49 protein-coding genes, 1 rRNA gene and 1 pseudogene (1 of these 51 only partly in view) are annotated in these 51487 nt (G+C 49.4%); 14 read left to right on the top strand and 37 right to left on the bottom strand.

What is annotated here, in order from left to right; genetic code table 11:
• The 5 genes from LX24_RS03245 to LX24_RS03225 all read right to left on the bottom strand — a co-directional run.
• Positions 1–180: ribosomal RNA gene (locus LX24_RS03245) — 16S ribosomal RNA — on the bottom strand; the annotation flags it as partial.
• 486 nt (positions 181–666) lie between these two features.
• Positions 667–1005 carry a P-II family nitrogen regulator gene (locus LX24_RS03240; RefSeq protein WP_166510689.1) on the bottom strand — a complete coding sequence of 113 codons (339 nt, stop codon included), beginning with the start codon at positions 1003–1005 and terminating at the stop codon, positions 667–669.
• Between the two features lie 111 nt (positions 1006–1116).
• Positions 1117–2400 (bottom strand): ammonium transporter, encoded by a 1284-nt coding sequence (locus LX24_RS03235; protein WP_166510688.1) that lies wholly within the window; start codon positions 2398–2400, stop codon positions 1117–1119.
• 540 nt (positions 2401–2940) lie between these two features.
• On the bottom strand, positions 2941–3372 hold the full coding sequence (locus LX24_RS03230) for a VOC family protein (RefSeq protein WP_166510687.1): 432 nt from the start codon (positions 3370–3372) through the stop codon (positions 2941–2943).
• A 430-nt stretch (positions 3373–3802) separates the two neighbouring features.
• Positions 3803–6547 carry a calcium-transporting P-type ATPase, PMR1-type gene (locus LX24_RS03225; protein WP_166510686.1) on the bottom strand — a complete coding sequence of 915 codons (2745 nt, stop codon included), beginning with the start codon at positions 6545–6547 and terminating at the stop codon, positions 3803–3805.
• 218 nt (positions 6548–6765) lie between these two features.
• Here LX24_RS03225 and LX24_RS03220 point away from each other — a divergent pair, with 218 nt between their 5' ends.
• The gene (locus tag LX24_RS03220) at positions 6766–8532 is read left to right on the top strand and encodes an Rqc2 family fibronectin-binding protein (RefSeq protein WP_166510685.1); all 1767 of its coding nucleotides are present in this window, start codon (positions 6766–6768) and stop codon (positions 8530–8532) included.
• Positions 8533–8605: 73 nt separating this feature from the next.
• Positions 8606–8983 (top strand): DUF2680 domain-containing protein, encoded by a 378-nt coding sequence (locus tag LX24_RS03215; protein ID WP_166510684.1) that lies wholly within the window; start codon positions 8606–8608, stop codon positions 8981–8983.
• Between the two features lie 96 nt (positions 8984–9079).
• Here the strand turns inward: LX24_RS03215 and LX24_RS03210 are convergent, their stop codons facing one another.
• The 10 genes from LX24_RS03210 to LX24_RS03165 form a co-directional block, all read right to left on the bottom strand.
• The gene (locus LX24_RS03210) at positions 9080–10360 is read right to left on the bottom strand and encodes a TRAP transporter large permease (protein ID WP_166510683.1); all 1281 of its coding nucleotides are present in this window, start codon (positions 10358–10360) and stop codon (positions 9080–9082) included.
• Positions 10338–10871 carry a TRAP transporter small permease gene (locus LX24_RS03205; RefSeq protein ID WP_166510682.1) on the bottom strand — a complete coding sequence of 178 codons (534 nt, stop codon included), beginning with the start codon at positions 10869–10871 and terminating at the stop codon, positions 10338–10340. Before LX24_RS03205 ends, LX24_RS03210 begins: the two co-directional genes overlap by 23 nt.
• A 124-nt stretch (positions 10872–10995) precedes the next feature.
• Positions 10996–12018: a TRAP transporter substrate-binding protein gene (locus LX24_RS03200; protein ID WP_166510681.1), complete on the bottom strand. Its 1023-nt coding sequence runs from the start codon at positions 12016–12018 to the stop codon at positions 10996–10998.
• A 78-nt stretch (positions 12019–12096) separates the two neighbouring features.
• The gene (locus LX24_RS03195) at positions 12097–13131 is read right to left on the bottom strand and encodes a TRAP transporter substrate-binding protein (RefSeq protein ID WP_166510680.1); all 1035 of its coding nucleotides are present in this window, start codon (positions 13129–13131) and stop codon (positions 12097–12099) included.
• 129 nt (positions 13132–13260) lie between these two features.
• On the bottom strand, positions 13261–13959 hold the full coding sequence (locus LX24_RS03190) for a response regulator (RefSeq protein WP_166510679.1): 699 nt from the start codon (positions 13957–13959) through the stop codon (positions 13261–13263).
• Complete coding sequence (locus tag LX24_RS03185; RefSeq protein WP_166510678.1) at positions 13925–15565, bottom strand: ATP-binding protein; 1641 nt, start codon at positions 15563–15565, stop codon at positions 13925–13927. The genes LX24_RS03190 and LX24_RS03185 overlap by 35 nt, the downstream gene beginning before the upstream one ends.
• Before the next feature lie 10 nt (positions 15566–15575).
• Positions 15576–17372, bottom strand: coding sequence for a MutS-related protein (locus LX24_RS03180; protein ID WP_166510677.1), 1797 nt, complete (start codon positions 17370–17372; stop codon positions 15576–15578).
• A gap of 7 nt (positions 17373–17379) precedes the next feature.
• Complete coding sequence (locus LX24_RS03175; protein ID WP_243131592.1) at positions 17380–18498, bottom strand: efflux RND transporter periplasmic adaptor subunit; 1119 nt, start codon at positions 18496–18498, stop codon at positions 17380–17382.
• Positions 18498–18824, bottom strand: coding sequence for a hypothetical protein (locus LX24_RS03170; protein WP_207706510.1), 327 nt, complete (start codon positions 18822–18824; stop codon positions 18498–18500). Before LX24_RS03170 ends, LX24_RS03175 begins: the two co-directional genes overlap by 1 nt.
• Entirely contained in the window at positions 18782–19195 is a 414-nt protein-coding gene (locus LX24_RS03165) for an ABC transporter ATP-binding protein (protein WP_243131591.1), read from the bottom strand. Before LX24_RS03165 ends, LX24_RS03170 begins: the two co-directional genes overlap by 43 nt.
• A 327-nt stretch (positions 19196–19522) precedes the next feature.
• On the opposite strand from LX24_RS03165, the gene LX24_RS03160 reads away from it, so the two are divergent.
• The 8 genes from LX24_RS03160 to LX24_RS03125 all read left to right on the top strand — a co-directional run bounded on the left by LX24_RS03160 (position 19523) and on the right by LX24_RS03125 (position 29947).
• Entirely contained in the window at positions 19523–20425 is a 903-nt protein-coding gene (locus LX24_RS03160; RefSeq protein ID WP_207706509.1) for a fumarylacetoacetate hydrolase family protein, read from the top strand.
• Positions 20426–20456: 31 nt separating this feature from the next.
• The gene (locus tag LX24_RS03155) at positions 20457–21575 is read left to right on the top strand and encodes a M42 family metallopeptidase (protein ID WP_166510676.1); all 1119 of its coding nucleotides are present in this window, start codon (positions 20457–20459) and stop codon (positions 21573–21575) included.
• Positions 21576–21638: 63 nt separating this feature from the next.
• A complete protein-coding gene (locus LX24_RS03150; protein WP_166510675.1) occupies positions 21639–21812 on the top strand; it encodes a small, acid-soluble spore protein, alpha/beta type in 174 nt (57 codons plus the stop codon).
• A 159-nt stretch (positions 21813–21971) separates the two neighbouring features.
• Positions 21972–23135 carry an iron-containing alcohol dehydrogenase gene (locus LX24_RS03145; protein ID WP_166510674.1) on the top strand — a complete coding sequence of 388 codons (1164 nt, stop codon included), beginning with the start codon at positions 21972–21974 and terminating at the stop codon, positions 23133–23135.
• 14 nt (positions 23136–23149) lie between these two features.
• Positions 23150–24820, top strand: a complete 1671-nt coding sequence (locus LX24_RS03140; protein WP_207706508.1) for a GAF domain-containing sensor histidine kinase — start codon at positions 23150–23152, stop codon at positions 24818–24820.
• Between the two features lie 24 nt (positions 24821–24844).
• Positions 24845–26398, top strand: coding sequence for a sigma-54-dependent transcriptional regulator (locus LX24_RS03135; protein ID WP_166510673.1), 1554 nt, complete (start codon positions 24845–24847; stop codon positions 26396–26398).
• A gap of 343 nt (positions 26399–26741) precedes the next feature.
• Complete coding sequence (locus LX24_RS03130) at positions 26742–27905, top strand: iron-containing alcohol dehydrogenase (RefSeq protein WP_166510672.1); 1164 nt, start codon at positions 26742–26744, stop codon at positions 27903–27905.
• 314 nt (positions 27906–28219) lie between these two features.
• Positions 28220–29947 (top strand): aldehyde ferredoxin oxidoreductase family protein, encoded by a 1728-nt coding sequence (locus LX24_RS03125; RefSeq protein WP_166510671.1) that lies wholly within the window; start codon positions 28220–28222, stop codon positions 29945–29947.
• A 118-nt stretch (positions 29948–30065) separates the two neighbouring features.
• Here LX24_RS03125 and eam read toward each other — a convergent pair whose 3' ends face one another.
• The 15 genes and pseudogenes from eam to LX24_RS03050 form a co-directional block, all read right to left on the bottom strand.
• A complete protein-coding gene (gene eam, locus LX24_RS03120) occupies positions 30066–31340 on the bottom strand; it encodes a glutamate 2,3-aminomutase (RefSeq protein WP_166510716.1) in 1275 nt (424 codons plus the stop codon).
• A gap of 275 nt (positions 31341–31615) precedes the next feature.
• A pseudogene (locus tag LX24_RS03115) lies at positions 31616–31741 on the bottom strand (AMP-binding enzyme); the annotation flags it as partial.
• A gap of 217 nt (positions 31742–31958) precedes the next feature.
• Complete coding sequence (locus tag LX24_RS03110; RefSeq protein ID WP_243131598.1) at positions 31959–32300, bottom strand: P-II family nitrogen regulator; 342 nt, start codon at positions 32298–32300, stop codon at positions 31959–31961.
• Complete coding sequence (locus LX24_RS03105; RefSeq protein WP_166510670.1) at positions 32284–33018, bottom strand: DUF1538 domain-containing protein; 735 nt, start codon at positions 33016–33018, stop codon at positions 32284–32286. The genes LX24_RS03110 and LX24_RS03105 overlap by 17 nt, the downstream gene beginning before the upstream one ends.
• The gene (locus LX24_RS03100) at positions 33018–33710 is read right to left on the bottom strand and encodes a DUF1538 domain-containing protein (RefSeq protein ID WP_166510669.1); all 693 of its coding nucleotides are present in this window, start codon (positions 33708–33710) and stop codon (positions 33018–33020) included. Before LX24_RS03100 ends, LX24_RS03105 begins: the two co-directional genes overlap by 1 nt.
• Before the next feature lie 194 nt (positions 33711–33904).
• Positions 33905–35227 carry an amidohydrolase gene (locus tag LX24_RS03095; RefSeq protein WP_166510668.1) on the bottom strand — a complete coding sequence of 441 codons (1323 nt, stop codon included), beginning with the start codon at positions 35225–35227 and terminating at the stop codon, positions 33905–33907.
• A gap of 61 nt (positions 35228–35288) precedes the next feature.
• Entirely contained in the window at positions 35289–35948 is a 660-nt protein-coding gene (locus LX24_RS03090; protein WP_166510667.1) for a class II aldolase/adducin family protein, read from the bottom strand.
• 12 nt (positions 35949–35960) lie between these two features.
• Positions 35961–37214, bottom strand: coding sequence for an adenosylhomocysteinase (locus LX24_RS03085; RefSeq protein ID WP_166510666.1), 1254 nt, complete (start codon positions 37212–37214; stop codon positions 35961–35963).
• 163 nt (positions 37215–37377) lie between these two features.
• On the bottom strand, positions 37378–38412 hold the full coding sequence (gene mtnA / locus LX24_RS03080) for an S-methyl-5-thioribose-1-phosphate isomerase (protein ID WP_166510713.1): 1035 nt from the start codon (positions 38410–38412) through the stop codon (positions 37378–37380).
• Positions 38413–38475: 63 nt separating this feature from the next.
• Positions 38476–39261, bottom strand: coding sequence for an S-methyl-5'-thioadenosine phosphorylase (mtnP, locus tag LX24_RS03075; protein ID WP_166510665.1), 786 nt, complete (start codon positions 39259–39261; stop codon positions 38476–38478).
• 352 nt (positions 39262–39613) lie between these two features.
• Positions 39614–40402: an energy-coupling factor ABC transporter ATP-binding protein gene (locus LX24_RS03070; RefSeq protein ID WP_166510664.1), complete on the bottom strand. Its 789-nt coding sequence runs from the start codon at positions 40400–40402 to the stop codon at positions 39614–39616.
• Between the two features lie 6 nt (positions 40403–40408).
• Positions 40409–41182, bottom strand: a complete 774-nt coding sequence (gene cbiQ, locus LX24_RS03065) for a cobalt ECF transporter T component CbiQ (protein WP_166510663.1) — start codon at positions 41180–41182, stop codon at positions 40409–40411.
• A 5-nt stretch (positions 41183–41187) separates the two neighbouring features.
• Positions 41188–41826 (bottom strand): cobalt transporter CbiM, encoded by a 639-nt coding sequence (gene cbiM, locus LX24_RS03060; RefSeq protein ID WP_166510662.1) that lies wholly within the window; start codon positions 41824–41826, stop codon positions 41188–41190.
• The gene (locus tag LX24_RS03055) at positions 41826–42263 is read right to left on the bottom strand and encodes a FixH family protein (RefSeq protein WP_166510661.1); all 438 of its coding nucleotides are present in this window, start codon (positions 42261–42263) and stop codon (positions 41826–41828) included. Before LX24_RS03055 ends, cbiM begins: the two co-directional genes overlap by 1 nt.
• Before the next feature lie 149 nt (positions 42264–42412).
• On the bottom strand, positions 42413–43258 hold the full coding sequence (locus LX24_RS03050; protein ID WP_166510660.1) for a DUF4382 domain-containing protein: 846 nt from the start codon (positions 43256–43258) through the stop codon (positions 42413–42415).
• A gap of 305 nt (positions 43259–43563) precedes the next feature.
• Between LX24_RS03050 and LX24_RS03045 the strand changes: the two genes are divergently transcribed.
• The 4 genes from LX24_RS03045 to LX24_RS03030 all read left to right on the top strand — a co-directional run bounded on the left by LX24_RS03045 (position 43564) and on the right by LX24_RS03030 (position 45495).
• Positions 43564–43788, top strand: a complete 225-nt coding sequence (locus LX24_RS03045) for an ATPase domain-containing protein (RefSeq protein WP_166510659.1) — start codon at positions 43564–43566, stop codon at positions 43786–43788.
• Between the two features lie 47 nt (positions 43789–43835).
• Positions 43836–44126: a 4-vinyl reductase gene (locus tag LX24_RS03040; protein WP_166510658.1), complete on the top strand. Its 291-nt coding sequence runs from the start codon at positions 43836–43838 to the stop codon at positions 44124–44126.
• Positions 44104–44367, top strand: coding sequence for a hypothetical protein (locus tag LX24_RS03035; RefSeq protein WP_166510657.1), 264 nt, complete (start codon positions 44104–44106; stop codon positions 44365–44367). The genes LX24_RS03040 and LX24_RS03035 overlap by 23 nt, the downstream gene beginning before the upstream one ends.
• A gap of 81 nt (positions 44368–44448) precedes the next feature.
• Positions 44449–45495 carry a two-component system sensor histidine kinase NtrB gene (locus tag LX24_RS03030; RefSeq protein WP_166510656.1) on the top strand — a complete coding sequence of 349 codons (1047 nt, stop codon included), beginning with the start codon at positions 44449–44451 and terminating at the stop codon, positions 45493–45495.
• Between the two features lie 166 nt (positions 45496–45661).
• Here the strand turns inward: LX24_RS03030 and ftsY are convergent, their stop codons facing one another.
• From ftsY to fabK, 7 genes are all read right to left on the bottom strand, one after another.
• Positions 45662–46603: a signal recognition particle-docking protein FtsY gene (gene ftsY, locus LX24_RS03025; protein WP_166510655.1), complete on the bottom strand. Its 942-nt coding sequence runs from the start codon at positions 46601–46603 to the stop codon at positions 45662–45664.
• 103 nt (positions 46604–46706) lie between these two features.
• Positions 46707–47414, bottom strand: a complete 708-nt coding sequence (gene rnc / locus LX24_RS03020) for a ribonuclease III (protein ID WP_166510654.1) — start codon at positions 47412–47414, stop codon at positions 46707–46709.
• Between the two features lies 1 nt (position 47415).
• The gene (gene fabF / locus LX24_RS03015) at positions 47416–48669 is read right to left on the bottom strand and encodes a beta-ketoacyl-ACP synthase II (RefSeq protein WP_166510653.1); all 1254 of its coding nucleotides are present in this window, start codon (positions 48667–48669) and stop codon (positions 47416–47418) included.
• 79 nt (positions 48670–48748) lie between these two features.
• Positions 48749–49000 (bottom strand): acyl carrier protein, encoded by a 252-nt coding sequence (gene acpP, locus LX24_RS03010; protein WP_279233170.1) that lies wholly within the window; start codon positions 48998–49000, stop codon positions 48749–48751.
• A gap of 3 nt (positions 49001–49003) precedes the next feature.
• The gene (fabG, locus tag LX24_RS03005; RefSeq protein WP_166510651.1) at positions 49004–49747 is read right to left on the bottom strand and encodes a 3-oxoacyl-ACP reductase FabG; all 744 of its coding nucleotides are present in this window, start codon (positions 49745–49747) and stop codon (positions 49004–49006) included.
• Positions 49747–50682 carry an ACP S-malonyltransferase gene (gene fabD / locus LX24_RS03000; protein WP_166510650.1) on the bottom strand — a complete coding sequence of 312 codons (936 nt, stop codon included), beginning with the start codon at positions 50680–50682 and terminating at the stop codon, positions 49747–49749. The genes fabG and fabD overlap by 1 nt, the downstream gene beginning before the upstream one ends.
• A gap of 3 nt (positions 50683–50685) precedes the next feature.
• A protein-coding gene (gene fabK, locus LX24_RS02995) for an enoyl-[acyl-carrier-protein] reductase FabK (protein ID WP_166510712.1) crosses the window boundary here: on the bottom strand, positions 50686–51487 show its 3' portion. It continues 143 nt past the right edge of the window; only the last 802 of its 945 coding nucleotides appear in the window; the start codon falls outside the window, past its right edge — the gene reads right to left on this strand; the stop codon is at positions 50686–50688.

Raw genomic sequence — 51487 nt, 5'->3', positions numbered from 1 at the left:
CGGTATTAGCACCGGTTTCCCGGCGTTATCCCAGGCTATTGGGCAGGTTATCCACGCGTTACTCACCCGTCCGCCACTAGGTTTAACAAAAAGTAAACTTCTCGTTAAACCCCGTTCGACTTGCATGTGTTAAGCACGCCGCCAGCGTTCGTCCTGAGCCAGGATCAAACTCTCCATAAAATACTTTATGAAAAATTTAATCTTTGACTCGTTTGTGAATTACTCGTTTTAGCGCTTGCCTAAAAGCCTCTGCCGCCGCCGGTTGGCTTGGGCACCGGCTCTTAGCTTTTGCTTGACGAGGTTTGGTTGGCCGCCGTCGCTTTTCAGGTCTTTTTTGACCAACTGCGACCAGCGTCCGTTTTACATCTCTTTGCACTGTTTAGTTTTCAAGGACCGTGTGGTCGTTTTCGCGACCGGAGTTGCATTGTATCACTTTTTGTCCGTTCGTGTCAATGGCAATTTGTGGTTGGCTCGGTAGTTCTACTGCCGTTGCCACCATTGCCCTGACTTGGTTTTTTACGCCGCCGCCGTAGCGGCGACATTTGTTATGTTATCATTTTGGGGGCATTGATGCAACAGGTAATTCTGGCCAGTTGAGTGCTAAACTTTAAATAAATAATGCCCGACTACCTTTTATGATAGCCGGGCATTTTGGGCAATTGAGAGTTAGAGAGCAATATCACCTTTTTCACCGGTGCGTATCCGGACAGCATTCTCAATTCTGGAAATAAATATCTTGCCGTCACCGATTTCCCCGGTTCTCGCCGCCTTGATAATTACTTCTATTACCCCGTCCACATCATTATCTACCGCCACGATTTCAATCTTTACCTTGGGCAGCAAATTGATGCTGTACTCCGTGCCCCGGTATACTTCTTTACGGCCTTTTTGCAAACCGCAGCCCATCACCTGGGCTACGGTCATACCGTGAATACCATGTTGAGACAGGCCATCTTTGATATCCTCCAACACACCGGGCCTGACAATAGCCTCAATTTTAACCATGAAAAGCACCCTTTCTCATGAGTTGTTCATACACCAACCGTATATTCATGCCTTTCCAGGGCACAAAACGTCATGAAAGAATTTATTTCAGACTTTACATATTCATGTACATTAAACGGAATAAGCTCTTTCACTATGCTCGTTGACATCCAACCCTATAATCTCGGCTTCATCATCAACCCGCAGTCCGGTGATAGCGCCCACAACCTTAAGGATGACAAATGTAGTCACGGAGGCAAACACAATTGTGGCTACTATACTGATAGCTTGAATACCCAGTTGTGAAGCATTGCCATAGAAAAGGCCTTCGGCGCCCTCGGACACCGAAAACAGCCCGGTGGCCAGAGCACCCCACATACCACCAACGCCGTGTATACCAAACACATCCAGGGAATCATCATAGCCCAGTTTAACTTTGGCATAGCTGACTGCGAAGTAGCAGAGCGCGCCGGCCACCAGCCCAATGGCCAGTGAACCCATGGGAGTTACGAAAGCGCAGGCCGGAGTAATAGCCACCAGGCCGGCAATGGCACCTGAAGCCCCTCCCAGTATGGTTGGTTTACCATGCCGCAACCACTCTGCCAGTACCCAGGACATCAAAGCCGCACCGGTGGCCACCTGCGTGTTCACAAATACACTGGCCGCCAGCCCGTTGGCACCCAGGGCACTACCGGAATTGAATCCAAACCAGCCAAACCAGAGCAGTGCCGCGCCCAGAACAACGTAAGGTATATTGTGGGGCACCATCCGCTCTGTACCATAGCCTTTGCGCCTGCCCAGCACCAGGGCGGCCACCAGGGCCGAAACACCGGATGAAATGTGCACCACAGTGCCGCCGGCAAAGTCAAGGGCTCCCAGTTCCATTAGCCATCCGCCACCCCATACCCAGTGACAGATGGGGTCGTATACCAGGGTGGTCCACAGCACCAGAAACACCAGGAAAGCGGGAAAACGCATCCGCTCCACAATAGCTCCGGTAATCAGTGCCGGGGTAAGTATGGCAAACATCATTTGGAAAACTACGAACAACTGGTGCGGAATGGTTCCGTTTGGCTCAATACCCACACCTTTTAATCCCAAATAACTCAAGTCACCGATGAATTTGCCGATGTCCGGGCCAAAAGCCAGGCTGTAGCCATAGGCAAGCCACAAAATGGTAACAACACCCAGACAAATAAAAGACATCATCATTGTGTTGAGCACGTTTTTCTGGCGGACCATACCGCCGTAAAACAATGATACTCCGGGTACCATTAAAAACACCAGCGCCGTTGAAATAATAATCCACGCCGTATCACCGGTGTCTATGCCATCCTCGGCCGCCCAGGCAAACACGGGGAATAGAAAGAACATAAATAGTGCCAGCAAAGTTATTACACCTGATTTCTTTTTCATTGGATATACCTCCCGGGTATTAAGGGCTAAAAACTAACCCGTAAAGATAATTACGCCAAGACACGCCACAATGATATCAACATAATTCTTGAACCACCCGACGCCTTTATACGTTTATGAGATTCGTCCAATAAAAACCACCTCCCCTGGAAAACAAAAAAGCGCTTTAATAGAACATCATTGTTCCATTAAAGCGCCTTTGCCTGTGATATAAAAGGTTTTCGGTTTATCTAATGCAGCACCGAAAACGCCCTCTGGGCCTCTATGCCCGTCACCCGGCGTTGGGCAAAAATATGCGTTTTAATATAAAAAACCCCTTTAAGGTTGGTTAGAAACCTCAAAGGGCGCCGTTGCCTGACTTTGATATATGCATTGTAAAACCTGGGAGTATTTTATATTAGTTGATTATAATTGTCAACACCTTATTTCTATTTCAGTAATTTTGTCATAAATATATCATCCGGTTATCGTTAAAAAGTTGTTACAGGTTCATCCGGACAAAATGGAAATATACATCAGGAATAATGCAATATTTGTTGATTACCCCTTTTTTTCCTCCCAAAGTCGTATGCGTTCCTCAAAACTCACCTCTTTATGTATTTGATGCAGCATCCATATATAGCCGAAAGAATCGCTAAATATGGCGTTTGATACTCCATAATCAGGCAATTCCGTCACAGGTTGCACTACAGTGCAGCCGGCGCTGATCGCCTTTGAAAATGTTTCCTCGATGTCAGGGACAAGAATGTTAAACCAAATGGCTTTGGGTTGATCCGGGGTTGGTGCTCTCAGTTCAAATTGCGGGTTTTCATCCAACATGTGAAAACGTACCCCGTACAGGGTAAAAACAACTTCATTTTCACCTTTCGGAAAATCTGTAACCTCAACACGCTGGATATCAAATATTTTTTCGTATAATTCCAATGCTTTCAAGCTGTCTGTAACAACCATATCGATTTCTACTCCGACCATTATAGACACATCCTTTCAGACATCCATACCGCTATCGCAACACCGGCAGGGGATGAAAATTACCCAACACTTTTTCAGGGTAGAGTTTGTTCGAAATGTAGGCTTTCTATTTACTACCGCCATTTATTATAAACTATCCCTGGAATGTTGTGCAAAAAATTCTTGCGATAAATGATGTCTGCTATCGGCAACTGCCGGCTACCGGGTAAATTTTAGTCAATTGACTGGTAAGGGAGTACCAAATATATTGGGCGGAGGTTTCATCACTTCCTACCGGCAGCCAAACATACTTTGCAGGCACCGGCATTGGACAAAACCTCCGCTTTTTAAGTATTGTAAAGCCTTCTCTATTCTTCCCAAATTTACTTTCTTTGTCCCAACTATCTCCTTGTTTATGACCGAAACTGCATTCTGTCTACAGCCTGGAATATTATACCTTCAAATATGTCACCCTTTCCCGCAAGCGGCTGCCCAGTTGCCCCTGAATAGTACCGGCTATGGTGGGCAGCAAGGCTACGCCAATAACCATCATCCACTGGTGCAGGCTGAGGGGCACGGTATGAAAGATGGGTTGCAAAAAAGGAATATAATTAACACCCATTTGCAGCCCGGCTGAAATTAATACCGCCAATAGTAAATGAGGATTTGATTGAAACCCCAGTTCCCAAATGGTAAAATACTCCGACCGGCAGGAAAAAACATAAAACAGCTGCAAAAACACCAGTGTGTTAAAGGCCATGGTACGAGCCAAATCCACATCATGCCCGCCCGAGTAACTCAGGGCAAAAACAGCCAGGGTAAGCACCGCAATGACAGCGCCACTGCTGATAATCCGCCAGGCCAAACCGTTGGAGAATATACTCTCCTCCGGGTCCCGGGGCGGCCGGCGCATAATATCCCGGTCAATGGGATCAACCCCCAGAGCCATGGCCGGCAAGCCATCGGTGACAAGGTTCATCCACAGTATTTGGATAGGTAGCAGCGGTAGCGGCATTCCTCCCAGCACAGCCAAAAACATCACCAACACTTCCCCCACGTTGCAGGAAAGCAGGTACCGGATGAATTTGCGGATATTGTCATAAATACCCCGGCCTTCTTCCACCGCCGCCACAATGGAAGTAAAGTTATCATCCGCCAGCACCATGGCGGACGCCTCCCTGGTTACATCAGTGCCCGTAATACCCATGGCAATACCAATATCGGCTTCTTTGATAGCGGGCGCATCGTTTACCCCGTCACCTGTCATGGCCACCACATGCCCTTGACGTTTTAACGCCCGGACTATCCGCAATTTATGCCGGGGCGAAACCCGGGCATAAACATGCACATTCTCCGCCACTGCGGCCAGTTCCTCATCGCTCATTTGCTCCAGCTGTTCCCCGGTGATTACCCGGCTATCCCGGCCCGCAATGCCCATTTCCCGGGCCACCGCCTGGGCGGTTAGCTGGTGATCACCGGTAATCATGGCTACCCGGATACCGGCCCGGCGGCAAGTATGCACCGCGCTGATGGCCGATGGCCGGGGCGGGTCGATCATACCGGCCAGCCCTACAAAAACGAGATCTCGTTCCACATCCCCGGCCTCAACCCGCTCGGCATCGAACTTGCCCGGCAATTCCCGGTAAGCCAGGCCCAGCACCCGCAGCGCGCCGTCGGCCATGGCGGAGTTAGCTTCCAAAACAGCGGCCCGGCTGCGGGCGTCCAGGGGCACGGGGCGGCCATTCCGCAGGTAATGGGTGCACAATTTCAACACCACATCGGGTGCCCCTTTGACCAGGGCTTCAATTTTTCCGGCCTCCTGGTATATCACTGTCATGCGTTTACGTTCAGAATCAAAGGGTATTTCCGCCAGGCGACGGGCTTTCTTTTCCAGCCGTTCCCGCCAGAATCCCGCCTTGGCTGCCAGCACCAAAAGCGCCCCTTCCGTGGGGTCACCCGCAATTTTCCACGCCGACTCCCTGGCCGGGCTGTTTTTTCTAAACAACCCGCCAATGGAAATACTATCCCGGTATAATGTGGCATTATTGCATAAAGCCGCCAGCTTCATCAGTTTATCAAAATCCGGTCCCCCGGGGGCGGCATCCCCAGTGAATTTACCTTTGGGATCGTAACCTTCCCCGCTGACTTCCAACTCCCGGCCGGACAGGTATACACGGCGGACGGTCATCTCATTTTGCGTCAGGGTACCGGTTTTATCGGAACAAATAAATGTGGCACAGCCCAGCGTTTCCACGGCGGGCAAGCGCCTGATGATGGCGTGCTTTCGAATCATCCGCTGCACCCCAATGGCCAGGGCAACGGTGACAATAGCCGGCAACCCCTCGGGAATAGCCGCCACGGCCAGGCTGACCCCGGTAAGGAACATCTGGTAAACGGCTTCACCTCGCAGCACACCCACCACAACCACCATGGCACATACGGCCAGGCAAAAAAATACCAGCCCGCGGCCCAGTTGAGCCAACCGTTTCTGCAGCGGTGTAGATTCTTGCTCGGCCTCCTGGATCATTCCGGCTATTTGACCCATTTCAGTGGCCATACCCGTAGCCACCACAATACCCTGCCCACGCCCCCTGGTCAGGGCTGTACCCATAAAAACCATGTTGGCGGCGTCGGCCGGTCCCGCCGCCTGTTCCAGCGGGCGGGTATGTTTGCGCACCGGTGTGGATTCCCCTGTCAAGACAGCTTCCACCGCAGCCAGATCCACTGTTTGGGTCAATCGAATATCCGCCGGCACCCGGTCCCCGGCCTCCAGCAAAACAATATCACCAGGCACCAGCTCAGCGGCAGGTATCTTCCTTTCCATACCATTGCGGATTACCCTGGCCTCGGGTGAAGCCAGTTCCCTAAGCGCCTCCATGGAGCGTTCGGCCCGGTATTCATGCACCACTCCCAGCACTGCATTAAGTAACACAATAATGGAAATGGTAACGGCATCGGACCACTCACCTAAAAACCCGCTTATCGCAGTGGCAGCCAGTAAAACCAGCACCATAAAATCTTTAAACTGGTTTAAGAACATCTGCCACATGGCCACGTCAGGGCCTCTTTCCAGCGTATTGGGGCCCAATCGTTCCAAACGGTTTCTGGCCTCATGGTCAGTCAAACCCTTAACCGTATCCACTTCCAAGCGCATTGCCGTTTCCTCAGCGCTAAGCTTTTGCCAAATTTCAGGCATGTCCTCACCCCTCGGAGTTGTTTTCCACAATTATGTAAAAGCATATTCAAGCGGCCATGGAAAAATTACCATGAGTTTGGACAGACCTTGATTTTGTTCCCGCTATACTTGAATTTACATGCACCCGGATTGTTTGACCCTCTCAAAGCCCCGGTGTTATACTGTTAACATTGAAACAATAGGCGTAAAGACAAAAGCCAGAGCCGGAGGTAACCGCCATGCCCTTTGACGGTCTTTTTTTATACAATGTGTGCCATGAACTCAATAGCAAATTGTGCCAGGGTCGTATAGAAAAAATTTACCAGCCCGCACGGGAAGAAATAGTGCTAATCATTAGCAAACCCGGTAAAAAATACCGTTTGCTTGTCAGTGCCAACGCCCAAAATGCCCGGGTGCATTTGACCCGGCAGTCATCCCCCAACCCCACCATGCCGCCCATGTTCTGCATGCTCCTGCGCAAACACCTGGAGGGCGGCAAGATAATTGGTTTCCACCAGCCCGGTTTGGACCGGGTACTGGATATCCGGGTGGATTGCCGAGACGAGCTGGGCCGCCCGGCGGTAAAGTCACTGCTCTGCGAAATTATGGGCCGGCACAGCAACATCATACTGGTATCAAAACCGGACAATACCATACTGGACGGCATCAGGCGGTACGGTCATGCCGTCAGCCGCCACCGGGAAGTTCTCCCCGGTCAACCCTATATACCACCGCCTGAATCCCATAAAATCAACCCGCTTGAGGCAACAGAAGAAGATTTCAGGGAAGCTGTTATGAGCGGCCAACTGGATGACCAGCTGGCCGTAGCCATGCAAAAAGCACTGGACGGGTTGAGCATACCTACCTGCCGGGAACTGGTCAAACTGGCCGGACTGAACGCCAACATGCTCCTGGATCACTGCGGGGAGCATGAACTGCGCAGCCTCTGGCAGGCCTGGCAGCCGCTGGCCACAAGCGCCCGGGAGGATCAATTACAGGCCATGCTGGTGTGCAATAGCCGGGGGGAACCCGTGGACTTTTTTCCACTGCCCGCAGTTGCGGATGGAAAGTTCAGCTACACAGCCAGCCGGGCCAATGAAATTGCAGACATGTTTTTCTCCCGTAAACAAGCCCTGGAGGTCATAAACAAACAAAGAAACTTACTGCTGGGGATAATTAATAAGGAATCCAAGCGGATAAAAAAGAAGCTGGCCCTGCAGAAAAAAAGCGTTGTCGAAGCGGAGGAGGCAGACCGCTATCGCTTGTACGGAGAATTGCTCACGGCAAATATTTACCTTTTGAAGCGGGGCATGGAAGAAATCGAGCTGGAAAATTATCATGATCCCGAGGCTAAAACCATAGTCATACCCCTTGATAAGGCGCTTTCTCCCTCGGAAAATGCCCAGTATTATTATAAAAAGTACAACAAAGCCAACAATACCAGAAAAGCAGCCGGTAAAATGGCCCGGCTCAGCGAAGAGGAATTGCAGTACCTGGAAGGCGTAAAAACATCCCTGGATATAGCTGAGGATATGGACGATCTGGAGGAAATTAGACAGGAATTAACCAAGCAGGGTTATATCAAAAAACCGGCCGAACAACCCGGAAAAAAACGCGCCAAAGACACCAAAAAACAAATTAAACCGCTGCAATATGTTTCCGATGACGGTTTTACCGTGCTGGTTGGTAAAAATAACCGTCAAAATGACCTGCTAACCCTGAAAACGGCTGAAGACAGCGATATTTGGCTGCATACTTGCAAAATTCCCGGTTCGCACGTCATTATCCGCACCGGCGGTCGGGAGGTACCGGAAAAAACGCTGCTAGAGGCAGCCGCCCTGGCAGCATACTACAGCCGGGCCAGGGAATCCACCAATGTGCCTGTGGATTACACTTTGCGCAAGTACGTAAAAAAACCTAACGGAGCAAAACCCGGATATGTTATTTATGAAAAGCAAAGAACAGTTTTCGTTGACCCGCGCCCCGATGCCATGCAGTTAGTATGATTTTCTTATAATTACCCCACAATTTTGCCACATTTAAGGTTTATAATAGGGTTACAAGGAAGGAGGCATAAAGATGAATAAAAAAATAGGCGTGTTGCTGGCAACACTAGCCCTGGCGACCACCTTAGCGTTGCCCGCCTTTGCAGGCAGTACAGATGACGCCAAAGCCTGGTTTGAACAGCATTTTGCCGCTAAAAAAGCAGCCGTGGAACAAGCTGTGGAAGCAGGTCGCCTGACCGCCCAGCAAGGGGAAGCCATGCAGCAGCACTTCGATGAAATGTACCGGTATCATGAACAGGCCGGGTTTACCTGCCCTTACGGAATCCCTGGGCAAGGACAGGGCTTGGGCCGCGGCGGTAACGGATTTGGCCACGGTCACGGCCACGGCATGGGTATGGGCTTCGGGGCCCGTTGGGGTATGGGCTTTGGTGCCACCGCACAGCAGCAGTAAATAAAAGCATCATTAACGCTTGAGTATTAAAAGCGCGTTCTGTTCATGCTTGCCATTATAAAATAATGCCGGGCGCGGACAGAACGCGCTTTTTTCCTAATCCATCAACACCCTGGGTATATATGTGGAAACATCAGGCCATAAAACGAACAATATCAAAGCAAGTATCATGATGATTAAAAACGGTACCACGCCTGATATTACTTTTTCCAGCCTTTCTTTGGCCATGGCACTAACCACAAAAAGGTTCAATCCCACCGGCGGGGTAATCATAGCCAGTTCCATGTTTACCGTCATAACCACCGCAAATTGCATTATATCAATATCCAATGCGTGTATCATGGGTAACAGCAAAGGAAGGGTAATCAAGGTTATGGAAACGGCCTCCAAAAAAGTACCCATCACAAAGAACATAATATTGGTGGCCAGGAAAAACAGGTATTTGTTTAAATTGTTTTCCGCAATCCAGGCCGCCAGTTGCTGGGGCACCTGGTTGGCGGTAAGGAACAATGCAAACACCATGGCCGCAGCAATAATTAAGAAAATCATTGATGAAATATTTATGGATTCCACAAAGATCTTACGCATATCCCTTATTTTTAATTCTCTATAAATAAAGAATGAAACTACTAAAGTATAAAAAACCGAAAGTACCGCTGCCTCGGTGGGCGTTACCACACCGGCATATATACTGCCCAGGATAAAGAAGGGCAAAAATCCCCCCGGCAAAGCCTTAAGTGATGACTTCCATCTTTCCTCCCAGCTGGCCTTCTCCAGCATTTCCAGTTTTTGCATCTTGGCATAAACCACGGCACAGATAATTAAGATAAGGGCAAGGATTAATCCCGGTATTAAACCGGCCATAAACAGCTTACCAATGGACTCCTCTGCCGTGACCCCAAAAACCACCATGGTCACACTGGGCGGGATGAGTATACCCAGGGTTCCCGATGCCGCAATAAGCCCCATGGCATACTTTTTGGGATAGCCGCCGTTAACCAGGGCCGGGTACATAATTGCACCGATGGCCGCAGCGGTGGCGGGGCTGGAACCGGAAATGGCGGCAAATATGGCACAGGCCATAATGGTAACCACGGCCAAACCGCCGGGCAGGTGCCCGAACCAGGCCCGCAGGGCACTGATTAAATACTTGGATATGCCTCCGTGGGACATCAGCACACCGGCGAATACAAAGGCGGGTATCGCCATCAGCGTGGGTGAAAGCAGCGAGGCAAACATCCTTTGCACCATCATGTGCATGGTAAAGTCCGTGGTCAGGTACAGCACTGCCAGCGCCGCAGTGGCCAGGCTGATGGCGATGGGGACATTGAGCAAAAATAAGCCCGCAAAAATACTAAACAGAAGGGCGGTTGACATATTCCTCATCCTCCCCCCGGTATTTTTTCTTCCAGTCTTCGCCACGGTCTTTGAGCAACATAACCAGTTTATCAATAAACCGGATACCGAACATTACGCCGCTGATGGGAATAATCAAATTGACGATCCATAATGGAAATCTACTGTCCGCTGACCGCATACCGGTGGCCAGGTAGTTGGCTTCAAGCAAAATTCCGTAATAGGTATAAAAAATACAAAAAGCCAGTCCCAAAGCGTTAGCAAAAATACTTACCTTGTATTTAGTAGATAGTGGTAGAAAATTATACACCAGGTCAACTTTAATATGATTATCGTTCCTCAAAGCCACGGCCATACCGGCCAAAGTGCCCCAGACCACAAAATATACCGAAAATTCGTCCAGTATCGATTGGGGACGCCCCCAAAAGTATCTCATAACAACGTTGACAAAAACCATGGTCAGGCCGATAAATAACATACCACCGGCAAAAAAGTCTTCAAAAATTTGATAAGCACGTTTTAGTTTGTCCATGTCCGCCTCCTTGTCAGCGCGGCAATAACATTACCGTTGTTTATATGCGCAGGGTTTCCCCTGTGGCGTGCACAGCTACAGGGGCATAGTAAAGGAGCGGCCGGTACCCGACCGCCCCCACTAACTACGAGTTTCTGGCGGCGTCAATATACTCTTGACCGACTTCCGCACCATATTTTTCATACAAGGGTTGTAATGCTTCGATAAATTTAGCCTTATCCTCTTCGGTTAGCTCGTATATTTCCACTTTGCCGCTCTGCTTAATGTTTTCAAAAGAAGCGGCACTCAATTCATCGGCCAACTGGCGTTCATAAGCCGTTGCTTCAGCCATAGCCTCACTAAACATTTCCTGCTGCTCCGGGGTTAATGAATTCCAGAATTTTGTATTGGTTAACACCACGTAATCCAGGCGCCCGTGATTTGATATGGTGAGATATTTTTGCACTTCCACATATTTCTGGGTATCGATGTTGTTAAAGGTATTTTCCTGGCCATCAACGGTTCCGTTATCCAGAGCCTGGTATACCTCGGAAAAGGCCAGGGTTTGGGAACCTGCTCCCAAAGCCTTGAACTGGTCATCCAGCACTCCACCGCTCTGGGTACGGAACTTCAAACCTTTAAAATCCTCCGGCGCTTTCAGCGGCCGTTTGGAATTGGTAAAATGCTTGGTTCCGTTGGCCCACCAGGCTAATCCAAGAATGCCGTGGGGCTCAAGGGAATTGAGCAGTTTCTTGCCGGCCTCGCCATCAAAAAACCGGTAGGCCTGGGCATCGTCTTTAAACAAAAAGGGCATATCAACCAATTGGAAAGAGGGGTTTAAAGTGACCAGCTTGGTAACGGAAGGGGCAATCAACTGAACATTATTGGCCAGCAATTGCTCCTGTTCTTCCTTATCGCCATAAAGCTGGGATGACGGGTATACCTGCACATCAAATAAACCACCGGACTTTTCTTCCAGAAGCTCTTCAAATTTCAGTGCAGCCTGGCCCTTGGGAGTTGATTCGGCCACCACGTGGGTGAACTTAACCACAATTTTCTCCTGATCACCGCCGCCTTGAGCATTGCTTCCGCCACATGCCGTGGTCGCCACAGCCACCGCCACAGTCAATAAAACACATAGCAGCAATTTAGTAAACCTGTTAATCATTTTCTACCTCCTATTTTTTTTAAATATTTTATTGGTTTTGATAATTTAGTTAATTCCACCTCCCAATAATTTCTTTAATTAATTGTGCTTTTGCAACTCGTTTATCAATTCCAAGCCAATGTCACCGGCAAAGCTGGCATATAGCGGTTTAAAGGCGGCCTCCCAGGCCTCTTTTTGTTCCGGGGTCAATTCGGTTATGGTTAAATTATCAGAGTCTTTTAATTGCTTGAGATATGTTTCATTCATTTCCGCAGCCTTAGCCCGCTCCCACCGGGTAACTTCAGCCATTGTTTCTTCCATTACCCGGCGTATATCCTCCGGTAAACTATACCAGTACGCCTTGTTAACCATGACCGCATAGCCCATGTAACCGTGGTCCGATATGGTCATGTAACTCTGCACCCGGTAAAAGCCCTTGGTATATAAATTGGAAATGGTATTTTCCTGGCCATGCACAAGATTACGTTCTATACCTTGATAAACGTCATTAAATGGCATGGGAACCGGGGTGGCGCCAAATAAATTAAATTGCTCCCTTAACACCGGGCTGTTGATCATAACTCTGAAACTTAAACCCTTCAGGTCCCCGGGACTGGTTATCGGCCTTACATTATTGGTTAACTGTTTGAAACCGTTATCCCAATAGGCTAGAACCATAAACCCTTTACTATCAAGGCTTTTGGCCAGCTTTTGGCCCACTGGCCCGTCCATGGCCCGGTGTACCTCATCTAAATTTTTAAAGGCGTACGGCAAGTCCAGGGCCTGCCACCCGGGATATAAATCTCCCAGCTTGGATGTAGCCGGGGCGATTATCTGCACAGCTCCCGACTGGAGAGCCTGCATTTCTTCCCCATCGGCGTAAAGGGTGGAATTGGGAAAAACCTGCACTTCAACCCTGCCCCTGGTGCGCTGTTGAACTAAACTGGCAAATCGCTCGGCGGCCAGTCCCTTGGGGGTATTTTCCGCCACCACATGTGAAAATTTAATAACTATTTTTTGATCCGGGCTGACCTGCTCACCATCAGTAACTCTTTTTGCGCACCCCCCGGTTAATAAGACAATTAATTGGATGATTAATAGCAAGTACACCGTGTTTTTCAATTTACCGTACATAAACAATGACCACACTTTACGCCACTTTTTTTGCAACAATCCCTATTTTCTGAATGTTTTGTCTTTAGTAATTTTACGCCGGTCGCTTTTCCGGCGCAAGGTTTTGTCCATATTGTTGATTTAGTTCTTTTAGTTCTCATTTTCATTTTTTATAAAATATCTTTTAACCGGTCTTCCCACCGAGCCATATTGAAATTTTGCCCTTACTTTTCCAATACTCTCTAAATACTCCAGGTAACGCCGCGCGGTAACCCGGGCCAACCCCAGCTTGCCCGCCACTTCCTCGGCGGACAGGTTGTTACCTTCTTTTAATAAACAAATTAACACCTGTTTAAAGGTTACTTGATTAAGACCCTTGGGTAGTGTTTCAGTTTCCCGGCCTGAAGTTATACGTGTCATGGTCAATTTGTCCAGTTCCGATTGGTTCAGTACCGATTTTTGGAAACACTTGTGCATGTCGGCATAGGACTCAAGGGCACGCTTTAACCGGTTAAATTTAAAGGGTTTGATTATATAGTCAACCGCCCCGTACCTGAATACATTTTGGATAATTTCGGCGTCCTGGGCGGCGGTAACCATTATCACATCGATGCCTATCCCCTTTTTTCTGATCTCCCTGAGCAATGTAACACCGTCCATATCCGGTAAATAGATATCTAGCAAAGCAAGATGATACCGGGCGTCCCTTAATTTTTTCAGGGCCTCGCCACTGGTTTTAGCTGTACCGCAGACTTGAAAACCAGGCACATTATTGACAAACTGCGTATTCACTTCTATTACCATTGGATCGTCTTCAATAATCAACACGCGGATATTCAATATCTCCATCCCCCGGTTTGCACTGCTTTGGCAGCATCACTTTAAATAAAACACCGGTATTTTCCGGCCGTATTATTTTTATTGAACCATTAAGGTTTTCCACAGTCCTTTTTACCAGATGTAAACCAATCCCCCTGCCGGTTCCTTTGGTGGAAAAACCTTGTTCAAAAATTTTGTGCTCCAACTGCGGGTCTATGCCCGGACCCCAATCCCTCACTTCAATGGTTATTTGTTCCGCTGTATCGTATATTTTGAAATAAACCTTGCGTTTTTCATTGCCCGCTTGCTGCACCGCTTCAAAGGCGTTTTCTATTAAATTACCCGCTATGATAACCAAATCACTGCTATTAATTTTGTCCGGTATATATTTAAGATAACTTTTTGGATCAATATTCAGTTCTATCTTTAATTCCTTGGACCTGGCAAATTTACCGAGCAATAAACCGGCCATCCGGTAATCATGTATTTGTTTGTTTATTAAACCGGTGACCTTTTGCTGTTCCCCGGTGATGTCAAATATATAATCAATGGCTTGCTGGTAATGGCCCAACTCCACCAGCCCGGCAATGGTATGCAGTTTATTGGCGTTTTCGTGATTTTGCACCCTCAGTGCCTCCACAAACAGTTTCACACCGGTTAACTCCTCAGCCAGGGCATTTACCTCGGTTTTATCCTTAAATGTGGACACAGCACCCACAATTTCGCCATTCACTTTTACCGGTAGCCGGTTACTGATGATTATTGTATTGTTTATTACCCGTTCTTGATTAAATACCGGCTTGCCTGATTTTATGATTTCGGGCAAGTTGCTATCGGGAATTACATCGTAAACATACCGGCCCACAACGTCATTTTCCAATCCCAACAGCCTGCGGGCCTCTTCGTTTAATACAGTGATTCTTAAATTAGTGTCAATGGCCACCACGCCTTCGCTCATGGCTTGGAAAATAGCAATTCTCTCCTGTAACAACCTGGCAATTTCACCCGGTTCCATACTTAACATGGCCTTTTTGATATTATGAGCCAAAAATAGAGAACCCAGGAGCCCGATAACAAGTCCCACAGCCAGAAATGAATAAATCTTGACATGAATACTGCGCCAAATCTGTACCGCCGTGGGTGTAAGCACCCCCACCACCACAACACCCACCTGACGGGTGCCTTCATCCACCTTGATGGGCACAAAGGCTCTGATGGACGGCCCCAAGACCCCTTCCGCCCTGGATATCAGTTCGTGGTTGGCCAGGGCGGCACCTATATCCTGGTCGGTAAACTTTTTGCCTATACGATCCTGAACAGGATGCGAATACCTGATCTTGTGCATGTCCAGCACAACAATATATGCCACCCCCGTGGCCAGGCGGGTTTTTTCCGCTATTGGTTGAATCACTTCCCAACCGTTTGGCTGTCCCACGTTATCTTTTATCTCATCCATCTGGGCCAGCGTTCTGGCAATGGCTAAAGCGTGCAAACCCATCTCATCTTCAAACATAACCGTTACTTTTTGGATCAGCAAAAAACCCCCGACCATGATGGCCAGCAGAACCAGTCCAAAGGAGAACAAAGCCATTTTAGTTCTTATGGTTAATGGTTTAATAAGAAAGATTGACCGCATGCTCTTTACCTCATATCCCTATACCAATAATCTTCATCAGGGCCAGTGCATTGGTGGATCTTGATACTCCGGGTTTAAGGCGATAATCAAAGGTTATATCCCGGCCGGTAATCTGATCCGTAAAATGATAGTTCCTAATCAAAGGTATTTCATTTTCCAGCCGGGCCAGCTCCAAATCGTGGGTGGACACCAATCCAACAGACCCCAGCTCATGTAAAGCTTTAATAACAGCTTTGGCGCCCGTAATTCTGTCCCTGGAATTGGTTCCTTTAAAGATTTCATCAATTAGGAAAATCATGGGCTTGCCGGTTTTGGCAGCGTCCACTATCAATTTGATGCGCAGTAGTTCCGCATAAAAAGTCGAGATGTTTTTTTCCAGGTTATCATTAATATGTATACTGGAATAAACATCCATCATGGAACAACTGAACCGCCCGGCGCATACCGGAGCGCCGGCATAGGCTAGTACCAAATTAATCCCCACTGTTCTAAGCAGGGTACTTTTGCCGGACATATTCGAACCAGTGATGAGTAAAACCGTGCCGGGTTCAGCCAGTTCAACATCATTACACACCCGTATTTCATCTTTAATCAGCGGGTGCCCCAGGATAGTGGCCTTTAATGCCGGCTTGGAACCGGTTATCTCCGGCATCGCCCAGCCGGGATGATCATGAACCAGACCAGCCAAACTGGATAATGCTTCAAACTCGGCAATTATTTCAATCCAGCCTCTTAAGGACCGGCCCGAGCTTTCTCTCCATTTTTCCAGCCTGATCACTGTTTGCAAATCCCATAACAAACCAATGTTGATGACGGGATGCAGGCTGGAGTAACGCATGCTGATCCTATCCATAATTTTAAAAAGCTGCCCAACCTGCCGGGATGGAGGTTCACCGCCCCCTATTAGCTTCCTTTTCAGGCTTTTCAACAGCGGCGTATTAAAGTTTTCTGTTTCAATACATACCAATTGGGCCGAGTAACGGTACAGCTCATTTACTGTATTACCTGTTTTTATAAATGTTTGATGAGCGGTTTTTTCCGTTAAAGTCACCACCAGTATCTGCAGAACAAAGGGGAAAACCCAGATATACGGGGGGATAAAATCAAAGTACCCCAATAGGGCTAAAATTAGGGTAACCAAAGGAATTACCGGCAGAAATAAAGTATATTTATTGGTGAATACCGGTTTTTCCTCCGCCCAGCCCAGCAGTTTTTCCAGATCACCGGCCTTTTTATCTTTATCCAGCAGCATACCGGTGGTCTGAAAATGCTGGCGCCAGTCAAAACGACGGCTTAACTCCTGGAGGGCCTGTTGGCGGCGGGCAATTTCCTCCAAACTGGACGGGGAAGTAAGCAATTGAGCCAGCCTGTTTTCACCAACCATAGTGGTGGCGGCGTTAATATACTGGAACAGGGAACCTTGCCCGAATATATTCAGATCAGAGGCATAACGGTGCTCGGGATCGATAAAACGCTCCCCGGTATCGGCAAACTCCCCCCATTTGCCCTCCAAGCGACGCAAACCTTTATCATTAATAGCTACCTGCGTTTCCAGATACTTAATTTCAGCTTTGATGCGGTTATGTTTTACTACCATGGCAATAAATATCAAAACCATTAAATCAATACAAATCAGGTAAAGTGGGTTTGCCAACCAGAAGGAGTAAGCGATGGATAAACCCGCCGCGGCCAAAAAAACCAGCGGGCGCAGGACCACAAACAATTCATTTTGTTTTTTTATTACGGACAGCTTTGCCGCTACCTTTTTCTTTTTAGCCTGATAAACTCTGTATATTGATTCATCCATTAATTCATCACCACCACCCCTTAACCCTGGCGTTTTCCTTTATGTTCAGGCTGCCGTCGCGGATAAGCATTTCTCCTGCCTTAAGCCCCCCGGTGACCTCAATATTTTCCCGGTCACTGATACCGGTTTGCACCCTCCTGTGCTCTGCACGGTTATCTGTTACCACCATTACTTCCTTGCCGCCATCCTCCAGGGCACGCACAGCTTCTAAGGGAATAACCGGTACATTATGCCTGGTGGCGGTTTCAATGGCCACCCTTACTTCATATCCCGGTTTCAGGTTGGCAAAGTCCTCCAAAGAGATAATTACGGGCACCCGTCTCTGGATCACTCCCAGAGCTGATTGTTTTTCCTCGGCCTGGGGGTATATTTCCCTGACTTCGCCGCCGAGCACCTTTCCACCCAGGACCGGGGCGGTAATCACTACGCGCTGTCCCGGTTCCACCTCGCCCAGGTCGTCACTCAGGATATCCGCCTTTACTTCCAACTGGCCGGTCATCGCCACGCTGGCCAGCAATGTACCCGGGCTTACCACCTCTTCCTGCCGGGCCAGCAAGCTTAATATAACTCCTTCCACCGGGCTTTGTAATGTCAACTGCCGGTCCTTGCGGTTAAGGTTATGCAATAATTGATTTAAACCCGCTTCCCGGGCTCTGGCGCTTTCCAGCAGTTGGGTCTGCTCCTGTAAACTCTGTTCCAGGGTTTCCACTTTAAACCGGGCAGCTTCAAAATCAACTTCAGCTACAGCCCCGGATGCAAAAAGTTCCCGAAGTCGTTCCAGGTAATTCGCAGCATTTTCCAACTCCAGCCGGGTGCGGTCCACAGCCGCCCGGGCGGCTGCAATTGAAGCCGCGGTTTGGTTTAATTGAGCCTGTGTATCGGCTATTTGCATATCCAGGTCCAGGTTTTCCAGCACCACCAAAACCTGGCCTTTATGCACCTGCTGGCCGATAACCACCGGCACCTGTATAACCCTGGCATTCTGGGTAGCCTGGAGGTCATACTTTGTGGAGGGCTGCACGTAGCCGGTATCTTCCACAACCCGGGTTATATCCCCTTTCACCACCCGAACCGTATCCGCCTCAATGCCTCTGCCTGTAATTGTTATTATGGCTGCCAAAGCCACTATTGAAACGATACCCACCGGCAGAAATATTTTTTTCCATTGTTAAGTTCATACTCCACGGGCAATGTATAACTGGTCAGGCGGGCGGTGGCCCGTTTATTGTGGTCATTAACCAGGGTAACATCTTTTTGTAAACGACCGGTCACTCCGGCCACCCCGGGTATGGTTTCAATTTGTTTGGTCACCTGCTGCGGGGCTTTAATCACATGAAAGTAATAATCCGCAAAATTATTGTCCTGATAAAACTTATCCTTGGCTGTATTTAAATTGTAATAGGCGGTGGTCATACTGATATAAACCGCGATACCCACCGTGACCACCGCCACCGCACATCCTCCACCACCAGTGGCTCGTCCACCAAGTCAGCGGCCAGTTCCACATTTTCCCTAGCCGTCAGATCCGGTATTAGATTGTAAAACTGAAATACAAAACCGATTTCATTTCTTCGGTAGTAAGTTAGCCGTTTATCACCGGCCCGGCTCAGGTTTTCATTCAAGAAAAACATTTCTCCCGTGGTGGGCAAATCCATCCCTCCCATGATATTAAGCAGGGTGCTTTTACCCGGGCCGCTGGGGCCCAGTATCACCAGTATTTCCCCCTGAAAAACATTCAGGGAAGTCTCTCTAAGGGCATTAACTTTAATTTCGCCCATATTGTATGTTTTGGTTACCCGGTCAAGCCTCATGAGTATATCCATGATGATGCCCCACATCCTTTATGTTTTTCCCCGTCAACCATCGGTCCAGGCTAATGCAATAACATCACTATTTTACTATTTAATCTCATATATTCGGAAACCTGTTAGAGTTTACCTGCCACAGATTATTTTTCCTTGTCAAAGGTTTATTTGAAAAGCAAGCTTTGGTGCCGGGTGTTGAAATCCTGGGCACAAAAGTCATGAAAGAAATTCATTCAGACTTTCAACACCCGGCACCGGCGTGTAAAACGCAAGCTGTTGCATTAATGTAATATAAACATTAATATACAACCATAGCTTATTATTAATTTGAAAGGGGGAAACCGCTTGTACCTGGCAACTTTCCTGTTTGAAGAACAGGTAAAAATAGGGGTATTAACCGGTGACCGCCGGCAAATCATACCCATAGAAAATATTATTCAACCTGAGCCGCCCCGCACTATGCTGGAACTTATAAAAACACTGGCCCGAAAAAATACCTCCGACGGTGAAGCCTGTATAAAGCAAATGCAAAAAGCAGCCGGGGAAAAGGACGGCCTATCAATTAGCAAGGTAAAAATAATGGCACCGATACCCCATCCTGAGCGGGGCGTCATCTGCCTGGGCAAAAACTATAAGGAACACGTGCAGGAAATAGCGGACGTCACTAAACAAGCGGCGGATATACCCAAATACCCGGTTTATTTTCATAAAATAGTTAATGAAGCGCCGGGTGATCAGGATTATATTCCCGCCCACAGCACCATCACCAAAGCCCTCGATTATGAAGTTGAACTGGCTGTTATTATCGGCAAAGAGGGCAACAATATACCGGTTGACAAGGCGGAGGAATACATATTCGGTTATACCATATTAAACGACATCACCGCCCGAGACTTGCAAAAACGGCACCAGCAGTGGTACAAAGGTAAAAGCCTGGACGGTACCTGTCCCATGGGGCCTTATATCGTTCATAAAAGTGCCGTGGAATTTCCCCCCGCGTTAAAAATACAGTGCTTTGTTAACGGAGAACTGCGCCAAAACGACAACACAAGCAACCTGATATATGATATCCCCTGCATTATCAGTGATTTTTCCCGGGGATTAACCTTAAAACCGGGGGATATTATATCCACCGGCACACCTTCGGGGGTAGGCATGGGATTTAAGCCCTTCAAGTTTTTGCAAAGCGGGGACAAAATTGAATGTTACATTGAAAAGATCGGCACGCTGACCAGCATTGTGAAATAGCATGAAAATCCACCAAGGAGATGATTATACTTTGACAGTTGGCATGGACAATGATGCACTGGAAAATGAAATTGTCGAACTGCTGCGGGAATTAATATCAGTGGCCGGGGTTACAGGTCTTGAGGACGCGGTCAGGGAAAAAATAACTGATTTGCTCCGGCCCACCGGGGCACATATCGGCACTGACCACATGGGCAACCTGTACGCCACTGTGCCCGGGAAAACAAAGGGCGGCAAACCTAACCGGGTGATGGTTTGTGCCCACATGGATGAAGTTGGTTACGTGGTTAGCAATATTGATGACCAGGGGTTTATTTATCTTTATCCCCTGGGCGGTATACCCGAATACCTGGGACCCGGCCAGTGGGTGTCGCTGCACACCGGTTCGGGTATCATCCAAGGCTGTGTGGGTATCCACCCGCCCCATTTGCCGGTGACGGGGCAGAAAGAAATGTTTGTAGATGTGGGGGCGCAAAACAGGGAAGAAGTGTTGCAAATGGGCATCTCCACGGGCACACCGGTCACCTTCAGCCGCGGATTCCACCGGCTCAACCGGAACCGGGTTATGGGACGGTGTATTGACGACAGGATGGGCTGCGCTATACTGATAGCCCTGTTACGCAGGTTGTCCGCCACTCCCATTGAAGCCGAAGTCACCGGGGTGTTCTCCAGTACCGAAGAGCACGGCATGATGCCAGGCAGCGATCCTTCCAACGTGCACGGCTCCCGCGGTGCCCTGGTGGCGGCCTTGAAGCTGCGCCCGGATTTTGCCGTGGTGGTGGATAGCATGGTATGCAGTGATATACCCGGCATCCCCCGGCACCAGCGCCAAATACGCCTGGGTCAAGGGGTGGCGCTACGCCTGGTGGACGACCTGGCCATCATGCGCTCCCCCATGCGAAAATTTTTAGAAAAAGTGGCCGGTTCCGCAGGTATTACCATCCAGAAGGGAATATCCCGTTCTTATACCGACACTTCAGTAATACAACTGCTGGATGTGCCGGTGGCCACCCTGGGCATACCGATGCGCTATGCCCATGCCCCGGCTCAAATTGCCGATACCCGTGATTTGGTACAAACCATTAATTTTATCCATGCCATTGCCCAAAATGCCGGACAATACCTGTCCGGCCACAGGCATAATATTTAGGTTGCGAAATATACTAACGATGGAACTTGCTATCCCTAAACACCCAAAGGAGGTAGGCTAATTATGGCCAGAAGGCGTGGCGGCGTTATGTCGGACAAGCTGAAGATGGAGTTAGCCGAAGAACTTGGGTTTGCCGATGTTGTTCGTGTAGAGGGCGGTTTCGGCAGCGTTTCGTCAAGAGACTGCGGCAATATGGTCCGCCTGGCTATACAAAGGGCAGAACAGTCACTGGTTTAGGGAAGCAGGTTGCGGGATGCGCTAAATAGCGCATCCTTTTTGCACTTATGTAGTGGAATTTTATACCCCCGTTAATTAATCTTTTGTTAACAAGTATAATCTGTTACAATAAGACTGTGTATCATTTTGGTACACAATTTAAAGATATGAGGTAGCGGCATGAACAGAACAAACATTGATATAATAAAATTCGTAGCTCCGGAAATAATCTTTGGCATGAACGCCATCAGCCAGATAGGCGAAAGCGCACTGCGCCTGGGTGCCAGAAAACTCTTTGTGGTCACGGACCAGGGTTTAATGGAGCATAGCTGGATAAAAAAAGTTTTATTTTATTTGGAACAGGCGGGATTGGAATACCAGGTCTGGAGCGAGATCACCAGTAACCCCAAGGATACCGAGGTAGCCAAAGGGAGCGAGCAATACCTGGCATCCAAATGTGATGCCATAATGGCCGTGGGGGGAGGCAGCCCCATTGACGCGGCCAAGGCCGTGGCCACTGTCGCCACCAACGGCGGTAGAATTCAGGATTACGAAGGCATAAACAAAATTACCCGACCGCTACCGCCCATGCTTATGGTGCCCTCTACGGCCGGTTCGGGCTCCGAGGTATCACAATTTGCCATTATAGTGGACAAACAGCGCAAGAAAAAAATGGCCATTATATCCAGATCACTGGTGCCGGATATTGCCATCATCGACCCGCAGCTACTGCAAACCAAAGGCGCCAGGCTTACCGCGGCCACCGGGGTGGATGCTTTAAGCCACGCCATCGAATCATATGTTTCGCTGGCGGCCAACCCGCTATCCGATGTCCGGGCCCTGGAGGCCATCCGGCTGATAGCTGGAAACTTGCGGGAATCGGTGGCCTGCCGGACCAACATGCAGGCCAAGTCCGCCATGTCCATGGCCAGCCTGCAAGCCGGGCTCGCCTTTTCCAATGCCATACTGGGAGCCACCCATGCCATGACCCACCAGGTGGACGGTCTGCTGGATTTGCACCACGGCGAAACCAACGCTGTTTTGCTTCCCCATGTGATGGAATTTAACCTGATATCCTGCGCCGATAAATACCGCCAGGTGGCCATAGCCATGGGGGAAAACGTAGACGGCCTCAGCAAACAGGACGCAGCCCACAAGGCTATTGATGCCGTTCGCCGCCTGGTGCGGGATATCGGCATCAACTACGGGCTTTCCAACATGGGCTTCAGGGAGGAATATATACCCGAGCTGAGTAAAAATGCCCTGCATGACGCTTGTATCATAACCAATCCCAGGGATGCCGACGCGGAAGATTTGGCCCGTATTTTCTACAAGGCTATGTAAGGGGGGGGTTAAAGATGGGAAACCGGTACCTGATCAATGAAAAAAAACATTTAATTGAACAATTGACCGGCATCCATTCCTCCAAGATAAATTATTATTTGGAGGTAAAAAAGAGTAATGAAGAAATTGTCAAGCAAAACAACCAGCTGGAAATCATTCACCAGATTATTAAAGATATTAATATCGACATGTCGCTGGCGGATATTATCGAACGAGTATACCAGCGCCTGCCGCTGGTGATTTACTGCGACTTTTTAGGGCTGGCCCTTCAGCGGGACAATGATTTAATAATGACGGCCATGATTCCCCACTGCCGCTGTATTAACCGCCCCGTACCACATAAATCACTGCTGTGGCAGGCGGTACAGGAAAGGGAGAGCAAAGTATTTTCACTCACCGAAAAAGATCGTAACGAAGAGGTTCTCCCGCCCCTGGAGAAGTTGAACATAGCATCCCTGGCCCTGGACCCGCTTATTGTCAAGGGTAACGTAATTGGCGTGCTGGTGATTGGCAGTCACCGGGAAAACGCATACTCCAAAGATGAGGCCAGGTTTACCAGGCAACTGGCCGACCAGCTTGCCATATGCATAGAAAACGCCCGTCTTTACGAGCAAGTATTAAACAGCAAAACAGAATGGGAAGAAACTTTTCGCTCCCTCACCGATCCCATTTTATTAATTGACCGTAACTACAATATCATCCGGTGCAACAACCGCCTGGATGGATTGCCGGGCAAAAACACCGGTAAACCGGTAAAAAGCAAGTGTTATCATTATGTGTGGGGAAGGGATACCAAATGTGAGTTTTGCTTGATGGATGAAGTTTACCGGAACCGGGTTCCCGCTTACCGGCGCATCCAACTGGAGTCCGGTAAAACTTACGATGTGCACTATTACCCCATTTTCAAACAAAACCGGGAAATTAACTCGGTAATCCATCACATCAAAGATATTACCGAGCAGGTTAAAATGGAAGCCCAGTTAATGCAATCGGACAAGCTGGCGGCCATCGGGGAAATGGCCGCAGGGGTAGCCCACGAGCTAAACAGCCCTCTGACCGTAATTATAGGCAATTCCCAGATCATCTTGCGGGACGACGGTATGGAAAAAAACAACAATGTGGAACTGCTACAGGATATCATCAACTGCGGGCTGCGCTGCAAAAAAATAATTCAAAACCTGTTAACTTTTGCCCGGCAGGACCAGCGACCCATGACAAGTACCAACCTTAACAAAGTTGTGGAAAGTGTGCTGCCTTTAATACGGTATCAAATCAACCAAAACAATATTAATCTTAAGCTGAACCTCGCCCCAAACCTCCCGAATATACTGGCCAATGAACAACAGCTGGACCAGGTGCTGGTTAATTTGCTGCTAAACGCCAGGGACGCGCTGGAAAACAAGCCCGGGGATAAAACAATAACCATCACCACCACGGTGAGAAAAAGCGAGAACGGTGATTATGTAACCGCCACGGTTACTGATAATGGTGACGGCATTGCCGCAGAAAATATATTGAAAATTTTTAACCCGTTTTTCACCAGCAAAGAGGCCCATAAAGGTACCGGGTTGGGTTTATCGGTAAGCCTGGGTATAGCCGAAGCCCACGGAGGCACCATTGATGTAACCAGCACACCCGGTCAAGGCAGTTGCTTCACTCTGGCTATCCCGGTGAAACACCAGTAATTTTAGTAAGGGAGGTGATCTACCTTGGCCCCCGGTGAAAATATTTTAGTAATCGATGATGAAGTGGAAGTGGGCAGTTTTTTTCGCCGCCTGCTGCAAAGAAAGGGTTTTAAAGTCAGCCTCGCCCACACCGGTGGCGAAGCAATGCGTTTAATTGATACCATCAATTTTGCCGTGGCTTTGATTGACCTGAAGCTGCCCGACACCAACGGGTTAATATTACTGCAATATTTAAAAAATAACCAGCCCGATTGTGAAGCCATAATTATGACGGGCTACAGCACCACCCGCACCGCAGTCAAGGCCATACAATTGGGTGCTTTTGACTATATAGAAAAACCCTTTGAGGATATCACCGAAATAGAGGATTTAATATGCAAAGCACTGGACTACGGTCACCGGACAACTGATAAGATTTCAGGCCGGCCCGAATGGGGCACCACCGCCGAAAAAGTCGGTTTTATAGTGGGAAAAACCCCCAAAATGATACGTCTGGCCACAATTGCGGATAAAATTGCCAAAAAAAATATTAATGTTTTGATCCGGGGTGAAACCGGCACCGGCAAGGAGATACTGGCCAGGTTTATTCACGCTGGCAGCCCCCGCCACCAACAAGCATTTGTTCCCATAAACTGCGGTGCCCTGCCTGAAAATTTACTGGAAAGTGAGCTTTTCGGCCATGAAAAGGGCTCCTTCACCGGAGCTTCGTATATGCGCCGTGGCATTTTTGAAATTGCCAATAACGGCTCACTTTTCCTGGATGAAATAGGGGAGGCCAACCCGTCCATTCAGGTTAAATTACTGCGGGTCCTGGAAACGGGCGAGTTCGTGCGCGTTGGGGGTGAAAAACCAGTAAAATCCGACGTGCGCATTATTGCGGCCACCAACGTAAACTTGGAAAAGGCCGTCCGGGAAAAGCTTTTTCGGGAGGATTTATTTTACAGGTTGGATGTGGTAAGATTAGAATTGCCGCCGCTGCGGGAAAGAAAAGAAGATATCCCCATGCTGGTCAACCATTTTATCACCAACTTCAATGCCAAAGCACACAGGGCGCCGCAGGTATCCCCCGAAGCCATGCTTATACTGCAAGATCACAACTGGCCCGGTAATATAAGGGAGCTGGTTAATATTGTGGACCAGGCCGTTGCACTGTGCGATGGCAACATGATTCTACCCACGCATTTACCCGAAAGAATACGACAATCAGCGAGCAACTCCTATACTACAGCGCCCCCCACCACCACCGGTAATCGCTGGCCGGGCCTTGAAGGCCAATCAATTTTGGAAACACTGGAAAAAATGACCCAAGAGAATGGGTGGGCACAAAAACTCAACAAGGATAACGTGATAAGGGCCTACCGCCTTACCACACAAATTAAAGACAAACTGCTTAACCGCATGCAAGAGCTTTCTATTCCCGGCCCACTACCGCCCAGCCTCGAGGAAGTGGAAGTGGAAACCATCACCCGCACCCTGGCTTATTACGACGGCAATATAACCACCGCTGCACGCTCCCTGGGCATCGGAAGAAATACACTGTACAGAAAAATTAAAGAATACGGCATAGACATCAAGTAAATTATAAGAAACCGCCAACCTGTCACCAGGTCGGCGGTTTTCTTTTGCATTAAGTTCTGTAGCAACCCCATTAAATACACGATTATCTATCTGTATCATTTCGACACTTTTGTTCCACAATTACACTCCTTCGGAACATTCATTATTAGCTGGCAGTTTCATTTTGGATCTTTATTCAAAAGATTATAAATTAATTTGATTTCTTTTATACTATCAAAAAAATCAAACACTTGATTTAACTGAACTGGCACGACAATTGCAAATAAAAATACTCAAAAAAAAAATAATAGTAGGTAAATTGCAAATACCTGCTATTAACTAAAAAAAGGAGGAATATTTTACAATGGCATTAGGAGAACAAGTTTTTGGTTACTTCATCCCTACTGTTAACCTCATGGGCGTAGGTTCCCACAAGGAAACCACCAACCAGGTAAAAGTAATGGGTGGCACCAATGCGCTTATCGTGACCGATGCTTACCTGGCCAAATCAGGCATGGCCGATGAAATTAAGGGCCTGGTGGAAGCCGCCGGTGCCAAAGCCATAGTATGGGGCGGTGCCGAGCCCAACCCCACCGACATAAACGTGCATGACGGGCTAAAAGTATTCCAGGACAATAATTGCGACATGATCATTTCCCTGGGTGGCGGTAGTTCCCACGACTGCGCCAAAGGTATCGGCATTGTGGCCACCAACGGCGGTAATATTCGCGATTATGAAGGGGTGGACAAGTCTTCCAAGGCTATGCCTCCGTTCATCGCCATCAACACCACTGCCGGGACAGCCAGTGAGATGACCCGCTTCTGTATTATCACCGATACCGATCGGAAAGTTAAAATGGCCATTGTTGACTGGCGGGTTACCCCCAACGTAGCCATTAATGACCCCCTGTTGATGGTAGGCATGCCCCCGGCACTCACTGCAGCCACCGGTATGGATGCTCTGACCCACGCCGTAGAGGCCTATGTTTCCACCGCCGCCACACCGGTCACCGACTCAGCAGCGTTAATGGCCATCAAATTGATCTCCGAAAACCTGCGCGCCGCGGTAGCCAACGGAACCAACATGGTGGCCCGGGATAAGATGGCCTATGCTGAATTCCTTGCCGGTATGGCTTTCAATAACGCCAGCTTGGGCTATGTACACGCCATGGCTCACCAACTGGGTGGTTTCTATAATCTGCCCCACGGCGTATGCAATGCCATTTTACTGCCCCATGTTTGCCAGTTCAACCTGATTTCCGCCCCCGAACGTTTTGCCGACATAGCACAGGCCATGGGCGAAAACATCGATGGACTCAGCACCCGGGCAGCCGCCGACGTAGCCATTGAAGCCATCAAGCAGCTTTCAGTGGATGTGGGTATTCCCACCGGATTGGCTCAACTGAATGTACAGGAAAAGGATATTCAGATCATGGCCGAAAACGCTATGAAAGACGCCTGTTCCCTGACCAACCCGCGTCTGGCCACCCTGGATGACGTAATGCAAATTTACCGCAATGCCATGTAGTAGTAAATTATAAAATAATATTTTTAGTTAAATAACACCCTGTTCCGTTATGGAACGGTTGACCCACTTCAGAACGCCGCCGTTGTGCATTTTTAATGCATAACGGCGGCGTTGTGTTATTAATTTACATATTGGCGGGATTACCCTTTAAAAAAAGTGCGTAATTACTGCAATTTTCAATCACTCAGAGCATTGGCATGATTATTGCGTGTATAGTTTACAAGAAGTCAATCCAGCGTATGCTATGTTGTTTACTACCAGCGGAAATTTACCTTATAAATTAATCCATTATGTATTTAGAAGGAGGATAATTTATGCAAAAAATTATCAGAGTTAACATGACCAAAAGAGAATTCACCACCGAGGATGTGCCGGAAAAATATATCACCTTGGGCGGCCGGGCGTTAACATCGCAGTTGGTTGCCGACGAAGTACCAGCCACCTGCAATGCCCTTGGCGAGTTAAACAAACTGGTCATCGCTCCCGGTTTACTGTCCGGCACCCAGGCCCCTTCCTCCGGTCGCCTTTCGGTGGGTGGCAAAAGCCCGCTAACCGGTGGCATTAAAGAGGCCAACGCCGGCGGCATTACATCACAAAAACTGGCCAACCTGGGCATTAAGGCCATCATCATTGAAGGTAAACCTGCCGACAAAGGTTTTTCACTGCTCAAAATCACCCCGGAGGGCATAGAAATGCTGCCTGCCGATGATTTAGCCGGCAAGGGTACCTATGAAACAACCGCTATCTGTAAACAACGCTTTGGCGAAAAGGTTGGCGTCATCACCATCGGCCCGGCCGGTGAAATGCTGATGCCTTCCGCCGGAGTTACCAATAACGACCTCGAGGGCAACAGCAGCCGGTACGCCGGTCGCGGCGGCCTGGGTGCTGTTATGGGTTCCAAGGGGTTAAAGGCCATTGTGGTGGACAGCCCCAAAACATTTGATGCCCCGGTACAAGATCCCGAGCGTTTTAAGGCAGCGGCCAAAAAATTTGCCAAAATACTGCTGGACCACCCGGTATGCGGCCAGGGTCTGCCCGCATACGGAACCAACGTGCTAATGAACATTATTAACGAGGCCGGCGCTCTGCCCGTGCGGAACTTCTCCCGTGGCCGGTTTGACAAGGCCAGTGAGGTTAGCGGCGAAAAGCTGGCCGAGGTGGCCAACGCCAGGGGCGGCAAAGCCACCCATGCCTGCCACCCGGGTTGTGTAATGCGTTGCTCCAACGTTTATCCCATGCCGGACGGCAAAGAATGCTCCCCCATTGAATACGAAACCGCCTGGTGCTTCGGTCCCAACCTGGAAATTAGCGACCTGGACGTGGTTGCCAAGCTGAATTACATCTGCAACGACGTGGGTCTGGACACCATTGAAGCTGGCTGCACATTGGGCGTGTTGGCCGAAGCCGGTGTTATCCCCTTTGGCGACGGAGCTGCCGCCATTGCCGCCCTGGAAGAAGTGGGCAAAGGCACCCCGCTGGGCCGGATCATCGGTAGCGGCGCTGCCAACACCGGAAAAGTGTTTGGTGTTACCAGGGTTCCCGCAGTAAAGGGGCAAGGCATTCCGGCTTACGACCCGCGGTCCTGCAAAGGTAACGGTGTAACATATGCCACCACCACCATGGGCGCAGACCATACCGCAGGGTACGCTGTTACAGCAAACATTCTGAAGGTTGGCGGGTTTGTCGATCCCACCAAAAAGGATGGACAAGTGGAACTTTCCCGCAACTTGCAGATAGCCACCGCGGCTATAGATGCCTCCGGCCTGTGCCTGTTCGTAGCCTTTGCCGTGCTGGATAACCCAGAAGGACTGCCCACCATCGTGGAAATGCTCAATGCCCAGTATGGCACTGAATTGACGGTGGACGATGTTATAGCCCTGGGTCAAAACATACTTAAAACAGAACGGCAATTTAACAAGGAAGCCGGGTTCACCAAGGCCGACGACAGGTTGCCCGAATTCTTTACCAGGGAACAGTTCAGCCCCCATAACACCACGTTTGATGTGACCGGCGAAGAATTGGACGAAGTTTATAACTTCTAATAACCGCCCTCGCTCTCGATTAAAAAAACCCTATACACTTCAAAACCCCTGTTCTGCACCAAGAACAGGGGTCCTTTTTGGGGGCACTTATTTGCATTTAACTATGCTTATACTATTCTCAAAAAACTGCTTCATGTTCATGAATGGTATAATCCACCGCCAGTTGTTCGCTATCCCTTGCGACATACCCACCGTTGTAACAACGGAAAACCTTTCCTTCCCAGGTTCTAATCATTACGTGCTCCTTTTCCACAGATAACAGGTACTGGGGAAGCAGCGGTGTTTTGCCGGCGCCACCGGGCGCATTAATAATATACCAGGGCACGGCCAGGCCCGATGTATAGCCGCGCAGGTTTTCCATAATCTCCAATCCTTCTTGAATAGTGGGCACAAAATGGGTTGTACCCTTTACAGGCTTGGCATGAAAAATATAATACGGCCTGACATGTATCTTAAGCAGCTCATGGTTTAACTTTTTCATTACGTGCGGGTCATTATTAACCCCTTTAAGCAATACAGCCTGGTTACCCAGCGGTATACCTGCCTTGGCCAGCCTCCGGGTAGCCTTTAACGCTTCCCGGGTTACTTCCATGGGGTGGTTAAAGTGAGTATTCACGTAAATGGGATGGTGCTTCTCCAACATACGGCAAAGCTCAGGTGTAATGCGCTGAGGCATGGTCACCGGAACACGGCTGCCTATACGCTTTATTTCCACATGTTCAATGCTGTCCAACTCAGTAAGTATCCAATCCAACCACTCATCGGACAATGTCAGCGGATCACCGCCCGTAATTAACACATCTCGCACCTCGGGATTGGCCCGGATGTAATCGATGGCTGCCTTGACATCCTCCACCGGTGCAGGCCTGTCTACTTCACCTATATTGCGCCTGCGCTGGCAGTGCCGGCAGAACATGGCACACTGGTTGGTTACATTTATTATCAACCGGTCAGCATAACGGCGGGTAATCCGAGGGGCGGGTGAAGTGTATTCCTCGGCCATGGGATCTTCCTTACCCCAACTATCACGAATTTCCCATATACTTGGTATACCCTGCATCCTCACCGGACATCGGGGATTGTCCGGCTGCATAAGGCTTAAATAATATGGTGAAACTGCCCAGCGAAATTTTTTGCTGACAAATTCAATATGCCCGGCTTCTTCATCGGTCAACGGCATAAGCCGCCTTAATTTTCTGACATCACTGATTCTGTTGCGCATTTGCCAGCGCCAGTTTTGCCAGTCTGCCTCAGTAGCTCCAAAAAAGCTTAATATCTGCCTTTTTCTCAGCTGGTACTGCTCTTCTAATTTGAATCCCGTTGGAATGTGCTTGACGGCCTCCAGATAATCTTCAATACGGTGTTTCAATTCCTCCGCTCTCTTAACAGCCATGCAGCGTTTCTCATTTTCCGGATGCACTAATAAATTATTCTTTAAACCTTCCAATAATCCCCACCTCCACGTGGTATTAATTAACATAAAATAAATATACATGCAACACACTATTATGAACCAATAAGTTGTTTGTTGATACACAACTTGTTCACTATTTATATTATAGCAATAATCTGTTTACGTGGAAAGGTAATTTTAACAGTATGCCCGTAAAAAAAACAACCGCAATCTGTACGTTAAAATAGATTAGCGGTTGCCCACTACCATAAAGTTTAGTCGCGCAGTAAGCGTCGCAATACTTTACCTACGGCAGATTTGGGTAACTGATCCCGAAACTCCACAATCCTGGGTACTTTGTATGCCGCCAGTTTGGTGCGGCAATAAGTAATTATATCTTCCCCATATATATCGACATGTTCATGATACAGGAAATGTTTAATAATTATTATTTAAATAAAAAAGCAGGGAAAATGCTACTAAAAGTTTTAAAATGTTTTATTTGCATGGTAAATATAAAATTCCCCGCCACACAATAAAAATCAGACGGGGAATTCTATGCTTGCATATTTATATCATTGTAGAATATAACAATCTGCATCGCCACAATAAATAGCGCTAAAAACATTTATCCTCAATTAAAGATACAATACCAACCACTTTATCAACATCTATGACAAACCCAACGCCTGTGCCCGGCTTTTGCAATTGCCCGGCTTCAACTATTGCTTCCAGCACTGCGTCGGTCTTATCCTTGTGGATCAGAGTTAGTATTATATCCTTTTCGGGCTCGATGGGAATGCCCAACAGCTTCTTTTGTTCGTGAATGCCAATGCCCCGTCCGCCCAGAACAGTACCTCCCCTGGCGCCCGCCTGTTTGGCGGCCTTTATGACCTTTTCGGCCCAACCTTTTTTAACAATGGTTACAATCAATTGATGATCTTTACTGACCTTCATCATCAAGGCTCCTTCCTCCATAAATCAGACCAAGGGTTAATACAGATAGTATCGGCGCCAGAGCCACCAAAGAAATCAGTCCAAAGCCATCCAGTAGCGGATCCCTTCCAGGTATCCCTGTTGCTATACCTACGGCCAGCGCCATTATGAAAGTGACCGTCATGGGACCGGTGGCCACACCGCCGGAATCAAAAGCCACCGCAACAAAAGTCGGGGACGAAAATTTTAATATAATCATAGCAATGATGTAACCGGGAAGCAAAAGGTAAATTAAAGGAATACCGTACACTATCCTGGCCATAGCCAAACCAACCGATACCGCCACTCCCACAGATAAAGTGTACAGCATTACCCGCTGGGATATAAAACCACCGGATACCTTTTCCACCTCGTAATTGAGTACCCGAACGGCTGGTTCCGCCACCACAACCACAAAACCCAGCATAACGCCGATGGGAATCACCACCCAGTTATAGGGTAGTCGCCCCAATTGTTCACCCATAGCACTGCCGGCCGGGAAAAAACCTACCTGTACTCCCTGCAGGAAAAAAGCTATTCCCACCAAAGATAATACCATACCGGTGAGGATTTGTTTAATCTTTTCTAGCGGTAACCTTAATAAAAATAAATGAAAAACTAAAAAAATGGCCAACAAAGGCAGCATGGCCAGGGCCACTTCCTGCATTATATGCCCGAATCCCTGAAAAACTTGAATTTCCATTACGCATAAATCACCCCCAAAAGCATAACCGCGATGATGGGACCCACAGAAGCAAGGGCCACCAAACCGAAACTGTCGCTAAGGGAACTTTTCCCACCAAGAACCGAGGTTATACCAACCCCCAAAGCCATAATAAAGGGGACGGTCATTGGCCCGGTGGTCACACCGCCGGAATCGAAAGATACGGGCACAAAATGCTCCGGCACAAAGGAGGATAAAATAAAAACCGCCACATAGCAACCAATAAGTAAAAAGCTCATTGGAATACCCAATACAATCCTGGCCACGGCAATGGTCATAAAAACACCAACACCCATGGCTACAAAGGTAATAATAATACTTTTATTAACTTCACCGTTGGAAACAAAATCAATTTGTTGGGCCAAAACCCGCACATCCGGTTCGGCTACAGTAACGGCAAAGCCCAGGAACATGGCAAAAATCATAAGTAACCATATGGAACCCCGCTGGGGTAACTCAGAGCCGATAATCTCGCCCAATGGCAGCACACCTATTTTTACTCCAATTAAAAACAACCCCAGACCAAAGGATACTAAAACTACACCAACAATAAATTGTGCCACCATGGGAACCGGATTTTCGAACAATAACAATTGCAAAATAACAACCAGAACCGCAATCGGCAATACAGCCTGAATCACTTCCCTGGCAATGTCCTTAATTTCATCCATTTATTACCTCCATAATTAGTTAATTAGAGCAGGTTTAAGAAAATAAACTATATATTTTAAACTATTTATCACGAAATGTCTATATTAATTTTATAATATAGCAATACAATTCGTCAAGAAAGCAATTGCAAGGAGACGGCAGAATAAAAACCGGAGCTTATCAATGCACCCCGGTTTTATTAACTAATAATAAATTAACCATTGCCATTATTAGCACTTCGCTGCACCAGTTCCTCGGCACATTTGTGAGCCCGCGCCATAATTGCATCCTCATCCAGCGTCAATATGCGGCGGTTTTCCATAACCACCCGTCCATCAATAATTACGGTATGCACATCCGCTGACGAGGCGGCGTAGGCAATATGGGCATAAATATCAAACAGCGGGTACAGGTGCGGTTTGTGCATATCCATTAAAATGATATCAGCTTTAAGCCCGCTCACCAGACGGCCGATTTGATCTTGCATACCCAGGGCCAAAGCTCCCCCGGCGGTGGCCATGTACAAAGCCTGATAGGCTGGTAAGGCACTGGCGTCGCCGGTATACAGCTTTTGCAGGAAGGCCGCGGTCCTTATTTCCTCCAGCATATCCAGGTTATTGTTACTGGAAGCACCGTCGGTACCCAGACCAACCACCGCGCCCTTTTCCAGCAAACGGGTCACCGGAGCTACTCCGCTGGCCAGTTTCATATTGCTCTGGGGGTTATGGGCTATACCCACCCGGCGCCGCACTAAAATATCCATATCGCTGTCGCTCAAGTGTACACAGTGGGCAGCCAGTACGGGTAACTCAAAAAGCCCCACTTCTTCCAGCAAAGCGACCGGAGTTTTGCCGTACTTTTCGTTGATTTCTTTAATCTCATCCTTAGTTTCGGCCACGTGAATGTGGATACCCACACCCAGTTCCCGGGCCGCAGCTATCACCTTTTTTAAAAACTCCGGCGGGCAGGTATATGGAGCATGGGGACCGAACATGGTGGTCACTCGCCCGCCGGCACCGCCGTGCCATTCTTTGATAAACTCCACACTTTCTGCCAGTGCCTTTTCCCCCCGGGCACCAAAGCCAATCATCCCCCGGCTGAGATTTGCCCGCATGCCTGACTCGTCTACGGCCTGGGCCACCCGGCCCATGGCATCATACATATCGGCAAAGGTGGTGGTGCCGCCCCGAATCATTTCCGCACAGCAAAGGAGCGTGCCCCGGTAAATATCCTCCGGGGTCAGGAGCGCCTCCAGAGGCCAAATTTTTTCATTCAGCCACTGCATTAAGGGCAGGTCATCGGCATAACCCCGAAAAAGCGTCATGGCCGCGTGGGTGTGGCAGTTGACAAACCCGGGCATGGCCACCATCCGGGGGTAATCCAGCACCCTCTCCGGTGTAAAATCCCCCGGTGTGGAACCCGCGGGTCCCACGTGGTATATAATATCATCCCGGACCGCAATTTCACCGCCCTTGATAATACCATCCTCGCCGTCCATGGTTAAAACAGCCATACATTTAACCAGTAAATCCGCCATAAATAACCTCCTTTGGGGTTAAGCTTAAACTTTATTAAACTAACTTAAAACTTGTTCTATTCTATTTACCCGGTTGCCCGTAGCAGGTCAGGAAAGCCTCCCTCAGTAACGCAACTTCACCGGGGGGCAATACTGCAGCCCGGCCAACTAATTCCGCCAGTATATATACCCGGGCAGCCTTTTCCACCACCTGGCAAACCAGGTATGCTTCCTCCACGGTGCGACCGAGTCCCACCAGGCCGTGGTTGGCCAACAGCACGGCATTGCTCTGCCCCAGCGCCTCCACGGCCGCAGAAGCCAGGTCGGCGGTGCCTGCCCGGGCATACCTGGTCACCGGCACCGCACCGCCGGCCAGTTGCACCTGGTCCTCCAAAACAGGGGGTAGGGATTTACCGGCCACAGCGAGGGCGCTGGCGTAAATACTGTGGGTATGCACTATGGCACCCGTTTGTACCCGGGCATTGTAGAGGGCCAGGTGCAGCATTAGTTCCGTGGATGGTTTGCGCGCCCCCTCCACCACGCGCCCGGTATCATCCACAATTACTAAATCCGCTTTTTCCATCAGGTCATAGGACATACCGCTGGGGGTTACCACAAACAGGTTTTTTCCGGGTACCCGGGCCGATATATTACCCCAGGTGCCCGTTACCAAACCGGCTCCGGCCATACTGGCCCCGGTTTTTAAAACTTGTTCCTTAATTTTTTCCAATGCTTGAAACAATGCACCTCCCCCTCACTCGCACCGCCATTCGTTAATATAGCTGTATTGATCACTGGTGAGCCGGTCTATTTGTATACCCAGGGATTGCAGCTTTAATTCCGCCACCCGGTTGTCCAGTTCAGGTAAAACATTGTATACCTTCTTGTCCAAATCACGACCATGCTGCACAATGTACAGTGCCGAAAGGGCCTGTAAACCAAAGGACGTGTCCATAATTTCCGCAGGGTGCCCGTCCCCGGCCGCCAGGTTCACCAGCCTGCCCTCGGCTAGCAGGTACAGGCGGCGTCCATCGGGCAGTTTAAATTCCTCAATATTATGGCGCACGGTACGGCGGGAAACCGAAACCCGTTCCAGCTCGGGGATATTGATTTCCACATCAAAATGGCCGGCATTGGCCAGGATGGCACCATTCTTCATGCGCTGGAAGTGGCTGGTGCGCAGTAAATCCCGGCACCCGGAAACGGTGATAAAAATATCCCCTTCGTAGGCAGCCTGCTCGCTGTGCATCACTCGGTGGCCGTCCATATACGCTTCAATGGCCTTTACGGGATCAGTTTCGCAAATAATTACACTGGCCCCCAGACCCTTGGCCCGCATGGCCACCCCCTTACCGCACCAGCCATAGCCCATGACCACTACAGTTTTGCCAGCAGTGACCAGGTTGGTGGTGCGCAGTATGCCGGACCAGACCGATTCGCCAGTACCGTAGCGATTGTCAAACAAATGCTTACACCGGGCATCATTGACCGCAATCATGGGAAACAACAATTGCCCGGCCCGTTCCAGCGCCCTGAGGCGCAGTACTCCGGTGGTGGTTTCCTCAGCACCGCCCAGCACTTCCCCGGCCTGTTCCCGCAAGTCGGTGTGCAACAGGTGCACCAGGTCGCCCCCATCATCTATCACCACCTGGGGGTGGTTACCCAGCACCAGGCGCAGGTGCTCATCGTATTCTTGGGCGGTGGCGTCATACCAGGCGTATACTTTGATACCCGCCCGGGCCAGGGCGGCCGCTACATCATCCTGGGTGGACAGGGGGTTTGAACCTGTTATGGCCACCTCGGCCCCGCCGGCACTGAGCACTTCGGCCAGGTAAGCTGTTTTGGCCTCCAAATGTATGCTCATGGCTATCCGGACCCCCTGGAAGGGACGGTTTTTTTCAAATTCTTCCCGGAGAACATTAAGCACAGGCATATGGGCCTTGACCCAATCTATTTTCAGCCGGCCCTGCTCATGCAAATTAATATCCCTTATCACATAGTCCGACAAAAGATCAGCTCCTTACAAGTAACAAAGTTTAACCGGTACAGTAATCCGTACGGGAGAAAATTAATCCCTGTATTTATCACTCAAAAAGGCCAGTATGCTGGCCATTAAAGATATAAGCACCCGTAACAGGCCTTGCTTTATTGGATATATAACTGGTACAAGTTTATTTACCGGCCAGCGCCGCCAGGCTTTCTTGATAAGGCGGGCGGGCTACACCCCGGTCGGTGATAATGGCGGTAACCAGGCGGGCCGGTGTCACATCAAATGCCGGGTTCCAGACCTGAACCCCCTCGGGTGCCACACGCCGGCCGGCAAAACAGGTCACTTCCTGCTCATCCCGGTTCTCGATGGGTATTTCATGGCCGCCGGAAATATTAAAATCAATGGTAGACATAGGCGCGGCCACGTAAAAGGGCAGGCCGTGCTCCTTGGCCAGCACCGCCACACCATATGTACCTATTTTATTGGCCACATCGCCATTGGCGGCAATACGGTCCGCCCCTACGATAACCAAATCCACCTTGCCCCGGGCCATAAGGAAACCAGCCATATTATCGGTCAAAAGGGTTACCGGGATTTGCTCCTGCACCATTTCCCAGGTGGTCAGGCGAGCCCCCTGAAGCAGCGGCCTGGTTTCGTCGGCGTAAACGCTGATATTTTTTCCGGCCTGGTGGGCAGCCCGGATTACCCCAAGGGCGGTACCGATACCCGCAGTGGCCAGCGCACCGGCATTGCAATGGGTTAAAATAGCAGCGCCATGGGGAATCAGTTTTTCACCAAACTGGCCCATACGACGGTTACTTTCCAAATCTTCACGGTATATAGCGTGGGCTTCTGCCAGCAACTTTTCCTTGGCAGCCTCTATGCCGCCTGTTATGTTATCACGCAAAACCCCCAACATCCGGTCAACAGCCCACTGCAAATTCACCGCTGTGGGCCTGGTGGCGGTTAAATCCCGGGCGATTTGCTCCACCCCCGCCATAAATTCCTCGCTGCCCGCAGGCTTTAAAGCCGCTGCTCCAAGGGCCAGGCCATAGGCGGCGGCGGCCCCGATGGCCGGTGCGCCGCGCACGCTGAGCCGGCGAATGGCCTCGCATACGGTGGTGTACTGCCGGCACTTGATATACTGGGTTTTACCCGGTAACAGCGTCTGGTCCAGTATTTCCAGGCAGCCATCCACCCAGCGCATAGTTTCCAATGTTTCCATATGCCAACACGATCCTTTCAAACGTTTAGTTTACCTTACACCTTTTGCCTGCGGCTACTTTACAGCAGACGGATCCTGGGGCAAATGCTGGCACGGGCAATCCGCGCCCTCGTCAACACCGGCAATGGCTTCCATTACTAAAGCTCTCAAGTTAAGCACATTTTCGTTCATAACATCAACCACTTCCTGGTGGGACAGCCGGTCCGGCGAAATACCCGCAGCAAAATTGGTCACCATAACAATGGTGGCGTAACACATTTCAGCTTCCCGGGCTAGTACCACTTCGGGCACGCTGGTCATGCCCACCACGTCGCCCCCCAACCGGCTAAGCATGCGTATTTCCGCCGGTGTTTCAAACCGCGGTCCTTCCATACACACGTAGGTGCCCCTGGTATGGTGGGGTAACCCGTGCTTTTGGGCTGCTTCCTGAAGCACCCGGCGCAGCCGCGGGCAATAGGGATCAGTCATATCCAGGTGTATCACCCCTTGCTCCACAAAGGTTTGGGGCCTGGATTTGGTAAAATCCAAAAACTGGTCTATAAAGACAAAATCTTTGGGTTTCATATCAGGATTCAATGAACCCACGGCGGCGGTGGCAAAAATGTTTTTAACACCCAGCATGCTTAGCCCGTAGATGTTGGCCCGGTAGTTGATACGGTGCGGCGCCACGGAATGATCTTCACCGTGCCGGGCCATAAAGGCCACCCGTTTACCCTGGTAACTGCCCACTTTCACCCTGATACTTCCATAGGGTGTGTCCACCTTTTCTTCGGTGATATCCGTTAGTATATTGGGGTCGTAAACCCCGGTACCTCCGATAATGGCAATAGGTACGCTCATTTTAAAACCTCCGTTGCTATTCTTCATGTTATTAGCATGACGTGTAACTTTACCTAGTATTCGCGATTTTTCCATGCAATCCTTTTCCAACATAAATTATGTATTGACCTGGTATGGACTGTATTCTACACACCAGGGAAAAATAATAAAAACTCGACTTTAAAACAAGTAAGTCATTTAAGCAACCCCCATTGATAAATGCCCATGTCATAGACATTTAGAGGGTATTTCAAGTTGTGGACTGTTACAAAACAATAGTTATATCATATTGCAAAAAAAAGCAGACCCAGTCATGATGTAAATTGGCCTGCTAATTTTGGACTGAAAATTTGAACTTAAAAAACGGAACCCGCTAAATTTGCCAGGAATGGTGTTTATCCACATGCGGCACCAGGGAGTGGGGTTTTTCCAAACCGTGATTGTGCATCAGCTCAGCGTCGCCCATAATTTCCCAGGGGTTACCGTCGGCAATGACCGAACCGTTATCCAAAAGAATAACCCGGTTGCACACCTCCAATATAAACTCCAGGTCGTGGGATGCTATCAACATGGCATCCTGGGTGGAAGCATTGAGAATGTTTATCAACCTGCGCCGGTAACGCAGGTCCAGGTTGGAAGTGGGTTCATCATAAATAACCAGCCTGGGGCGCATGGCCAGCACGCCGGCCAGGGCCACCAACCGCTTTTCACCGCCCGAAAGCTGGTGGGGCGGGCGCTCGGCCAGTTCCTCAATGCCGATGGTGGCAAGGGCCTCCTGCACCCTGGCTTCCACTTCCCTTTTGCTAAGCCCCATATTGGTTGGGCCAAAGGCAACATCATCCTTCACCGAGGGGCAAAACAACTGGTCGTCCTGGTTTTGAAAAATCATCCCCAGTTCAGGACGAAACTCCCCTGTTTTCACGGGCTTATCATATAAAAGAATTCTGCCCGACGAAGGTTTGATCACCCCGCAATTTAGCATAAAAAAGGTGGTTTTACCGGCCCCGTTGGGGCCGATGATACCTACCCGCTGCCCCGGCCACACTTGCAAGTTGATCTTTTCCAGCACCGGCGGTCGTCCCGGGTAATAAAAAGATAAGTCGGCTATATCAAGTACCGGCACCGCGGATTGTTCACCAGAGAGTTCAGTGTTGCCATTCATGAATGATTATACCCCCGTTTGAGAATGCAGTAGTATTTGCGCTGCTACAAAAATTGCAGCCACCGTGATAGCAGTTACCAGGCCGGCATAACCGCGGGAATAATTGGGCTGGAAGTTTTCCATGAAGGATCCGGGCTGGCCGTAACCGCGCAATACCATAGCTTTGTACACCCGGTCCGACTGTTCATAGCTGCGCACTAAAATTGTACCTGCCAGCGCGGCCAGGGTAGCCATTTTGCGCGGGCCGCTGCGAAAACCCCGCAGCCTCATCGATGTTTGCATGGTTTTTAAGTTTTCGCCGATTTCAAACAGATAGCGGTAGGCAAAAAGAGTCATATCCGCCAGTATATAGGGTAGCCCCAGTGATCGCATGGCCTTAACGGTGGTTATAAAAGGTGTAGTACCAAAGATAACAAAACTGACCGTTAATATGCACATAAATTTGCTGGCTATTAATACAAAATCCAGGCATCCTTCCTGTCTGATGGCCAGGGGCCCCAGGTGCCAGAGTACGGTTTCGCCCGAAAAAAAAGGGAGTATAAAGCCCATCATGAACAGGAAAAAGCCCGGCACACGCATCCTGGTCAATAAAAATGATAAAGGCAGCCCGGCCATGGCATATAAAACAGCACTGGTGGCGAACATTACGGGAATCAAGCGCAAATCCTGGATAAAAGAAAAGGAAAAAATAAGGGCCATCAGGGCGATAATTTTGCACCGCGGGTCCCAGCGGTGTACGGGTGTGTTCAAATCAGCATACCGGTCAAGCTGTAAATTCATATCTATCAGTCCTCCAGAACCTCGGGTTTTACTTTTTGTAAGAATAAAACCAGCATGGCCGTGAAAATTCCTTCAATAACTGCCAGCGGAACATGCGCCAGGGTTAAGGCGTAAATACCGGCCCGCTCCGTCTGCACATCCAGGTGGGCAGGTATAGTACTGAAAAGTATCGTGAAAACAGCCGCTGCCGCCAGGGCAATACCTCCGGCTCCGGCCAAAAAACCGCATACCGCCAGAGCTGTCCGGCTGCTGGCACCCAAAACCTTGCGCAGTTGAAAGATTTGGTGGGCCAGCAAGGCAGTCACCCCCATCACCGTAGCGTTTACACCCAGCGTGGTGAGACCGCCGTGCTGGAATAGCACAGCTTGAAAGAAAAGCCCGATCAATATAGCCGGCATGGCAAAGTAGCCCAGCACTGCACCCAAAAGACCGTTAAGCACCAGGTGGACACTGGCCGGGGGTATTGGTATATGAATCCATGAGGCTACCAAAAAGGCTGCTGTTAATAAAGAAGCTCTGGGAATGCCTTCACGGGGGTTACCCTGGTGGTTAATTTTCCGCAGCGCATACCAGGTAGCCGCCCCGGCAGTGGCATACCCGCCCAGGCATACAGTGGCGGGCAAAATGCCATCGGGTATATGCATTAGCTTTTCCTCCTCCCGAAGTATAACGCGGTTCCAATGAACCCCCAGATTACACAGGCGCTCATCACCACTATTTGTATGGTGCCGTAGCCTGTACTCCCGGAAGCCGCGGTGTTGTCACCGCCGACAGGAACATGTACCACCCCGCCATGCCCGGCCAGGCGCACCTGTACATCCCATGTGCCGGGTTTTGATGGATCGGGGGTGAATATATAACGACCGTTTTCATCCGCCTTACCAGTTACCCAGGGCTCGGTAGGGTTATCCGGGGCATACACGATAACCTGCGCCCCACTTACCGGTTGGCCGGTATCGAATTTAGCCACAATCTCAACTGCGGTTTTAGTTTGGTAATTAATATCAACCCCATGGGCAAAGGCCGCCACGGGCCATAACATTAATAATACTGTTATGAAGATAATGAATATTTTTTTCATAATTTTAACTCCTCGTTATACAATTACAGGATACCGGCAGCAACATTCTACAGCCCCCGGTTTGAAGACCGGCACAGGTCATAACAGCTTATATGTAGTGCCGGTACCTATTCCCAATAATTACAAAGGGAATAGGTACCGTCATTTATTTAAAGCTTTTCCACATTACAGTGCCCTTCTCCCACATGGCCCAGCGTAGGCAACATGGCCTGCAATTTTTGATAATCCTCTTGTGTAATCATGCTTTCCAGGGTAGCCATATCTACATCAACCCGGCCGTTTTTCGCGATGGAGGCAAAGGGTTTAAAGCCCGGTGCACCTGTATTAAGCTCGTCCTCCAGCGGAGTTTCGGCATCACCGAAAATGTGATCAAAGTGAAAGGTCATCTCCACATTCGCAGTACCGCCCTCTTGCAGCACGCCTTTGCGTTCATCTCCCACATAGTCGCCGCCCGTGTATAGATACTCTTGTTCATCTTTGATTGTAAAATCAACAGTTTGCCCGTCTTTTTCCGCCATACCCTTGATCATCATACTATAACCCTCGGCGGGACCTTCCGTTGCCCGGATCATTTTCCACGATATGGCGTTATAGTGACCTGACACAGCATCCGTTACCTCTCCCACCAGAATGGGGTCCGCGTTTTCATCCCCCAGGGCCAGGTCCACAGTATAAGTACCCGCCAGTGCGGCTTTGTTTTGGGCTTGTACCGCACCGCCGGCGTGGGCGTCATAGGGGGGATCGGCTTGATAGGCGGTGATATCGGAGAGGTTTACATACACATGGTCAAAAGTAATAGCCCACCCGTCCTTGGATACAAAACCTTGACGTACAAAATCTTCCCCATTGGCTATAAACTGCAATGTTCCCGTTTTCTGTGCACTCTGCTGCGCCTGTTGGCCCGTTTCATCACTGGCGCCGGAATTACAGCCGGAAATGGCCAGTAAAAATAAGAGCAACACAATACCGGCAGCTAAATTAACGGTTTTTTTCATTTTATCCCTCCTGAAAAACAAAAAAGATCAAGCCCTTTTATCAGGCCAGATCTTCATGATCGTTTTTGTAAGTTTTTCAATTGCTTTGACCGGTCAATTGTACATTTTTCCCCAAGGCTCCATGCCTTATTTTAATTTAATTGTACTATTGATCTGACAAAAAATAAATAGTTTTTTTCTCCTTCCTCCAAAACCTATTGGTGTTTATAAACATAGAAATTTATCCCATTCGCAAAGGAATATTTTAGGTAATGTAGAATTTAGAGTATTGTTCTAAATTAATATTGGAAAGGGGGCAATTCTATTTGACCAAAATACCTACCGGGATAAAGGGTTTTGATAAGCTATTATACGGAGGAATTGTTCCTGGCAATTCAGTTTTGATCGAAGGGGTACCCGGTGCAATGCGTGAGCACCTGTTAAGCTTCGATGTCGGTACCCCTGCATATGAAGAGACAGGTAGACTGATTTTTATTGACGCTTATGAAGAAGAGGGTAGTACGGAAAAATTCGCCCTTGCCGACCATTAGAGCTACTTCAGGAAGAAATAAAGAACTATGGATTGGGAAGATTGGAAATGGTTTCTGTCAGCTTAACCCGCAACAGAGCCAAGATCCGGTGCTATGACTCCTTTCAAGTGGCCGTTACGCATGAGTATGGACAATTATATCGTAGCCCGCAGGTAATTTGTGACCTGCTGCGGGGATTCTTTGCCGCCTATCTAAGTGTAATCTTTGAAAAAGAGATTATTTGCGAAGAGATGGTCTGCCAGTCTACCGGGGCGGGTTACTGCGAATTCCTCACCTTGCCTCTTCCTAAGAAATTATCACTGAGGAGGAAGACCCGTGCCCAAAGGATTAAACAATGAAACGGACCCAATTCTCCAGAGCGTAATCAGGATAGAGTTATTAGCCTTTTTTCAAGCCAACCCGCATACACGGGACACTGTAGATGGTTTGGCTCTCCGTTTGCATCGTCCCCGTCACCAGGTGGAATCGGCCCTTAATTGCCTAACTGCCATTGGTATTTTGGAAATAAGCGGAACAAAGGAGTTGTCCATTTACCGTCTACGCAACGGTAATCTAATTTCCGATTACTTTAAGGATTAAATTCCCAGGGTCCCTCAAGCCACCTATGTACAGCGGCTTGATGGGAATGGGGCTATCTGTTAAGTGGAGGTTTTAATTAATATGGTAGCATTGGCGGAGGGTTGGCTAGATTTAGCTGTGAATCATTTACCCGCAGGGATACTGATGATTAACCGGGAGGGCCGCATCTGTGTAATGAACCAGGTACTGTCCAGAATGACCGGGTTAAAAAACGATGTTCTGGGCAGGTCACTGCATACTGTTTCCAAGCACCAGGGGCACGGCATCAATAAGTTATTGCAAACAATCCATACCGGCATTGAATTTCAAGGACTTAACCCCGAAACTGTACTGCCCGTAACAGGTCCCTTTGAATGCACAGTAAATACTTACTTGGTTAAGGAAAAAAACGGTGCCACCGCAGGAGCCATGGCTGTATTTATCCCTGTTGGTAGACAGCAGGAATTGGAGAACGCAGTTATCAAAGCTGAAAAGCTTGCTATCTTGGGACAAATGGCGGCTGGAATGGTGCACGAAATTCGCAATCCTCTTACGATAATTAGTGGTTTTATGCAATTGCTGCAAAATCATTTAAAAGGAACCTCAAAAGAAAAATATATTTCTTTATCACTTGCTGAGTTGAACCGGGTCAACAACCTGCTTACCGAGTTTTTACAACTGTCCAAGCCCGGTTATTCCAAACGTATCCCGTGTTGTATATCAAAAATTATCAACGACGTGGTCATGTTGATGGAAAGCGAAATATTCCGCCGCAACCTGGAAATCAACCTGGATATAACAAATGATTTGCCGGCTATTTCCGGGGATAGTGACCAGCTAAAGCAAGTGTTCCTGAACATCCTGAAAAACGCCCTTGAAGCCCTTCCCAATGGCGGCAAAATCTTTTTACATACTTCGCAAAGCAAGCATGAAGACTATGTAAAAGTTGTGATCAAAGATACAGGGGTAGGTATGGATGAGCAAACCATAGCTAGCATTTTCGACCCCTTTTTCACCACCAAGGAAAAGGGCACTGGACTCGGAATGTTCATAATTAAAAAAGTTATCGATAATCACGGGGGTCATCTTGATATACAAAGCAAACCGGGTAATGACACTACAGTGACGGTACTCCTACCGACAAGTTAATTTAATCATTTTCTTATCATATTGTCTTTAGTTTTAGTCAAAGGAAAAGGGTTCAAGATCTAAAAACCAGGTCTTGAGCCCTTTTTACTTAAAAAAACACTATACTCCCAACCTGATATTCCACTCCCCCCAAATTTACGTGGAATATCCCGTTTGCATCTTTAAATCAGCTCACCCGCTCCGCCGCCTGATTTCCCGTTTCAAACAAAGCGTCGGCAAATTCCCGGGCGTTAAAGGGACGCAAATCATCTATACCCTCGCCCACACCAATCATCTTGATGGGTATATCCAAACCCTGTTTAATGGCAATTACCACCCCGCCCTTGGCGGTACCGTCCAATTTGGTCAGGGCCACCCCGGTCACCCCCACCGCCTCTTTAAAAAGACGAGCCTGGCTGATGGCATTTTGCCCTGTGGTGGCATCCAGCACCAGCAGTACCTCGTGAGGAGCGCCGGGCATTTCCCGTCCCAGCACCCGGTGCACCTTTTTCAATTCCTCCATTAAGTTGCTTTTGGTGTGCAGCCGGCCTGCAGTATCCACGATAAGCACATCAATTTTTCTGGCCCGGGCGGCCTGGAGTGAATCAAAGGCTACAGCGGCGGGATCGGAACCCTCGGAGTGTTTGATCACCGCCACTCCCACCCGGTTGCCCCATATCTCCAACTGGTCAATGGCCGCCGCCCGGAAAGTGTCCGCAGCGCTTAATAGCACACTTTTACCTTGTTCCTTGTAATAGCGGGCAAGTTTGCCAATGGTGGTAGTCTTGCCCACACCATTGACCCCCACCACCATAATTACCGCAGGCTGTTCGCTATTTATATTTATGGCAGCCGTTTCTTCGCCCAAAATTTCCTGGATCAATTCCTTAAGTACAGCCTTTAATTCTTCCGGGTCACCGATCCGGCGTTTTTTCACTTCACCACGTAGATTTTCCACCAGTTCCAGTGCGGCGTCAATGCCCACGTCAGCCTGGATCAGTGCCTCTTCCAGCTCTTCATAAAGTTCTTCATCAATAATTTTACGGCCGGTGACTATGGAATCTATTTTTTCTACAAAATTCTTTCTAGTTTTGCTCAGGCTCTCCTTTAACTTACTAAAAAAACCCATTTTAAATACCCCCCGGCTTGCTCGATGTAACATATTATATAACATTAGTGCAAAATAGTCGTCATGTCATATTAATTACTGTTGAACATTCCACATGGCTACACTATATTTCGCGTGCATATTTTTCCAGCGCCATCTTGGCCGCTTGCTGTTCCGCTTCTTTTTTTTGCCGGCCCCGCCCCCAGCCCAATCTTTTACCCCGGTATTCCACCGCCGCCGTAAATATTTTATCATGATCAGGGCCTTGTTCATCAATAATAAGGTAATGGATGGGGTCAGCACTTTTCCGCTGTAATATTTCCTGCAAATCGGTTTTATAATCACGCATTGACTGACCTGATTTGACCTCTTCGATAATGTCGGCCAGCTGCTGCAACGCCACCCGGCGGGCCTCATCCAAACCGGCATCCAGGTACACCGAACCCAGCAGGGCTTCAAAGGCATCCGCCAGTAAGGAAGGCCTTTCCCGCCCACCGGAGCGCTCCTCACCCCGCCCCATAAACAAATACCGGCCCAGTTCCAGCCGGCTGGCCACCGCAGCCAGGGATGGTTCGCATACCGTTAATGCACGCATTTTGGTGAGCTCACCCTCCGTCTTATGGGGAAACAGGTGATAGTAGTAATCGCTGATAATTAATTCCAATACAGCGTCACCCAGAAACTCCAATCGCTCATTGTTTTGCTCCGCCCGGCCTTTGTTTTCATATGTAAAAGAGCTGTGCACCAGCGCCAGGCGCAACAGCTCAGGGTTACGCCAAACGAAGTGCACCTTCCTTTGTAAATCATCAATTATGTCGCTAAAACGCTCCATGTTATTTGTTCCTTTCCGCCACAAACCTTTCTATAACCAGCGTGGCATTATGCCCGCCAAAACCAAATGAATTGGTTAATGCCACCGCAACATCAGCCCGGCGGGCGACGTTGGGCACATAATCCAGATCGCAATCCGGATCAGGGTGGGTCAGGTTAATAGTGGGAGGAATCACGCTCTTTTTAATAGCCAGCACACAAACCGCAGTTTCCAAACCGCCTGCCGCCCCCAGCAAATGCCCCGTCATTGACTTGGTGGAACTGACCGCCAGGTTTTTGGCATGTATGCCGAAAACCTCTTTAATAGCCAGGGTCTCCAATTTATCGCCCAGCGAAGTGGAAGTGCCGTGAGCATTAATATAATCCACCTCTTCCGGGGCCAGGCCGGCATCATCCAGAGCCAAACGCATGGACAGCACAGCTCCGGTGCCCACCGGGTCAGGAGCGGTAATATGATAGGCGTCACAGGAGGCACCATACCCGGTAATCTCAGCCAGTATTTCGGCACCCCGGGCCAGTGCATGTTCCATTTCCTCCAATACCAGTATTACCGCACCTTCGGCAATTACAAAACCGTCACGGCCAGTATCAAAGGGACGGCTGGCCCCGGCGGGATCGTCATTGCGGGTGGACAGGGCTTTCATGGAACAAAAGCCCGCCACGGCCAGCGGTGTAATGGGTGCCTCGGTCCCCCCGCTGATCATTATATCAGCCTGGCCGTGCTGGATCACTTTAAAGGCATCTCCCAGGGCATTGGCACTGGATGCGCAGGCGCTGGTGGTGGTTACATTGCAGCCACGCAAACCGTAATTAATGGCTATACGACCCGAGGCCATGTTGGAAATCATCATCGGTATAAAAAAAGGACTCACCCGGCCCGGGCCACGCTCCGCCAGCACCCGGTGCTGTTCTTCCAGTGTTTCAATGCCTCCCACGCCGGAACCCAAAATAACCCCGGCCCGGTCACCATTTATTTTACTCACGTCAAGCCCCGCGTTTTCCACGGCCATGGCGGTGGCTGCCAGGGCATAGTGGGTAAAACGGTCCATCCGGCGGGCCTCTTTGCGGTCAATAAAGTCCGTGGGGTTGAAATTTTTCACTTCGGCCGCAATTTTACTGCTGTATCCTGTTGTATCAAACCGGGAAATGGTTCCTACACCACTGACACCGCCGGTGAGATTGTTCCAGAATTCATCCAGATTGTTTCCCACCGGGGTAACCGCCCCGATTCCGGTAATTACGACTCTTTTAAACAATACAAAACCTCCCGGAAAACCTGTAATAATATAGTGATTCAAAAAAGCCCACCGGTTTACCGGCGGGGCTTTTTACTTTTTATTGATGATCCTTAATGTATTGCACGGCTTCTCCCACCTTGCGGATTTTTTCCGCATCTTCATCGGGGATCTGCAAATCAAATGTTTCCTCCAAAGCCATGACCAGTTCTACAATATCCAGAGAGTCCGCCCCCAGGTCATCTACAAAGGAAGCCTCTGGTTTAACATCCTCAGGTTCTACCCCCAGTTGTTCAACTATTATTTCCTTTACCTTTTCAAATATATCAGCCACAGTTTCACCCCCTCCCATTGTTTACATAGCCATGCCGCCGTCTACCACAAGAACCTGCCCTGTTATATAACCGGCCCCGTCCCCGGCCAGAAAGGCCACTGCAGCGGCCACATCTTCAGGGGTGCCCAACCGGCCCAGCGGTATACTATTTAGCATCTGGGACTTGTTTTCCTCAGTTAAACCGGCGGTCATATCCGTGGCAATATACCCCGGTGCTACGGCATTTACAGTAATATTGCGGGAACCGATTTCCCGGGCCAGCGATTTGGTAAAACCAATCAGGCCCGCCTTGGCGGCTGCATAATTGGTCTGCCCCGGGTTACCGGATAACGCCACCACGGAACTGATGTTGATAATGCGCCCCCAGCGTGCCTTGAGCATTGGACGCAACACCGCCCTGGCACAGTGGTAGGCTCCCTTTAAATTGGTGTTTAGCACTGCATCCCAGTCTTGTTCCTGTAAGCGCGGCAGTAGATTATCACGGGTTATGCCCGCATTGTTGACCAGTATATCAATACGCCCGAACTCCTGTAGCACCTGCTTCATCATGGCGTTTACCTGTTCCTGGTCGGCCACATCGGTCTTTATTACCAGCGCCCGGACCCCTAGCCCGCGCACCCGGGATGCCGTTTCCTCGGCTGCGCCGGTGTTGCCGGCGTAGTTAACCACCACATGACAACCCCGCTCAGCCAGGGCTAGGGCTACAGCCCGTCCTATACCACGGGAAGCCCCGGTGACCACGGCCACTTTACCGCCAAGATCCATTATACCGCCTCCTTCAAACGGGCAATAACCCGTTCCGGTTCCCCCTCACCGTCAAAATTAATGAACCGGCTTTGCTTGTCTATCTTTTTAAGTAACCCGGTGAGTACCTGCCCCGGCCCCACTTCCACAAACATATTATATCCATCGGCCATGAGCCGGCGCATGCTTTGTTCCCACATCACCGGGCCGGATACCTGCCTGATTAACGCATCCCGCACCTGTTCCCCGGTGGTTACATAATCAGCGTTAATATTGGCCACCACCGGTATGGCCGGATCCCTGATTTCCACCCGGGCCAGCTCGGCCACCAGCCGTTCACCGGCGGGGGTCATCATACTGCTATGGAAGGGAGCGCTGACCTTTAACAAGATTGAACGCCGTGCGCCCATGCTCTTAAATACCTCCTGGGCTTTTTTCAGGGCGGGCATTTCACCGGCCACCACCACTTGACCCGGGCAGTTGAAATTGGCCGCTTCCACAATGCCGGCACCAGAGGCCCGGCGGCAGCCTTCCTCCACTTCCTCGGAAGTCAAACCCAGCACGGCCATCATGCCACCCTGGCCAAGGGGTACCGCCTCCTGCATAAACCGCCCGCGCATCCGCACCAGTCGTACCGCGTCGCTGAAATCAAGAGCTTCGGCCGCCACCAGTGCGGAATACTCGCCCAAACTATGCCCCGCCGTTGCCCCGGGGCGAATTCCGGCCCTTTTAATAAGCTGGTACATGGCTATACTGGCGGTAAGTATGGCGGGCTGGGCATTAACTGTTTTTTGCAGTTCATCCGCCGGGCCTTCAAAAATCAGTTCAGTAAGGGCAAAACCCAACGCACGGTCGGCTGTATCAAATATTTCACGGATAAAATCATATTTATCGTATAAGTGCTTACCCATGCCCACAAACTGTGAGCCCTGGCCGGGGAAAATAAAGGCTAGCATATGTTAATCCACCACCCTGCAGCGAATATGACGAATAATATTTTCCGCACCGGTTACTACATCATTAATAATTTCCCGGGCGGGTTGCACCTGCCGCACCATGGCGGCTACCTGACCGGCCATCACCGAACCCATATCTGTATCGCCATCCACCATGGCTTGTTTTAAACGCCCCACGCCCAGCTTTTCAAATTCCTCACCAGGGGCACAGCGATCTTCCAGTTCCAAAAACTTTTTAGCCAGTTTGTTCTTGAGTACCCTGACGGGATGGCCGGTGGGACGCCCGGTAACAATAGTATCCCGGTCCCGGGCCTTGATAACCATATCCTTAACCCGTTCATGGACGGTACATTCAAGGGCACAAATAAAGCGAGTGCCCATCTGCACACCTTCAGCCCCCAGCATGAGGGCCGCAGCCATTCCCCGGCCGTCGCAGATACCACCGGCGGCGATCACCGGAACATCCACTGCATCAACCACCTGGGGCACCAGAGCCATGGTGGTAAGCTCCCCTACATGTCCACCGGACTCCATACCCTCGGCAATCAGCGCGTCCACGCCGGAGCGGACAAGCCTTTTGGCCAAGGCCACCGACGATACCACGGGGATCACTTTAATACCGGCGTCATGCAGCAAATTCAAATATTTACCGGGGTTACCCGCTCCGGTGGTAACCACTGCCACCCTTTCCTCCACCAACAACCGAATAATTTCTTCAGCGTGGGGTGATAGCAACATCACGTTAACGCCAAATGGTTTACCGGTCAACTCCTTGACCCTGTGCACCTGCTCCCGTACCCACTGG

Origin of the sequence: Desulfallas thermosapovorans DSM 6562, assembly GCF_008124625.1 — a bacterium.
Lineage (GTDB): Bacteria > Bacillota > Desulfotomaculia > Desulfotomaculales > Desulfallaceae > Sporotomaculum > Sporotomaculum thermosapovorans.
The sequence above is the reverse complement of the archived record's forward strand: the minus strand, read 5'-3'. Positions and strand labels throughout refer to the sequence as shown.

Excerpts from the sequence above, each read along its gene's own strand:
- LX24_RS03240 (WP_166510689.1), bottom strand. The coding sequence starts at position 1,005 with ATGGTTAAAATTGAGGCTATTGTCAGGCCCGGTGTGTTGGAGGATATC.
- LX24_RS03235 (WP_166510688.1), bottom strand. The coding sequence starts at position 2,400 with ATGAAAAAGAAATCAGGTGTAATAACTTTGCTGGCACTATTTATGTTC.
- LX24_RS03230 (WP_166510687.1), bottom strand. The coding sequence starts at position 3,372 with ATGGTCGGAGTAGAAATCGATATGGTTGTTACAGACAGCTTGAAAGCA.
- LX24_RS03225 (WP_166510686.1), bottom strand. The coding sequence starts at position 6,547 with ATGCCTGAAATTTGGCAAAAGCTTAGCGCTGAGGAAACGGCAATGCGC.
- LX24_RS03220 (WP_166510685.1), top strand. The coding sequence starts at position 6,766 with ATGCCCTTTGACGGTCTTTTTTTATACAATGTGTGCCATGAACTCAAT.
- LX24_RS03215 (WP_166510684.1), top strand. The coding sequence starts at position 8,606 with ATGAATAAAAAAATAGGCGTGTTGCTGGCAACACTAGCCCTGGCGACC.
- LX24_RS03210 (WP_166510683.1), bottom strand. The coding sequence starts at position 10,360 with ATGTCAACCGCCCTTCTGTTTAGTATTTTTGCGGGCTTATTTTTGCTC.
- LX24_RS03205 (WP_166510682.1), bottom strand. The coding sequence starts at position 10,871 with ATGGACAAACTAAAACGTGCTTATCAAATTTTTGAAGACTTTTTTGCC.
- LX24_RS03200 (WP_166510681.1), bottom strand. The coding sequence starts at position 12,018 with ATGATTAACAGGTTTACTAAATTGCTGCTATGTGTTTTATTGACTGTG.
- LX24_RS03195 (WP_166510680.1), bottom strand. The coding sequence starts at position 13,131 with ATGTACGGTAAATTGAAAAACACGGTGTACTTGCTATTAATCATCCAA.
- LX24_RS03190 (WP_166510679.1), bottom strand. The coding sequence starts at position 13,959 with ATGGAGATATTGAATATCCGCGTGTTGATTATTGAAGACGATCCAATG.
- LX24_RS03185 (WP_166510678.1), bottom strand. The coding sequence starts at position 15,565 with ATGCGGTCAATCTTTCTTATTAAACCATTAACCATAAGAACTAAAATG.
- LX24_RS03180 (WP_166510677.1), bottom strand. The coding sequence starts at position 17,372 with ATGGATGAATCAATATACAGAGTTTATCAGGCTAAAAAGAAAAAGGTA.
- LX24_RS03165 (WP_243131591.1), bottom strand. The coding sequence starts at position 19,195 with ATGGATATACTCATGAGGCTTGACCGGGTAACCAAAACATACAATATG.
- LX24_RS03150 (WP_166510675.1), top strand. The coding sequence starts at position 21,639 with ATGGCCAGAAGGCGTGGCGGCGTTATGTCGGACAAGCTGAAGATGGAG.
- LX24_RS03145 (WP_166510674.1), top strand. The coding sequence starts at position 21,972 with ATGAACAGAACAAACATTGATATAATAAAATTCGTAGCTCCGGAAATA.
- LX24_RS03140 (WP_207706508.1), top strand. The coding sequence starts at position 23,150 with ATGGGAAACCGGTACCTGATCAATGAAAAAAAACATTTAATTGAACAA.
- LX24_RS03130 (WP_166510672.1), top strand. The coding sequence starts at position 26,742 with ATGGCATTAGGAGAACAAGTTTTTGGTTACTTCATCCCTACTGTTAAC.
- LX24_RS03125 (WP_166510671.1), top strand. The coding sequence starts at position 28,220 with ATGCAAAAAATTATCAGAGTTAACATGACCAAAAGAGAATTCACCACC.
- eam (WP_166510716.1), bottom strand. The coding sequence starts at position 31,340 with ATGGCTGTTAAGAGAGCGGAGGAATTGAAACACCGTATTGAAGATTAT.
- LX24_RS03110 (WP_243131598.1), bottom strand. The coding sequence starts at position 32,300 with ATGATGAAGGTCAGTAAAGATCATCAATTGATTGTAACCATTGTTAAA.
- LX24_RS03105 (WP_166510670.1), bottom strand. The coding sequence starts at position 33,018 with ATGGAAATTCAAGTTTTTCAGGGATTCGGGCATATAATGCAGGAAGTG.
- LX24_RS03100 (WP_166510669.1), bottom strand. The coding sequence starts at position 33,710 with ATGGATGAAATTAAGGACATTGCCAGGGAAGTGATTCAGGCTGTATTG.
- LX24_RS03095 (WP_166510668.1), bottom strand. The coding sequence starts at position 35,227 with ATGGCGGATTTACTGGTTAAATGTATGGCTGTTTTAACCATGGACGGC.
- mtnP (WP_166510665.1), bottom strand. The coding sequence starts at position 39,261 with ATGAGCGTACCTATTGCCATTATCGGAGGTACCGGGGTTTACGACCCC.
- LX24_RS03070 (WP_166510664.1), bottom strand. The coding sequence starts at position 40,402 with ATGAATGGCAACACTGAACTCTCTGGTGAACAATCCGCGGTGCCGGTA.
- cbiQ (WP_166510663.1), bottom strand. The coding sequence starts at position 41,182 with ATGAATTTACAGCTTGACCGGTATGCTGATTTGAACACACCCGTACAC.
- cbiM (WP_166510662.1), bottom strand. The coding sequence starts at position 41,826 with ATGCATATACCCGATGGCATTTTGCCCGCCACTGTATGCCTGGGCGGG.
- LX24_RS03055 (WP_166510661.1), bottom strand. The coding sequence starts at position 42,263 with ATGAAAAAAATATTCATTATCTTCATAACAGTATTATTAATGTTATGG.
- LX24_RS03050 (WP_166510660.1), bottom strand. The coding sequence starts at position 43,258 with ATGAAAAAAACCGTTAATTTAGCTGCCGGTATTGTGTTGCTCTTATTT.
- LX24_RS03040 (WP_166510658.1), top strand. The coding sequence starts at position 43,836 with ATGGTTTCTGTCAGCTTAACCCGCAACAGAGCCAAGATCCGGTGCTAT.
- LX24_RS03030 (WP_166510656.1), top strand. The coding sequence starts at position 44,449 with ATGGTAGCATTGGCGGAGGGTTGGCTAGATTTAGCTGTGAATCATTTA.
- ftsY (WP_166510655.1), bottom strand. The coding sequence starts at position 46,603 with ATGGGTTTTTTTAGTAAGTTAAAGGAGAGCCTGAGCAAAACTAGAAAG.
- rnc (WP_166510654.1), bottom strand. The coding sequence starts at position 47,414 with ATGGAGCGTTTTAGCGACATAATTGATGATTTACAAAGGAAGGTGCAC.
- acpP (WP_279233170.1), bottom strand. The coding sequence starts at position 49,000 with ATGGGAGGGGGTGAAACTGTGGCTGATATATTTGAAAAGGTAAAGGAA.
- fabG (WP_166510651.1), bottom strand. The coding sequence starts at position 49,747 with ATGGATCTTGGCGGTAAAGTGGCCGTGGTCACCGGGGCTTCCCGTGGT.
- fabD (WP_166510650.1), bottom strand. The coding sequence starts at position 50,682 with ATGCTAGCCTTTATTTTCCCCGGCCAGGGCTCACAGTTTGTGGGCATG.